General features: G+C 66.4%; 56 protein-coding genes (1 of these 56 running past the window's edge). 20 read left to right on the top strand and 36 right to left on the bottom strand.

Features of this window, described 5'->3' with window-relative positions; translation table 11 throughout:
• The first annotated feature begins 244 nt into the window (after positions 1–244).
• The gene (locus tag MJ606_RS14540) at positions 245–994 is read left to right on the top strand and encodes a hypothetical protein (RefSeq protein ID WP_243050255.1); all 750 of its coding nucleotides are present in this window, start codon (positions 245–247) and stop codon (positions 992–994) included.
• A gap of 48 nt (positions 995–1042) precedes the next feature.
• On the opposite strand, the gene MJ606_RS14535 is transcribed toward MJ606_RS14540, so the two are convergent.
• Entirely contained in the window at positions 1043–1213 is a 171-nt protein-coding gene (locus MJ606_RS14535; RefSeq protein ID WP_243050254.1) for a hypothetical protein, read from the bottom strand.
• Positions 1214–1349: 136 nt separating this feature from the next.
• The gene (locus MJ606_RS14530; protein ID WP_243050253.1) at positions 1350–2717 is read right to left on the bottom strand and encodes a formimidoylglutamate deiminase; all 1368 of its coding nucleotides are present in this window, start codon (positions 2715–2717) and stop codon (positions 1350–1352) included.
• An 82-nt stretch (positions 2718–2799) separates the two neighbouring features.
• On the opposite strand from MJ606_RS14530, the gene MJ606_RS14525 reads away from it, so the two are divergent.
• The 3 genes from MJ606_RS14525 to hutI are packed head-to-tail and all read left to right on the top strand — an operon-like array spanning position 2800 to position 7087.
• The gene (locus tag MJ606_RS14525; RefSeq protein ID WP_243050252.1) at positions 2800–4374 is read left to right on the top strand and encodes a carbon-nitrogen hydrolase family protein; all 1575 of its coding nucleotides are present in this window, start codon (positions 2800–2802) and stop codon (positions 4372–4374) included.
• Between the two features lie 47 nt (positions 4375–4421).
• The gene (locus MJ606_RS14520) at positions 4422–5855 is read left to right on the top strand and encodes a chloride channel protein (RefSeq protein WP_243050370.1); all 1434 of its coding nucleotides are present in this window, start codon (positions 4422–4424) and stop codon (positions 5853–5855) included.
• Positions 5852–7087 carry an imidazolonepropionase gene (gene hutI, locus MJ606_RS14515; RefSeq protein ID WP_243050251.1) on the top strand — a complete coding sequence of 412 codons (1236 nt, stop codon included), beginning with the start codon at positions 5852–5854 and terminating at the stop codon, positions 7085–7087. Before MJ606_RS14520 ends, hutI begins: the two co-directional genes overlap by 4 nt.
• Before the next feature lie 143 nt (positions 7088–7230).
• Here hutI and MJ606_RS14510 read toward each other — a convergent pair whose 3' ends face one another.
• From MJ606_RS14510 to MJ606_RS14475, 8 genes are all read right to left on the bottom strand, one after another.
• A complete protein-coding gene (locus tag MJ606_RS14510) occupies positions 7231–8643 on the bottom strand; it encodes an aldehyde dehydrogenase family protein (protein WP_243050250.1) in 1413 nt (470 codons plus the stop codon).
• A gap of 36 nt (positions 8644–8679) precedes the next feature.
• Entirely contained in the window at positions 8680–9771 is a 1092-nt protein-coding gene (locus tag MJ606_RS14505) for a Zn-dependent alcohol dehydrogenase (protein WP_243050249.1), read from the bottom strand.
• A gap of 20 nt (positions 9772–9791) precedes the next feature.
• Positions 9792–10625, bottom strand: coding sequence for a TetR/AcrR family transcriptional regulator (locus MJ606_RS14500; RefSeq protein ID WP_243050248.1), 834 nt, complete (start codon positions 10623–10625; stop codon positions 9792–9794).
• Positions 10626–10814: 189 nt separating this feature from the next.
• A complete protein-coding gene (locus tag MJ606_RS14495) occupies positions 10815–10976 on the bottom strand; it encodes a 30S ribosomal protein THX (protein WP_201316151.1) in 162 nt (53 codons plus the stop codon).
• Between the two features lie 69 nt (positions 10977–11045).
• On the bottom strand, positions 11046–12026 hold the full coding sequence (locus MJ606_RS14490) for a cation diffusion facilitator family transporter (protein ID WP_243050247.1): 981 nt from the start codon (positions 12024–12026) through the stop codon (positions 11046–11048).
• Positions 12027–12086: 60 nt separating this feature from the next.
• Entirely contained in the window at positions 12087–12512 is a 426-nt protein-coding gene (locus MJ606_RS14485; protein WP_243050246.1) for a MerC domain-containing protein, read from the bottom strand.
• 110 nt (positions 12513–12622) lie between these two features.
• On the bottom strand, positions 12623–13132 hold the full coding sequence (locus MJ606_RS14480) for a transcriptional repressor (RefSeq protein ID WP_243050245.1): 510 nt from the start codon (positions 13130–13132) through the stop codon (positions 12623–12625).
• Between the two features lie 25 nt (positions 13133–13157).
• Complete coding sequence (locus MJ606_RS14475; RefSeq protein WP_243050244.1) at positions 13158–13442, bottom strand: hypothetical protein; 285 nt, start codon at positions 13440–13442, stop codon at positions 13158–13160.
• A gap of 102 nt (positions 13443–13544) precedes the next feature.
• On the opposite strand from MJ606_RS14475, the gene MJ606_RS14470 reads away from it, so the two are divergent.
• The 5 genes from MJ606_RS14470 to MJ606_RS14450 all read left to right on the top strand — a co-directional run bounded on the left by MJ606_RS14470 (position 13545) and on the right by MJ606_RS14450 (position 21646).
• Positions 13545–14234, top strand: coding sequence for a response regulator transcription factor (locus tag MJ606_RS14470; RefSeq protein ID WP_243050243.1), 690 nt, complete (start codon positions 13545–13547; stop codon positions 14232–14234).
• Positions 14227–15600, top strand: a complete 1374-nt coding sequence (locus MJ606_RS14465; protein WP_243050242.1) for a HAMP domain-containing sensor histidine kinase — start codon at positions 14227–14229, stop codon at positions 15598–15600. The genes MJ606_RS14470 and MJ606_RS14465 overlap by 8 nt, the downstream gene beginning before the upstream one ends.
• 168 nt (positions 15601–15768) lie before the next feature.
• The gene (locus MJ606_RS14460) at positions 15769–16947 is read left to right on the top strand and encodes an efflux RND transporter periplasmic adaptor subunit (RefSeq protein ID WP_243050241.1); all 1179 of its coding nucleotides are present in this window, start codon (positions 15769–15771) and stop codon (positions 16945–16947) included.
• A gap of 35 nt (positions 16948–16982) precedes the next feature.
• Positions 16983–20171 (top strand): CusA/CzcA family heavy metal efflux RND transporter, encoded by a 3189-nt coding sequence (locus MJ606_RS14455; protein WP_243050240.1) that lies wholly within the window; start codon positions 16983–16985, stop codon positions 20169–20171.
• Positions 20168–21646 carry an efflux transporter outer membrane subunit gene (locus tag MJ606_RS14450; RefSeq protein ID WP_243050239.1) on the top strand — a complete coding sequence of 493 codons (1479 nt, stop codon included), beginning with the start codon at positions 20168–20170 and terminating at the stop codon, positions 21644–21646. The genes MJ606_RS14455 and MJ606_RS14450 overlap by 4 nt, the downstream gene beginning before the upstream one ends.
• A gap of 39 nt (positions 21647–21685) precedes the next feature.
• Here the strand turns inward: MJ606_RS14450 and gltX are convergent, their stop codons facing one another.
• Positions 21686–23086, bottom strand: a complete 1401-nt coding sequence (gltX, locus tag MJ606_RS14445) for a glutamate--tRNA ligase (protein ID WP_243050238.1) — start codon at positions 23084–23086, stop codon at positions 21686–21688.
• Between the two features lie 103 nt (positions 23087–23189).
• Complete coding sequence (locus MJ606_RS14440) at positions 23190–23624, bottom strand: DUF4399 domain-containing protein (RefSeq protein ID WP_243050237.1); 435 nt, start codon at positions 23622–23624, stop codon at positions 23190–23192.
• Positions 23625–23771: 147 nt separating this feature from the next.
• Between MJ606_RS14440 and MJ606_RS14435 the strand changes: the two genes are divergently transcribed.
• Positions 23772–24932 carry a glycosyltransferase family 1 protein gene (locus MJ606_RS14435; protein WP_243050236.1) on the top strand — a complete coding sequence of 387 codons (1161 nt, stop codon included), beginning with the start codon at positions 23772–23774 and terminating at the stop codon, positions 24930–24932.
• The gene (locus MJ606_RS14430) at positions 24901–25473 is read left to right on the top strand and encodes a phosphatase PAP2 family protein (protein WP_243050235.1); all 573 of its coding nucleotides are present in this window, start codon (positions 24901–24903) and stop codon (positions 25471–25473) included. The genes MJ606_RS14435 and MJ606_RS14430 overlap by 32 nt, the downstream gene beginning before the upstream one ends.
• Positions 25474–26067: 594 nt before the next feature.
• Here MJ606_RS14430 and accD read toward each other — a convergent pair.
• Genes accD through trpB form a run of 3 tightly spaced genes read right to left on the bottom strand, consistent with a single transcriptional unit; the run spans position 26068 to position 28998 of the window.
• On the bottom strand, positions 26068–26937 hold the full coding sequence (accD, locus tag MJ606_RS14425) for an acetyl-CoA carboxylase, carboxyltransferase subunit beta (protein ID WP_243050234.1): 870 nt from the start codon (positions 26935–26937) through the stop codon (positions 26068–26070).
• Positions 26938–26989: 52 nt separating this feature from the next.
• Positions 26990–27790: a tryptophan synthase subunit alpha gene (gene trpA / locus MJ606_RS14420; protein WP_243050233.1), complete on the bottom strand. Its 801-nt coding sequence runs from the start codon at positions 27788–27790 to the stop codon at positions 26990–26992.
• Positions 27787–28998, bottom strand: coding sequence for a tryptophan synthase subunit beta (gene trpB / locus MJ606_RS14415; RefSeq protein WP_243050232.1), 1212 nt, complete (start codon positions 28996–28998; stop codon positions 27787–27789). Before trpB ends, trpA begins: the two co-directional genes overlap by 4 nt.
• 109 nt (positions 28999–29107) lie before the next feature.
• On the opposite strand from trpB, the gene MJ606_RS14410 reads away from it, so the two are divergent.
• Positions 29108–30004, top strand: coding sequence for a LysR family transcriptional regulator (locus MJ606_RS14410; protein WP_243050231.1), 897 nt, complete (start codon positions 29108–29110; stop codon positions 30002–30004).
• A gap of 31 nt (positions 30005–30035) precedes the next feature.
• On the opposite strand, the gene MJ606_RS14405 is transcribed toward MJ606_RS14410, so the two are convergent.
• From MJ606_RS14405 to prmB, 9 genes are all read right to left on the bottom strand, one after another.
• Positions 30036–30653 (bottom strand): phosphoribosylanthranilate isomerase, encoded by a 618-nt coding sequence (locus MJ606_RS14405; RefSeq protein WP_243050230.1) that lies wholly within the window; start codon positions 30651–30653, stop codon positions 30036–30038.
• Positions 30650–31417 (bottom strand): tRNA pseudouridine(38-40) synthase TruA, encoded by a 768-nt coding sequence (gene truA, locus MJ606_RS14400; RefSeq protein ID WP_243050229.1) that lies wholly within the window; start codon positions 31415–31417, stop codon positions 30650–30652. Before truA ends, MJ606_RS14405 begins: the two co-directional genes overlap by 4 nt.
• Before the next feature lie 104 nt (positions 31418–31521).
• Entirely contained in the window at positions 31522–33858 is a 2337-nt protein-coding gene (locus tag MJ606_RS14395; RefSeq protein WP_243050228.1) for a FimV/HubP family polar landmark protein, read from the bottom strand.
• Positions 33859–34038: 180 nt separating this feature from the next.
• The gene (locus MJ606_RS14390) at positions 34039–34338 is read right to left on the bottom strand and encodes a hypothetical protein (protein WP_243050227.1); all 300 of its coding nucleotides are present in this window, start codon (positions 34336–34338) and stop codon (positions 34039–34041) included.
• Positions 34339–35367: an aspartate-semialdehyde dehydrogenase gene (locus MJ606_RS14385; RefSeq protein ID WP_243050226.1), complete on the bottom strand. Its 1029-nt coding sequence runs from the start codon at positions 35365–35367 to the stop codon at positions 34339–34341.
• 121 nt (positions 35368–35488) lie between these two features.
• Entirely contained in the window at positions 35489–36508 is a 1020-nt protein-coding gene (locus MJ606_RS14380) for a D-glycerate dehydrogenase (RefSeq protein ID WP_243050225.1), read from the bottom strand.
• 40 nt (positions 36509–36548) lie between these two features.
• A complete protein-coding gene (gene aroC / locus MJ606_RS14375; RefSeq protein ID WP_243050224.1) occupies positions 36549–37637 on the bottom strand; it encodes a chorismate synthase in 1089 nt (362 codons plus the stop codon).
• A 133-nt stretch (positions 37638–37770) separates the two neighbouring features.
• On the bottom strand, positions 37771–38313 hold the full coding sequence (locus tag MJ606_RS14370) for a GNAT family protein (protein ID WP_243050223.1): 543 nt from the start codon (positions 38311–38313) through the stop codon (positions 37771–37773).
• A 7-nt stretch (positions 38314–38320) separates the two neighbouring features.
• Positions 38321–39247 carry a 50S ribosomal protein L3 N(5)-glutamine methyltransferase gene (gene prmB, locus MJ606_RS14365; RefSeq protein WP_243050222.1) on the bottom strand — a complete coding sequence of 309 codons (927 nt, stop codon included), beginning with the start codon at positions 39245–39247 and terminating at the stop codon, positions 38321–38323.
• 93 nt (positions 39248–39340) lie between these two features.
• On the opposite strand from prmB, the gene asd reads away from it, so the two are divergent.
• Both asd and MJ606_RS14355 read left to right on the top strand, forming a co-directional pair.
• Complete coding sequence (gene asd, locus MJ606_RS14360) at positions 39341–40186, top strand: archaetidylserine decarboxylase (protein WP_243050221.1); 846 nt, start codon at positions 39341–39343, stop codon at positions 40184–40186.
• A gap of 155 nt (positions 40187–40341) precedes the next feature.
• The gene (locus tag MJ606_RS14355) at positions 40342–40779 is read left to right on the top strand and encodes a hypothetical protein (protein ID WP_243050220.1); all 438 of its coding nucleotides are present in this window, start codon (positions 40342–40344) and stop codon (positions 40777–40779) included.
• A gap of 67 nt (positions 40780–40846) precedes the next feature.
• Here MJ606_RS14355 and MJ606_RS14350 read toward each other — a convergent pair whose 3' ends face one another.
• Positions 40847–42343, bottom strand: coding sequence for a transglycosylase SLT domain-containing protein (locus tag MJ606_RS14350; RefSeq protein WP_243050219.1), 1497 nt, complete (start codon positions 42341–42343; stop codon positions 40847–40849).
• 212 nt (positions 42344–42555) lie between these two features.
• On the opposite strand from MJ606_RS14350, the gene greB reads away from it, so the two are divergent.
• Positions 42556–43053, top strand: coding sequence for a transcription elongation factor GreB (gene greB / locus MJ606_RS14345; protein WP_243050218.1), 498 nt, complete (start codon positions 42556–42558; stop codon positions 43051–43053).
• 33 nt (positions 43054–43086) lie between these two features.
• On the opposite strand, the gene MJ606_RS14340 is transcribed toward greB, so the two are convergent.
• The 4 genes from MJ606_RS14340 to rimO all read right to left on the bottom strand — a co-directional run bounded on the left by MJ606_RS14340 (position 43087) and on the right by rimO (position 46921).
• Positions 43087–43581, bottom strand: coding sequence for a hypothetical protein (locus tag MJ606_RS14340; RefSeq protein WP_243050217.1), 495 nt, complete (start codon positions 43579–43581; stop codon positions 43087–43089).
• A gap of 54 nt (positions 43582–43635) precedes the next feature.
• On the bottom strand, positions 43636–44667 hold the full coding sequence (phnD, locus tag MJ606_RS14335; RefSeq protein WP_243050216.1) for a phosphate/phosphite/phosphonate ABC transporter substrate-binding protein: 1032 nt from the start codon (positions 44665–44667) through the stop codon (positions 43636–43638).
• A gap of 110 nt (positions 44668–44777) precedes the next feature.
• Positions 44778–45581: a DUF3025 domain-containing protein gene (locus MJ606_RS14330; RefSeq protein ID WP_243050369.1), complete on the bottom strand. Its 804-nt coding sequence runs from the start codon at positions 45579–45581 to the stop codon at positions 44778–44780.
• A gap of 20 nt (positions 45582–45601) precedes the next feature.
• On the bottom strand, positions 45602–46921 hold the full coding sequence (rimO, locus tag MJ606_RS14325; RefSeq protein ID WP_243050215.1) for a 30S ribosomal protein S12 methylthiotransferase RimO: 1320 nt from the start codon (positions 46919–46921) through the stop codon (positions 45602–45604).
• 103 nt (positions 46922–47024) lie between these two features.
• On the opposite strand from rimO, the gene MJ606_RS14320 reads away from it, so the two are divergent.
• Together MJ606_RS14320 and MJ606_RS14315 are read left to right on the top strand one after the other, a co-directional pair.
• Positions 47025–47696: a dienelactone hydrolase family protein gene (locus MJ606_RS14320; protein WP_243050214.1), complete on the top strand. Its 672-nt coding sequence runs from the start codon at positions 47025–47027 to the stop codon at positions 47694–47696.
• Positions 47693–48109: an HIT family protein gene (locus MJ606_RS14315; protein WP_243050213.1), complete on the top strand. Its 417-nt coding sequence runs from the start codon at positions 47693–47695 to the stop codon at positions 48107–48109. The genes MJ606_RS14320 and MJ606_RS14315 overlap by 4 nt, the downstream gene beginning before the upstream one ends.
• A 69-nt stretch (positions 48110–48178) precedes the next feature.
• On the opposite strand, the gene MJ606_RS14310 is transcribed toward MJ606_RS14315, so the two are convergent.
• The 3 genes from MJ606_RS14310 to apbC form a co-directional block, all read right to left on the bottom strand.
• The gene (locus tag MJ606_RS14310) at positions 48179–48643 is read right to left on the bottom strand and encodes a hypothetical protein (RefSeq protein ID WP_243050212.1); all 465 of its coding nucleotides are present in this window, start codon (positions 48641–48643) and stop codon (positions 48179–48181) included.
• Between the two features lie 124 nt (positions 48644–48767).
• Positions 48768–49334 (bottom strand): dCTP deaminase, encoded by a 567-nt coding sequence (gene dcd / locus MJ606_RS14305; protein WP_243050211.1) that lies wholly within the window; start codon positions 49332–49334, stop codon positions 48768–48770.
• 146 nt (positions 49335–49480) lie between these two features.
• A complete protein-coding gene (gene apbC, locus MJ606_RS14300) occupies positions 49481–50569 on the bottom strand; it encodes an iron-sulfur cluster carrier protein ApbC (RefSeq protein ID WP_243050210.1) in 1089 nt (362 codons plus the stop codon).
• A gap of 146 nt (positions 50570–50715) precedes the next feature.
• On the opposite strand from apbC, the gene MJ606_RS14295 reads away from it, so the two are divergent.
• Entirely contained in the window at positions 50716–51162 is a 447-nt protein-coding gene (locus MJ606_RS14295; RefSeq protein WP_243050209.1) for a DUF2147 domain-containing protein, read from the top strand.
• Between the two features lie 63 nt (positions 51163–51225).
• On the opposite strand, the gene MJ606_RS14290 is transcribed toward MJ606_RS14295, so the two are convergent.
• The 4 genes from MJ606_RS14290 to MJ606_RS14275 form a co-directional block, all read right to left on the bottom strand.
• A complete protein-coding gene (locus MJ606_RS14290) occupies positions 51226–51927 on the bottom strand; it encodes a hypothetical protein (protein WP_243050208.1) in 702 nt (233 codons plus the stop codon).
• 387 nt (positions 51928–52314) lie between these two features.
• Positions 52315–53121, bottom strand: a complete 807-nt coding sequence (locus MJ606_RS14285) for a DeoR/GlpR family DNA-binding transcription regulator (protein ID WP_243050207.1) — start codon at positions 53119–53121, stop codon at positions 52315–52317.
• Positions 53114–53746, bottom strand: a complete 633-nt coding sequence (locus tag MJ606_RS14280) for an HAD family phosphatase (protein ID WP_243050206.1) — start codon at positions 53744–53746, stop codon at positions 53114–53116. The genes MJ606_RS14285 and MJ606_RS14280 overlap by 8 nt, the downstream gene beginning before the upstream one ends.
• Positions 53743–54906 carry an MFS transporter gene (locus MJ606_RS14275; RefSeq protein ID WP_243050205.1) on the bottom strand — a complete coding sequence of 388 codons (1164 nt, stop codon included), beginning with the start codon at positions 54904–54906 and terminating at the stop codon, positions 53743–53745. Before MJ606_RS14275 ends, MJ606_RS14280 begins: the two co-directional genes overlap by 4 nt.
• 41 nt (positions 54907–54947) lie before the next feature.
• Between MJ606_RS14275 and MJ606_RS14270 the strand changes: the two genes are divergently transcribed.
• A complete protein-coding gene (locus MJ606_RS14270; protein ID WP_243050204.1) occupies positions 54948–55610 on the top strand; it encodes a metal-dependent hydrolase in 663 nt (220 codons plus the stop codon).
• 93 nt (positions 55611–55703) lie between these two features.
• A protein-coding gene (gene metG, locus MJ606_RS14265; protein ID WP_243050203.1) for a methionine--tRNA ligase crosses the window boundary here: on the top strand, positions 55704–56115 show its 5' end (the start). 1691 nt of this gene lie beyond the right edge of the window; only the first 412 of its 2103 coding nucleotides appear in the window; its start codon is at positions 55704–55706; its stop codon lies beyond the right edge, outside the window.

Below are 56115 nucleotides of genomic sequence, written 5' to 3'. Positions count from 1 at the left end.
GTCGGCGGAGGGAGACAGGCGTATACTCGCCCTCGTCGGACCATGTCCGTGCAAGCAGGTATGTGCGATGCCTGGCAACGTGCATCTCGGCCTTGGCTGGATCGTTTGCTTGGCCGTAAGCCCAAGCTACGGGTTTGCGGCCGGCCAGCACGTCGATATGCCCGCAGCGGCCGCGACAGCGCCACCCGCTGAGCTACCGGCAGCGCCCCCGCCCTCCGTTGCGCCCGACGACCCGGTGCACCGCATGCTTTTGCAAAAGCTGGCGCCTCGCCCCCTGCCTACATCGTCATCCACCCTCGTCACGCGGCTGCTTGAGTCGAGCGGAAGCGATTTGGACGCGCCCACGTTGCCGGATTTACCGTCACCGCCGAACGGCCAGAGCATGGACACGGAGGCGTTAGCGCAACAGCGGCTCCTTCAGCCTGCGCTGCGGCACGCAACGACGACCGAGAACCCAATCCTTGCCGACAACGCGTTGATACACCTACAAACGCCTCCGCCGCCGGGTCACTGGGCCGCGCTACAATCCTCGCTGAGGCGTCGCCTCGCCCCGGACTGCGTCAAACCCGCGGATCATCACCCGGCACCCTATGTCGCACTGGCAAAAAATACCGGCCTGACCGGAAGCACTGAGGTGGCGGCTTACAAGACTTGGGCGCTGATGAATCAACCCAACGCGAGCGATACGGTGAAGACACAGCTGCAGCGATGGGGCGTCACCGACGCTTATGTCGAGCGAGGCGCCACGCAATTTGATGCCTTCCGCGAAGCGCCTGTCGCACGCAACGCAGTCGTCGGCATCGCGGGATTCGCGGCCTTCTACAACATCGCAGCATGGATGGATGCGGGGTCGCTCGCCGACGCATGCGCCGACCAAGAGGGTTGGGCATTTCTGCGCCATGGCAAACCCTTCAGGCTCTGGATGGGCATCCTGGGGCTGGTGCTGGCCATAGCGGTCTATTCATTGCTGAAAAAGGCAGGTGTCTTCCGCTAGTGCGCTGCGGGGCGCCGGAGTGCACGCTACGCAGCGTTGCCACTTGCATCACGCACGCCAATGCCCGGATACCCACACGCTGCCTGGCGCCCAATAACCGGGCACCCACGCGCGTGCTGCGTAGTGCGGCCGCGGTGCCACGACAACGCAGCCCGTCAGCGAAAGGCTGGCGCTGAACATGACGGCGAGGCCAAGACCGATCAGCATGAGTCGACGCATAACGCTCTCCTGAAGTAGTGGGACTTGTCCCGGAGAACGCCAGCCGCGATGGCCCGATGACGATCGGGACCGGCACACGATGGCTACGGTTCATGCCATTGGCAGCCGCCATTCATGTTGCGATCGAACGTGGGCGTCAATGCTGCGCCAGTCGCTCCATGGTGGAACGATAGCGTGCAGCAATGCGGTCCTCGTCGCGATGGGTGAAGTCGCGCACCACCCACTGGCCGCCCACCATCACGTCACGTACCAGCGGTACGTTGCCGGCGAACAGGAAACTATCGATCACCGACGCTTCGTCACGCGCCGCCAGCAGCGGCGCGCGATCGTCCAGCACCAGCAGGTCGGCGCGTGCGCCGGCGCGAAGCTCGCCGACCGGCAGCCCCGCAGCAAGCGCACCACCACGCAAGGCCGCTGGCCACAAGGTTTCGCCCACGCTGTCGCCCTGGTGTCGCGCGGCGATATTGCGGTGCCGTGTCGACAGGCGCTGGCCGTATTCGAGCCAGCGCAACTCCTCTACCGGCGACACGGAGATGTGCGAGTCCGAACCGATACCGAGCGTGCCATGCGCATCCAGGTAATCGGCCAGCGGAAACAATCCGTCGCCCAGGTTGGCTTCGGTGGTGGGGCACACGCCGGCCACCGCGCCGCTGCGGGCAAGCCGCGAGGTCTCATGCGGGCTCAGGTGGGTGGCATGCACCAATGTCCAGCGTGCATCCACCTCGGCGTGATCGAGCAACCATTCGACTGGACGCGCGCGACGGGTGGCCAGGCAGTCCTGCACTTCGCCGAGCTGCTCGGCGATATGGATATGGATGGGGCCGTGCCTGGTGGTGTCGTCGGCCAGCACTTCGCGCAAAGCGTCTTCCGGTACCGCGCGCAGCGAGTGCAGGGCCATGCCTACGCGCAGGCTGTCGCTTTCGTGCGCGCGCAGCGTTTCGAGCAAGCGCAGGTAGGACGGCACGTCATGACCAAAGCGGCGTTGACGAACCGTCAGCGGTCGCCCGTCGAAGCCGCCACTCATGTAGAGCACCGGCAGCAGGGTAAGCGTGATGCCTGCTTCGCGAGCGGCCTCGATCAGCGCCAGCGACATGGCTTCGGGTTGTGCGTAAGGCGTGCCGTCCGGCTGGTGGTGCAGGTAATGGAACTCGCACACCTGGGTATAGCCGCTCTTGAGCATCTCCACGTAGAGCTGGGCGGCAATCGCCTGCAGTTCGTCCGGACCGATCGCCGCGGCGAACGCATACATGGTCTCGCGCCAGGTCCAGAAGCTGTCGTCGCTGCGCCCCTTGCGCTCGGCCAGCCCGGCCATCGCGCGCTGGAAGGCATGGGAATGCAGGTTCGGCATGCCCGGCAGCACCCAGTGCCCCAGCCGCTCGCCTTCGCCGCCCGACAGGCCGGTGATCTGCCCACCGTCGTCGATCAGCAGGCCGCCATCACGGGTCCAGCCGTGCACGGTCCAGAGGCGGTCTGCGGTGTACCTGGTCGGAATGGTGATGCCCATCGGCCTGCTCCCCGGGAAATGTGTTCGAGTTTACCCGGCCCGCCGGCCCGCGTCGTTCAGTCCGCTGCTGCATAATGCGCGGATGGCCAAGAAGACCCCGGAAGACGCTCCCAAACTGCTCGTGCGCCAGGCGAGGCCGGCGGACGTGCCCGCACTGGTCGAACTGACCGCCCGCGTCTACACGCCCGAGTGGGGTCACTCGGCGGAAATGCTGCGCTCCCAGCAAACGCATTTCCCCGAGGGCCAGTTCGTGGTCGAGTACGAAGGCCGGATCGTGGGGTATTGCGCCACCTTCCGCATCGACGAAGCCACGGCCCTGGCGCCACATACCTGGATGCAGATCACCGGCGGCGGCATGGGCTCGCGCCACAAGCCCGACGGCAACTGGCTGTACGGCATGGAAGTGGTGGTACATCCGGACTACCGCAACATGCGCATCGGCCAGCGCCTGTACCATGCCCGCAAGCGCTTGTGCACGGACCTGAAGCTGCGCGGCATCGTGTTCGGTGGACGCATTCCCGGCCTGGCGCGCAACCTGCATCGCTATGGCAGCGCCGATGCCTATGTGCAGGCCGTGGTGGAAGGCAAGCGCCGTGACCTTACCCTGAGCTTCCAGCTCAGCAACGATTTCGAGGTGATCGGCCTGCTGCGCGGCTATGTGCCGTCCGACTATGAGTCGCTGGGCTATGCCGCGCACCTGGTGTGGCGCAATCCGGAACTGCTCAATCAACCGGACATCCCGTCGATTCCCTCGACCCAGCGCCTGCCCGACATGGTGCGCGTCGCCTCGGTGCAATACCTGCAGCGACGTATCCGTTCGTTCGAGGAGTTCGCCACGCAGGTGGAGTATTTCACCGATATCGCCGCCGACTACAACGCCGATTTCGTCACCTTCCCCGAGCTCATCACGCTGCAATTGCTGTCGATCGAGAACGAGGAACTGTCGCCAGTCGACTCGATCCGCAAGCTCAGCCAGTACACGCCGCAGGTGAAGGCGCTTTTCAGCCATCTGGCCGTGCACTACAACATCAACATCATCGCCGGCTCGCACCCGACCGAGCAGGCCAACGGCGACATCCACAACGTCTGCTACGTGTGCCTGCGCGACGGCTCGATCCACGAGCAGGAAAAGATCCACCCCACGCCGAGCGAGCGCACGGTGTGGAACATCACCGGCGGCGACAGCGCGGCGACCATCCCCACCGACTGCGGCCCCATCGGCGTGATGATCTGCTACGACTCCGAATTCCCCGAGGTGGCGCGGCACCTGGTGGATCAGGGCGCGCTGATCCTGTTCGTGCCGTTCTGCACCGATGTGCGCGAGGGTTACCTGCGCGTGCGCTACTGCTCGCAGGCCCGCGCCATCGAAAACCAGTGCTACGTGGTGCTGTCAGGCAATGTGGGCAACCTGCCCGGCGTCAACAATTTCGACATCCAGTACGGCCAGAGCTGCATCCTTACGCCGAGCGATTTCCCGTTCGCGCGCGATGGCATCGCCGCCGACTCCACCCCGAACATCGAAACCGTGCTATTCGCTGATCTCCACCTCGGCAGCCTCGCCCGCGCCCGCAATGCCGGCGCCGTGCAAAACCTCAAGGATCGTCGCTTCGATCTTTACGAGACGCGCTGGACGCGCAAATCCGAGGCGACCTCGTGAGCCCAGCGGAAGAAGGCGGTAGCAAGACATCCGCGACCTCGGGCCGGCTGCAGCGGCTCGCCGATTCGGAGCTGTTCTCGCCCGTGCAATGGCGCCGTCGCGTGCTGTTCTGGAGCGGCGCGGTGCTGGTGGGCCTGGCCGCGGTGGGCTTCGCACAGGCGGCCGACTATGTGTTCGGCATCTTTCGCGGGGTGGTGGCGCACAACCGCTTCTGGGCGTTCCTGATCACGCCGTTCACCTTCGCCGTGCTGGCGTGGCTGACCCAGGGCGCACTCAAGCCGACGCGTGGCTCGGGTATTCCGCAGGCCATCGCCGCACTCAAGGTGGAAGACGAGAGCTTCCGCCAGAGCCTGCTCTCGCTGCGCGTGGCGATCGGCAAGATGGCGTTGACCTTGGCCGCCCTGCTCGGCGGCGCATCGGTGGGACGCGAAGGCCCCACCGTGCACGTCGGCGCCGGCCTGCTCTACTCGCTGGGCCGGCGCTTCGGCTTTGCCGACCCCGCCGCGGCCGGCCGCTTCATCCTGGCCGGCTCGGCGGCCGGGCTTGCCGCGGCATTCAACACGCCCTTGGCTGGCGTGGTGTTTGCCATCGAGGAAATGAGCGGCGCCTTCGAGCACCGCATGAGCGGCACCCTGCTCACCGCCGTGATCGTCTCCGGCGTGGTGTCGCTGGGCATCCTGGGCAACTACGCCTACTTCGGCCATTTCGACATCGGCCTCCCGCTGGGCAAGGCGTGGTGGGCGGTGTTGGCCACCGGCATCGTCTGCGGCCTCGCCGGCGGCCTGTTTGCGCGCTTGATCCTGCCCAGCGATGCCGGACTGCGCGGCATGGTCGGCCGCCTGCGTGCCCGCCAGCCGGTGGTGTTCGCGGCAGCGTGCGGGCTTGCCCTGGTGTTGCTCAGCCAGCTCACCCATACCGGCCTCTACGGCACCGGCTATGCGCAGGCCAAGGACATCCTGGAAGGCCATTCGGATACCGTTTCGGCTTTTGGCGTGCTGAAGTTCCTGGGCAACATCGCCTCGTACTGGGCCGGCATCCCGGGTGGCATCTTCTCGCCGGCGCTGGCGGTGGGTGCGGGCCTGGGCAACAACCTCAGCGCCATCCTGCCCGGCGTCGATCCCTCCGCCGTGGCGTTGCTGGCGATGGCCGCCTATCTGTCGGGCGTAACCCAGGCGCCGCTCACCGCCACCGTGATCTCGATGGAGCTCACCGCCAACCAGCAGATGGTGCTGCCGATCATGGCCACCTGCCTGCTGGCACGCGCGGCCTCGTCCATCCTCTCGCGCAAGCCGGTCTATCGCGCACTGGCCGACCGGCTGATCGAAGGTTACGAGCAGGAACTGGCTCGCCGCGCCGCCGAAACACCGAGCGAGGCCGACAAGGGCGACGACCTGGATGCCGCCACGGTGCAGGAACCACCGCCCATGGTGGAAGATCCCGCCACCCCGATTCCGCCCCCGCACGAACGTCCCGCGCCATGACCCGACATTGGGACCACCTGCTGCTCGATGCCACACTGGCGACCTTCACCGGCGACGTGCCTTATGGACTCATCGCCCACGGCGCCATCGCGCTGCACCGGGGGCGCATCGCCTGGGTCGGCCCACAAGGCGAGTTGCCCGCCGATGCGGTGGAACGGACGGCCCATGTCGACTATCTCGGCGGCGCATTGGTGACGCCAGGCCTGATCGACTGCCACACCCACCTGGTGTTTGGCGACAACCGCGCGCACGAGTTCGACCTGCGCCTCAACGGTGCCAGCTACGAGGAGATCGCCCGCGCCGGTGGCGGCATCGTCTCCACCGTGAAGGCCACCCGCGAAGCCAGCGAAGATGCCTTGTTCGCCCAGGCACTGCCGCGCGCGCAGGCGTTGCTGGCCGATGGCGTCACCACGCTGGAGATCAAATCCGGCTACGGGCTGGACCTGGACACCGAGCGACGCATGCTGCGCGTAGCGCGTCGCCTGGGCGAAGCGCTGGGCATCAGCGTGCGCACGACCTTTCTCGGCCTGCATGCGTTGCCGCCCGAATACCGCGACGATCGCGACGCCTATGTGGCACAGGTCTGCGATGACATGCTGCCCACGCTGGCCCACGAAGGCCTGGTCGATGCGGTGGACGCCTTCTGCGAAAGCATCGGGTTTACGCCCGCCGAAACCCGCCGCGTGTTCGAACGGGCCACGCAGCTGGGCCTGCCGGTGAAGCTCCATGCCGAGCAGCTGTCCGATCTCGACGGCGCGGCGCTGGTCGCGTCCTACCGTGGCCTGTCTGCCGATCATCTGGAACACCTCAGCGACAGCGGCATCCGCGCCATGGCCGCGGCCGGCACCGTCGCGGTGCTGCTGCCGGGCGCGTTCTATGCGCTGCGCGAAAGCAAGCTACCGCCGATCGCCGGACTGCGCGAACAACGTGTCGCCATGGCGGTGGCGACCGACTGCAACCCGGGCACCTCGCCCCTGCTTTCGCTGCGGCTGGCCGCCAGCATGGCTTGCACGCTGTTCCGCCTCACCCCGGAGGAAGCGCTGCGCGGCGTCACCGTGAACGCCGCCAAGGCGTTGGGATTGTCCGATCGAGGCACGCTCGCCATCGGCCAGCGCGCCGACCTGGCGGTGTGGCATGTGCGCGAGCCGGCCGAACTCTGCTACTGGATCGGCGGCAGCAACGTGTTGCGCGACGTTTTCCTCGGTGGCGCGCCATTGGCGCCGCAGGCCTGAGTACGCCCCAAGGCCGATCCCAGTGTCCCAGGGCATGAACATGCCTGCCGCCGATACCGTGGTTCACGACTGCTGCCACCAGGAGAGCCCGCGATAACGCAGGCTCTCCTCAAGCAGAACGCCGCGTCCGTGCGGATGCGACTCTATGCGGCCTTGTTCTTCGCGACGTTGATGATCTTGGACTGCGTGAATTCCTTCATGCCTTCCACGCCTTGCTCGCGGCCGATACCCGACTGCTTGGCGCCGCCGAACGGAATGTCGAACGGCATGTCGAGATGCTTGTTGACCCAGACGGTGCCGCTCTGGATGCGCATGGCGATTTCCTGGCCGCGCTCCGGATTGCTCGTCCAGATGCTGCCGCCCAGCCCGTATTCGCTGTCGTTGGCGCGTGCGATGACGTCGTCGATGGTGTCATAGGCAAGTACGGGGATGACCGGGCCGAACTGCTCTTCCTTCACCAGGCGAGCGTCATCGGGCAGGTCGCGCACGATGGTTGGTGCGATGAAATAACCATCGCGGTCGACCGCGCCACCACCATCCATCACCTTGCCCTTGCTGCGCGCGTCCTCGATCAGCGCCAGTACCTTGTCGTACTGCGCCTTGTTCTGCACGGGACCGATCTGCACGCCGGCGGCCAGGCCATTGTCGACCTTGGCGGCACGCGCCAGCCAGTTCAGTTCTTCGCAAAGCGCGTCGTACATCGCACGCGGTGCATAGATGCGTTTCGCTGCCATGCAAACCTGTCCGGCGTTGACCATGGATGCGGCGAACACTTTCGGGGCGACGTCCTTTACCTCGATGTCATCGAGGATGATGGCCACATCGTTGCCGCCCAGCTCCAGCGTCACGCGCTTCAACGTGCCGGCGGCGCTTTCCATCACGCGCTTGCCGGTGCCGGTGGAACCGGTGAAGCTCACCTTGGCGATATCGGGATGCCGGGTGATCGCCGCTCCGAGGTCGTTGGCGTCGATGATGACGTTGAGCACGCCGGGTGGCAGGATCGTCGCGGCGACCTCACCGAGCAACGCCGTGGTCAGCGGCGTCGACGGCGCGGGCTTGGCAATAAGCGTATTGCCCACGCTGAGCGCGGGGGCAAGCTTCATCATCAGCAGGATGACCGGGAAGTTCCACGGTGTAATCGCGGCGACGACACCCAGCGGCGTGCGCTGTTCGAGAATGCGCTCACCAGCGGTATCGCGGATGGTTTCCAGCGGGAGTTCGAGCGCGCCGAAGTAGCGCAGCGCGGCGATCGCACCGCCGATTTCAAAGCCGGCCTGATCGAGCGGCTTGCCCTGCTCACGCGTAAGCAGTTCGCAGAACTCCGCCTGGCGGGCCTGCATGGCATCGGCCAGCCTGTCGATATAGGCCTTGCGTTGCGCGTGGGTCAGCGCGGACCAGGCCGGAAAGGCTTTCTTCGCGGCGGCGATCGCCGCATTCAACTGCGCCTCGTCGGCACGCGCGCAGCTTGCGAATACCTTGCCGGTGGCCGGGTCGATGACGTCGAGAGTGGAAGCTCCATCGGTGAGCTTGCCGTCGATGAGAAGTCTGTAGCTCATGGCAATCCTTTGGCAATACTTCAATGGGAAACCGGATCAAAACGAAGTGATGACGCTGCGCGCGATGGCGCCGCCCTTCAACTCTTCGTAGGCATCGTTGATGTCGGCGAGCTTGATTTCTCTCGAGATCAGGTCGTCGAGATTGAAGCGGCCTTGCAGATAGAGATCGGCATACATCGGGATATCGTGCTTGATATTGCTCGAACCCATGTACACACCCTTTACCGTGACCTGACGACTGATGAGGTCGGCGAGGACGTCGACGGCGATGGCACTGCCGGGCTTGTGCACGCCGATCATGTAGGCGCCACCGCCGAGCTTCGCCATCTGCACGGCCTGCTCGGACGTCGACTTCAGGCCGATGACCTCGAACGCATGGTCCACGCCGCCGTTGCTGAGCGCGCGCACGGCTTCCACCGAGTCGCCGTTGCCGGCGTTGACGAAGTCGGTGGCACCGAACTTGCGTGCCAGGGCCTCCTTCTTCGGCTGCATGTCGACCGCGATGATCTGCGCGGCACCGGCGAGGCGGGCGCCGGAAATCACGTTGAGGCCCACGCCACCGACGCCGATCACGACCACGCTGTCGCCAGGCTTGATGCCCGCCGTGTTGATCGCGGCGCCCGCGCCGGTGACCGTGCCGCAGCCGAGGATGCATGCCTGCGCGAACGGGATTTCCTTGGGCACCTTCGCCAGCTGGTTCTCGTGGACCAGCGCCTGCTCCGCGAAACCGGCGGTGCCGAAGACCTGCGTGACGGGTTTGCCGTCCTTGTCGAGGCGAGGGGCTTCGCCGGGAGCGCGAAGCGTCTCGCCCGGATGGCGGCACTGATAGGTACGCCCGCCGAGACAGGCGTCGCAATGGCCGCAGAACTGCACCAGCGATGCCACTACGTGGTCGCCAACGGCAAACTCGCGCACGCCTGGACCGACTTCCTTCACGATGCCAGCCAATTCATGGCCAAAAACGGCGGGAAGAGGCACGCCGAAGTCGCTCTCGGCCATATGCAGATCCGAGTGGCAAAGGCCAGAGGCCTTGACCTGGATTAGCACTTCGCGGCCTTCCGGCGCGGCGATATGGATGTTCTCTATGTCGAACTTGCCGCTTATCGCGTTGAGTACAGCTGCTTTCACGATGCTCTCCTTGACCTGTTTCACTGCTTCTCGATGTGCATTTTCGGCGCGGGCGACGCCTTCGCCGGCTTTGCGCGGTGGGATTCGGGGGCGTACCAGGACGGGTACATGGCTTCGACGGCGCTCAACAACAGCTCTCGATTGCGCGGCGCGGGCAGGCGAAGCCATGCCTCGAATGCGCCGGCGATGCCGTGCGAAAGGAAGCCGGCGTACAACGTCGCGGCTTCGGGTGTACAAACGGGCGCGCCGGAAAAGCCTTCGCGGAAGATATTGAGCACCGATCGCTCCACGTGCTCGGCAAGCACGACACGCAGGGCGAACAGCGAGGACCCGTGGGCCGATCCGGCATACACGGCCTCGTGCCTAATGACGTGGTCGGCGATCTGGTTCATGGCGTGGCGGGTGAGGTCGCGATACAGAAGACCATCGCGCTCGATCTCTTCCATGGCCGCGCGATACACCTCGTCAAGTTCGGCCGAAAGCGCCCGCGTCAGCAGCTGCATGGGGCTGTCCGCATGCGCGTAAAACGTACTGCGGTTGATCCCGGCACGCTGGGTGATTTCCAGAACGGATGTGTTGGTGATCGATTTTTCGCTTGCCAGTTGGAGCACGGCTTCGACAAGACGACGACGGGTGTTGGTGATGCGCGCGTCCTCGTGCGGGGAGACGCTGGTGCTATCGATCGGTGTCATGCGGTGAACCTGATGTCCGGCGGGCCCGCAAAAGGTGAACCCCTCGGCACAGAAAAGCAACACATGTTGTTTAGCGAATGCGAGGCATGCTTGCTGCATCGCAACTAAAAATGTCGCGAGGTACGCAATCTCCGGCGCCTGGCGCGCCGTGCGTCGCAGCAATCAGGTTTCCCGAATCGGTCGATGGGGCACCCGGCAAGATCAGGCGCCGCACGCTCAACTGCCCTCGCCCCGGTTCTCCGCGGGCAAGGCACGGCGCGAGTCCGCCGAATGGCGGCTACCGCCCCAACCGCGCGGCCAAAAACAAAAAAGCCCCGCCAGGGCGGGGCTTTTTTTCGAAGGAATGCCGGCTTAGGCCGACTTCTTCTTGGGAGCAGCCTTCTTGGCGGCGGCCGGCTTGGTCACGGTCGCCTTGGCACCGGCCACGGCCGGCTGCAGCGAATGCGCGCGGCTGTTGCCATAGCTGCCACGGTAAGTCTTGCCACGACGGGTCTTGCGATCGCCCTTGCCCATGAGGGAACTCCTTGATTCGTTAGGGTGAACGGCCGACCATCGTATCAGCCACCGCCCAAAGCGCAATAGTCAGCGGTGACCGTGCCCGGCGCATCCATGCATCTGGTCCGAACACGGCTCCGCATCGATCTGCACCGTCACGTGCTGGATGCCAAAACGCTCGGCCAGCACCTGGTTGATCGCGGTGATCGCGGCCGTGCTGCTGCCCTCATCGTGCAGTTGCGCATGCAGGGTGGCCATGCGCGAACCCGAGGCCAGCTGCCAGACATGCAGATGGTGGATATCGCGGATCGAGGCATCGGCCAGGCGCAGCGCGTCGGCCACGTCGCCGGTATTCATGCCCTCGGGCACGCCTTCCAGCAGGATATGCGCCGAGCGACGCAACAGGCGCCACGCGCTATTGAGGATGAGCAGCGACACCAGCAGGGAAAGCACCGGGTCGGCCCAGTTCCAGTCCAGCCAGCGCACCAGCAGCGCGGCCACCACCGCGGCTACCGAACCCAGCAAGTCACCCAGCACGTGCAAGGTGGCGCCAGCAAGGTTGACGTCGTCATGCGCATGACCGTGCAGCGTGCGCAGCACCAACAGGTTCACGACAAGGCCGGCTATGGCCACCACCAGCATCATCCCGGACAGGATGTGCGACGGGCTGAACAGGCGCGTGATCGCCTCATAGGCAATGAAGGCGACCAGCACGAACTGGGTGAGCGCATTGACGAAGCCGGCCAGCACTTCGAGACGCCCATAGCCATAGCTGCGACGCGCATCCGCAGGCCGCCGGGCGAACCATGCGCCGACCACCGCCAGCAGCAGCGCCAGCGCGTCGATCAGCATATGGCCGGCATCGGCCACCAGGGCGAGCGAGCCCGACCAGAAACCACCCACCATCTCCACCAGCATCATCAGCGTGGTGAGCACGAACGCGAAGATCAGCTTGCGCTCGCGCCCGCTGATACCGCCATGGTCTTCATCGTGGGAGTGGCCGTGCGCATGACCGTGGGCGTGGTCATGATCGTGGTGGTCGTGGGTATGGGCGCGGGCCGTGTTCATGGGCGAATGCTAGAAACCGCAAGGCCCGTTACACAATCACGAGGGTCCCGACCGGTGGCCTCAATGCGCACACTGGGGACCGTGCACGTGCGTGGCCCGGTGCTTGCGCAGGTTGACGAAGTGTGCCGATGCGACCAGCAGGCCACCGCACGTCACCAGCACGCTATGCAGCGCGATGGAATAGTTTTCGGCGAAGGTGACGCCGGTGATCAGCAGCGCCAACCCGGGCAGCGCCAGCAGCAACGGCAGCGGCTGATGATGGCGGCGATAACCGGTGATCAGGCTGGTCAACGCGAGCGCGCAGGCAAACATCACAAAACCGCGCTCGAAACGATGATCGGCAAGAAAGCTCAGCCCAAGCAGCGGCAACACCGCCAGCACGAACGGCAGCGCCGCACAGTGGATGGCGCACAGGAACGAGGCCGTTGCGCCAAGCCGGTCGGCCAGGAACCACCAGCGGGATTTGTTTGCTTGTCTGGCATCCATCGGTTTGGACCGGAGCGCATCGCAAGTCGGGCAAGATCACCCTAGGCTGCGCATGTTACATTATAACGTCGCAAACGCAAACCGACCCCGCGCGGGACCGCGGAGCCTGCTTAAGCCTTGCGACAGTTCTTGCAGAGGCCGTGCACTTCCAGCGTCTGCGCCTGCGGGCGGAAGCCGAAGGCCTTGGCTTGTGCCTCGATCAGCTCGGCCACGCGCTCGTCGCACACTTCCTGCGCGCTGGAGCAGTGGTCGCAGATGAGGAACGGCACCTGGTGTGCCTCGGCCGGATGATGGCAGGAGACGAAGGCGTTGATGGATTCCAACTTGTGGATGAAACCGTGCTCGAGCAGGAAGTCGAGCGCGCGGTACACCGTGGGTGGCGCCGCATTGCCATGGCGCTCGCGCAGTTGGTCGAGCAGGTCATAAGCCTTCACCGGCTTGCCGGCGGCGGCGACCAGTTCCAGCACTTCCTTGCGCAGCGGCGTGAGGCGCAGGCCGCGCTCCTCGCTGGCGTGCTCCACCGCGCGCACGAAGCTCTGGGCATCGTCGTGATGGTGGTCATGCACATGCGGCTTGCTGGAGACGGTCTGGCTCAATGGGTTCACCTCGCGTTTCATCATACACCCCTGCGCAAGATCCCTCGATTCAACGCCGGCGCGGCAGCGGCGGCGGCACCGCCCTTGGCCTGGGACGCGGGCGCATCAGCACCACGACCCAGCCGAACGGGCCGAGCGCGGCGGCCCATGCGATGCCTTCCAGCAGTCGCCCCCGCCACCAACCGAGCAACGCACCCACCACCACAAACACCACGCTCCACCAGAACAGGGCCGCCCATGGCATCGCCGCCATCAGGTTGACGAAGATCCGCAGGAAGGCATCCGGGCTGTCCGGATCCACGCCCTGCATCGCCTTGTCCAGCCACTGCTCCACGAGCCCCCCGCCAACTGACTACGATAGGCGGATGATGCGGCCTGCGCGCGTGGCATGCACCCACCGCCTTGCCTGCCCCACCTATTTGCCGGACCGGAAGCCATGCGCTGCCTGCTGATCGAGGATGACACCCAAACCGCCGCGTTGATCCGCGAAAGCCTGGGCCAGGCGGGCCACGAGGTCGAGGTGTGCCATGACGGCACCAGTGGCCTGGCGCGCGCCACCGGCGAACTGTGGGATCTGGTGTTGCTGGACCGCATGCTGCCCGGTGGCCTGGACGGGCTGGACATCCTCGCCGCGATGCGCCTGCGCGACGACCGCACGCCGGTGCTGGTGCTCAGCGCACTGAGCAGCCTGGACGAACGCATCCGCGGCTTGCGCAGCGGTGGCGACGACTACCTGACCAAGCCGTTCGCACTCGATGAATTGCTGGCGCGCATCGAAGCGTTGGCCCGGCGCGCCGGCCAGCGCGCCGAACCTGCACTGCTTCGCGTCGATGACCTCACCCTGGAACCGCGCACGCGCCGGGTCTTCCGTGGCGGCCGGCCGGTCCTGTTGCAGCCGCGCGAGTATCAGTTGCTGGAATACCTGATGCGCCACCAGGGCGAAGTGGTGACGCGCAAGATGCTGCTGATAGCGGTGTGGGGTTATCACTTCGACCCCGAAACCAATGTGATCGACGTGCAGATGAGCCGCCTGCGCAACAAGATCGACAAGGACGGTGCCGCGACGCTGATCCGCACCGTGCGCGGCGTGGGCTTCACCATTGGCGGCAGCGACGTCGATGGCTAGTTTTCGCCATTCGGTGGTGTTCCGCATGGCCGCAGGCTATGGCCTGCTGTTGCTGCTGTCGGTGGCGGTGATCTCCACCGTGTTCTATGTCGCCACCGCCGGGCTGCTCCGTCGCAATATCGACGAACAACTGCGCAGCACCTCGCGCCACTTGATCCAGGTGGAGCAGCAACAGGGCATCGGCGCGCTGGCACTGGAGGTCCATGGCCTGCTCACCGACAACCAGGACAGCGACACCGAGATCTACCTGCTGCTCGACGCCAGCGGGCACCCGCTGATCGGCAACCTCACCGCGTGGCCACCCTCGGCCGTCACCAGCGATGGCCTGCGCCAGCTCGAAGTGCGGCGCCTGGGCCGCCACTCGCTGAGCCGCGTACTCAGCTATCGCTTCGCCGATGGCAGCGTGCTGCTGGTGGGGCGTGACATGCGCGACGTGCGCGAGCTCGAACACATGATCCTGGTGGCGCTGGCGCTGGGCGGCATCCTGGCGGTGATGCTGGCCGGTGGCGGCGCCGTGCTGTTCCGCGCGCAACTCCAGCGCCAGCTCAAGGCGATCCACCGCACCACTACCGAGATCGCCGCCGGCCGGCTCCATCGGCGTGTCGCGGTGGGACGCTCGCGCGATGAATTTGCGGTGGTCGCTCGCGACATCAACGACATGCTCGATGAAATCGAGCGCCTGATGGACACCTCGCGCAACGTCTCCAATGCCATTGCGCATGACCTGCGCACACCGCTGGGCCGGGTGCGCGGCGCGCTGGAACAGGCCCTGCGCTCGCCCCAGCGCGAAGAACGGCTGCCGCAGGGCGCGCAATACGCCATCGACGAGATCGACGGCCTGATCGCGGTACTGGACAAACTGCTGCAGATCGCCGAGGCCGAATCGGGAGTGCGCCGGCAAAGCTTCGAGCCGCTGGCCGTGCGCGGGCTGCTCGACGACATCATGGAGCTTTACCAGCCGGCCGCCGAAGCCCACTCCATCGGCCTGCAATGCACGGTCCAAGGCGAACCCCGGGTACTGGCCGACCGGCACCTGCTTGCCGGGGTATTGGCCAATCTGCTCGACAACGCGTTCAAGTACGCCGGCGAGGGCGCCAACGTCCAGGTGTTGGCGATGCAGGACGGCGAGCGGGTGAACATCAGCGTGCGGGACGATGGCCCCGGTATTCCGGAAGCGGCGCTGTCGCGGGCCACCGAGCGCTTCTTCCGGGTGGATGCCAGCCGGCACCAGCGCGGCAACGGGCTGGGCCTGAGCATCGTGGCGGCAGTGGTGGCGCTACATCGCGGCCAGCTCACCCTGGAAAACACTTCGCCCGGCCTGAAGGTCGACATCATGCTTCCCGCGGCCAGCCTTTCCAAACCGTAACTGTCGCCGCCGCCGGCACCGGACTAAGTTTCCAGCGGACGTTTTTGTCGTGTCCGCCGGATCGGGCAACGTGCTGGCGGGCACCAGAGAAGTCGTGGTGACCAGGCGCATGCGCCTGGCGGATTTCGTGCGCATTCCCCGGCGCCGGCGAGCAACGGCAACAGGTACATGAAAAAGCACCAAGGACGACTTATCGCGGGCTGCTGCATGCTGGCGGCCATCCTGCTGGTGGTGATCGCGCGCCAGGGTTCGCCGGCCTCGGCACAGATAGCGCCGCAGGCGGCCAAGCCAAGCGACCCGCAAACGGTTGCCATCAATGCCCAGCAGGCGAAGCAGGTCAGTATTTCCGAGGTTACCCAGCGCGAGTTTTCGCCGCGCATCGATGCCGTGGGCTACGTGGATTTCGACCAGGACCACTTCGCCCAGGTGAGTTCGCCGTATTCGGGGCGGGTGCGCGAAGTGTTTGCCAAGGCCGGGGACAACGTCACCCGCGGCCAGGTGCTGTTCTCGGTCGACAGTCCCGACCTCGCCCAGGCCGAAGCCACCCTGGTGAGCGCCGCCGCCGCGCGTGCGCAGACCACCCAGGCACTGGAGCGCGCCAAGGGCATGGCGCAGGTGCAGGCCAATGCGCCGCGCGATCTGGAGCAGGCCATTTCGGACCAGCAGACGGCCGAGGGCAATTACCAGGCGGCGCGACGGGCGCTGCGCATCTTCGACAAGAGCGATGCGGAGATCGACCGCATCGCCTCGACGCATCGTGTCGATGGCGAATGGCGCATCGCCAGCCCGATCACCGGCACGGTCACTGCGCGCAACGTGGCACCCGGCGACCTGGTGCAGCCGGGCGGCACGCCAGTGCCGTTCGATATTTCCGATGCCAGCAGCCTGTGGCTGGTGGCGAATGTCGCCGAAGCGGATGCGCCGCTGGTGCACGTCGGCGAGCCGCTTGCCGCGACCCTGCCCGCGCTGCCGGAGCACCCCATCAGCGCTCGCGTCGACTACGTCGGCAGCGCGTCCGACCCGGCCACGCACCGCGTGACGCTGCGCGCGGTGCTGCATGCGCCGCCGGCCGGCCTGCGCCCGCAGATGCTGGCCAACTACCGCATCACCACCGCCGCGCCGACCCGCCACGATGCGGTGCCGGTGGATGCCGTGGTGCGCGAGGGCACCGGCGCGATGGTGGTGTTCACCACTACCGATGGCCTGCATTTCACGCGCCACCCAGTGCAACTGGGCCAGCTGCAGGATGGCTACTACCCGGTGCTGGCCGGCCTGCCGCCGCATGAGCGCATCGCCGCCGAAGGCGCACTGTTCCTGAGCAACGCGCTAGCACTGCAGTCGCAGTGAGCGCGCAAGCCATTCGTTTTCCATAAGGACTGATCGTGTTCAGAGGTCTCGTCGCGTTCGCGCTGACCCGCCGCGCCATCGTGCTGATGGCGCTGGCCGCCTTCGTCATCGCCGGTCTGATTGCCTATGCCAAGCTCAACATCGAGGCCTACCCCAACCCGGCGCCGGTGATCCTGGAGATCACCGCGCAGGCGCCCGGGCTGTCGGCCGAGGAAATGGAACGCAGCTATACGCGCCCGATGGAAGTGGGCCTGGCCACCACCCCTGGCGTGGAGAGCATCCGCTCGACCTCGTTCTACGGGCTGTCGTTCGTGCGCGTCACCTTCAAGTACGGCACCGACTATTACTTCGACTACACCCAGGCCGCGCTGGCGCTGCAGCAGAACGTCAGCCTGCCTAACAACGTGCAGCCGCAGATCCAGGCCTCCAGCCTGGTCGGCGAGATCTTCCGCTACCAGCTGGTGGGCCCGCCGTCGATGAGCCTCACCGAACTGCGTACCTTGCAGGACTGGGTGGTGACGCGACGCCTGCTGTCGGTGCCGGGCACGGCGCAGGTGGTCACCTGGGGCGGAACCACCAAGGAATACGACGTCGAGGCCGACCTCGCCAAACTGCAGGGCTATGGCATCACCCTGCCCCAGCTGGTGGCCGCCATCGGCAACGCCAACAGCAACGTGGGCGGCCGCACCATCAACATCGGCCAGCAGTCGGTGAACATCCGTGGCGTGGGCCTGATCAAGGATGTCGACGACATCGGCAACACCGTGCTCAACCAGTCCAACGGCACGCCGGTACTGGTCAAGGACGTGGCGAAGGTGGACGTGGGCGCGGTGCCCCGCCTGGGCCGCGCCGGCCGCGACACGCAGGACGACGTGGTCACCGGCATCGTGGTGATGAACCGCACGCTGCAGACCAACGAAGTGGTGGCGCGGGTCAAGGACGAAGTCGCCAAGCTCAACAGCGATGGCACGTTGCCGCCCGGCGTGAAACTGGTGCCGTTCTACGACCGCTCGACCCTGGTGGCGGTGACCACCCACACCGTCTTGCACAACCTGGTGTTCGGCTGCCTGCTGGTGTTCCTGATCCAGTGGATCTTCCTGGGCGATTTGCGCAGCGCCATCATCGTCAGCGCCAACATTCCGGTGGCGCTGTTCTTCAGCGTGATCATCCTGGTGCTGCTGGGCGATTCGGCCAACCTGCTGTCACTGGGCGCGGTGGACTTCGGCATCATCGTCGACTCGGCGGTGATCCTGATCGAGAACATCTTCCGCAACTTCCAGAAGAACGCGGCCGAGCGCCAGGAACTGCTGCACGAGGCGGCGCAGAGCGACCTGGGCACCTACATGCGCGGCGGCGCCACCCATGGCTGGACCGAACGCCTGCGCCTGCTGTTCATCAGCGCCATGCAGGTGGACCGCGCGGTGCTGTTCTCCTCGGCCATCACCGTGGCGGCGTTCATTCCGCTGTTCACCATGCAGGGCGTGGAAGGCCAGATCTTCAATCCGATGGCCCGCACTTATGCGTACGCGCTGTCCGGCGCCCTGATCGCCACCTTCACCGTCTCGCCGGTGCTGGCCTCGCTGTTGCTGCCGCAGCACGTGAAGGAAACCGAGACGTGGTTCGTGCGTGGCATCCGCCATGTCTATACACCCGTGCTGCGCTGGGCGCTGAGGCGCCGCCGCACCACCGTGGGCCTGGGCGTGGGCTTCCTGCTGCTGGCCGTGCTGCTGCTGACCCGCGTGGGCACGGAGTTCCTGCCCGCGCTGGAAGAAGGCAACCTGTGGATTCGCGCCTCGATGCCTTCCACCATCTCGCTGGAAGCGGGCGAGGACAAGGTGGGCCAGTTGCGCCGCATCCTGCTCAAGCATCCGGAAGTGGTGACGGTGGTGTCGCAGCACGGCCGCCCCGATGACGGCAGCGACGCGTCGGGTTTCTACAACGTGGAGCTGTTCGTGCCGCTCAAGCCACAGGACGACTGGCCCAGCGGTCACACCAAGGAGAAACTGGTGGCCGACCTGCAGGGTGAATTCGAGAACGCCATGCCCGGCGTCGAGTTCAACTTCTCGCAGTACATCCAGGACAACATCGAGGAAGGCCTGTCCGGCGTGAAGGGCGCCAACTCGGTGAAGATCGTCGGCCCCGAGCTGCCGGAACTCGAACGCCTGGCCGACCAGGTCATGCGTGTGATGCAGCAGGTGCCCGGCGTGCAGGACCTGGGCGTGTTCCACGTGCTGGGCCAGCCCAACCTCAACATCACCATCGATCGCGCCAGGGCGGCGCGCTACGGCCTCAATACCGGCGACATCAACACGGTGGTGCAGGCGGCGGCGGGAGGCACCTCGGCCACCACCGTGCTCGAAGGCGATCGCCAGTTCAACCTGGTGGTGCGACTGGCGCCGAAGTATCGCCAGAGCATCGAGGACGTCGGCAACATCCAGGTGGGTTACAACCTGCCCAATGGCGGCACCGGCTATGTGCCCTTGCGCGACGTGGCCAGCATCACGCTGGATACCGGTGCTTCGTACATCTACCACGAGCGCAACGAGCGCTTCGTGCCGGTGAAATTCAGCGTGCGCGGCCGCGACCTGGGCAGCACCGTGGCCGATGCCCAGCGGCGCATCGCCGAGCAGGTGACGTTGCCGCCGGGCTATCACCTGGCGTGGGCCGGCGAATTCAACGACCTGCAACAGGCCAAGCAACGACTGGCGGTGGTGCTGCCCATCGCGATGGGGCTGATCCTCGCCCTGCTGTTCGCCTTGTTCAACTCGTGGCGCGACAGCCTGCTCACGCTCGCGGCGATCCCGTTCTCCATTGCCGGCGGCATCATCGCGCTCTACCTCTCCGGACTGGACTTCAGCATTTCGGCGGCGATCGGCTTCGTGTCGCTGTTCGGCGTGTCGGTGATGAACGGCATCCTGGTCATCACCTACTTCAACCACCTCGTATTCGCCGGCCATACACCGCTCGACGCCATGACCCAGGCCGCCGAGCAGCGCATGCGCCCGATGCTGATGACGGCGCTGTCCGCCTGCATCGGCCTGTTGCCGGCGGCCCTGTCCACCGGCATCGGCAGCCAGGTGCAGCGACCGCTGGCCACCGTGGTGGTTGGCGGCATGCTGCTGGGTCCGGTGATGCTGCTGATCGTTGCGCCGGCACTGCAGGTGCTGGTGGTGGAGTGGTCGCAGAAGCGCAAGCAGCGTCGACCGGATGGAGGTGCGCGATGAGCCGTTCCATGCATGCCTGGCGTCGCACGCTGCTGGCCGCGGCGCTGGCTGCGGCCTGCGCGGGTTGCGCCGTGGGTCCCGCCTACCAGCGCCCGGCGACGCCCTCGCCCGCGCAGTTCACCCGCGAGGCGCTGCCTGCCACGGCCGGTGACGACGCCGCCCGGCCGCAGCGGCTCGCCTCCGGCCAGGCCATCGCGCAGACGTGGTGGCAGGTGTTCGGCTCCGACGCCTTGAACGATCGGGTGCAGCGTGCGCTGGCCCACAACCCGGATCTGGATGCCGCCATGGCGGCGCTGCGCCAGGCGCAGGAAAGCGTCGCGGCACAGCGTGCCACCTACTTTCCCTCCGCCCAGCTCAACTACACGCCGTCACGCCAGCGCGATGCGGTGGGTACGCTGTCTCCCGCGCTCACCTCCAACGCGACGTACTACACGCTGCACACCGCGCAGTTGAATATCACCTATGCGCCGGATGTGTTCGGCCTCAACCGGCGCACGGTGGAGTCGCTGCAGGCGCAGGCCGAAAACCAGCGCTACCAGCTCGAAGCTGCGCGCCTGAGCCTGGCCTCCAACGTGGTGAATGCGGCGATCCAGGAAGCGTCGCTGCGCGCGCAGATCGAGGCGACCGAGGCGGTCATTGCCGCGCAGACACAGGCGCTGGATATCCTGCACCACCAGGCACGGCTCGGTTATGCCTCGGGACTCGATGTTGCCGCCCAGGAAAGCGCGCTCGCCCAGGCCAGGCAGGCCTTGCCCGGGTTGCAGAAGCAGCTGGCGCAGAATCGCGACCTGCTGGCCGTATTGTGCGGCGACACACCGGACCAGGCCGGCGCACCGCAGTTCGATCTCGAACACCTCACCCTGCCGGTGACGCTGCCGCAGGGCGTGCCCTCGCAACTGGTGGACCAGCGCCCCGACGTACGTGCCGCCGAGGAAAACGTGCATGCGGCAAGCGCCCAGGTCGGCGTGGCCCTGGCCAATCGCTTGCCACAGTTCACCCTCTCCGGCGCCTATGGCGGCAGTTCCACCTCGTTCACCCGCATGTTCACCGACGACAACGTGTTCTGGGCGCTCGCCGGCAGCGTCAGCCAGACCGTGTTCGACTTCGGCGCGTTGAAGCACAAGCAACGTGCCGCGGAAGCCGCCTTGCAGCAGTCTGCCGCGCAGTACCGCAGCGTGGTGCTCGGCGCTTTCCAGAACGTGGCCGACACGCTGTACGCCATCGACAGCGACGCGCGCGCACTGGCCGCTGCCGACGATGCCGAACGTGCCGCCATGCGCACGCTGGAACTCACCCGGAAGCAGCAGCAGCTCGGCTATGTGGACTCGCTGGTGCTGATCAATGCGCAACAGGCCTATCAGCAGGCACGCATCACGCGCATCCAGGCACAGGCCATGCGGCTTAGCGATACGGCGGCGTTGATACAGGCGCTGGGCGGTGGCTGGCAGTCAGGGCAGACGAGCAAGTCATCCTGATAACTCCTCCCCCTGCTTGCAGGGGGAGGGAGCAGAGCGTCAGGCCCTGGCCTTGGCAAGCGCATCATCGACGCGCTTGAGCGCTTCCTCGCGCCCCGCCAGATAGATGGTGTGCTCGATCGACGGCGACACCTGCGTACCGGTCATCGCCACGCGCAGCGGCTGGGCGATCTTGCCCATGCCCAGCTCGAGCTTCGCGGCGACCTGTTCGATCACCTGGTGGATCGCCGCGGGCGTCCACTCGCACGCGGCCAGCAGTGACTTGGCCGCTTCCAGCACCGGCACGGCGGTGTCGTTCTGCAGATGCTTGGCAACGGCCTTGTCGTCCCACTCCAGGATCGGGCCGTACCAGATCTTGGCGCGCTCGGCCATTTCCTTCAGCGTCTGCACGCGATCACGCAGGGCGACGATGACGTCGGCGGGCTTGGGCCCCTTGCTGAAGTCGATGCCGGCCTGCGTGAGGTGCCATTCGAATTCCGGTGCGATGGCCGCCGGGTCGTCGGTCTTCAGGTAATGCTGGTTGAGCCACGACAGCTTGGTGACGTCGAAACGCGATGCGGCCTTGTTCACGTCGCCGATATCGAACAGGCGGATCATCTCCTCTTCCGAGAAGATTTCCTGGTCGCCATGCGACCAGCCCAGGCGCACCAGGTAGTTGAGCAGCGCGTGCGGCAGGAAACCGTCGTCGCGGTACTGCATCACGCTCACCGCGCCATGGCGCTTGCTGAGCTTCTGGCCATCAGGGCCGAGGATCATCGGCAGGTGCGCGAACTCCGGCACCGGCGCGCCGAGCGCGTGATAGATGTTGATCTGGCGCGGCGTGTTGTTGACGTGGTCGTCGCCACGGATCACCTCGGTGATGCCCATGTCGATATCGTCCACCACCACGGCAAAGTTGTAGGTAGGCCAGCCATCGGAACGGAAGATCACCAGATCGTCCAGTTCGGCGTTGCTCCACTCCACCCGTCCCTTCACCTTGTCCTCGAACACCACCGAGCCCTCGGTCGGGTTCTTGAAACGGATCACGCGGTTGGGGTCGTCGCGATACGGCTCGTTGCGGTCGCGGTAATAGCCGTTGTAGCGAGGCTTCTCGCCCTTGGCCATCGCCTCGTTGCGCATGGCCTCGATCTCGTCCTTGCTCTCGTAGGCGTAGTAGGCCTTGCCGGCCTTGAGCAGCTCGTCGGCGACCTGCTTGTAGCGCTCCAGGCGAGCGGTCTGGTAGATCGGGCCTTCGTCGTGGTTCAGGCCCAGCCACTGCATGCCGTCCAGGATGGCCTGCACGGCCGCCTCGGTGGAGCGTTCGCGGTCGGTATCCTCGATGCGCAGCACGAATTCACCGCCGCGGCGGCGGGCCTCCAGCCAGCAATACAGCGCCGTGCGGGCGCCGCCGATGTGCAGGAAGCCGGTGGGACTGGGGGCGAAACGGGTGCGGACGGTCATGGACGCGGCTGTCTTGAAAGGCGAAAGGCGCGATTTTAGCCGATCCGGCACCCAGACCGGCACCCGCGGGCGGCGGCCATGACGGGCCGCCGCACCAGCGGCTTCACTTCACGTTGACGGTGATCGGCCTGGACACGATCGGCGGGTCGAACGGAACATGGTTTTCATCGGCCAGCTCCAGCTGCAGCGTGTGCTTGCCCGGCGCCAGCTTGAGCGTGGTTTCAGTCTGGCCGTTGCCGAAGTGCAGATGGTGCTCGTCCTTCGGAATGGGCTGACCGGCGGGTGGCAGCTCGGTCACATCCACCAGCAGATGGTGATGCCCGGTGCCTTCCTTCTTCACCCCCGCAGGCGCCACGCCCATGCCCTTGAGGCCGAACACCACGGTGAATTCCTGGCCCACGGTGGCGCCGTCCTTGGGTGACACGATGTAGACCTCGGCGCCCGCGGGAGCCTTGGTGATCGGGAGTGCCGGAGCATCGGTGGCGAACGCGGTGCCGGTCAGGGTAGCCAGTGCCAGGGCAAGCAGAATGCGTTTCATCGACGTGTCTCCATGATGGCAAGTCCGCCCAGTGTACTCGTGGCACCCGCCGCGAGTGGCGCTCCGTCACGCGGGCGTCATACATACGCCACGGCCCCGCAACGCCCAAGGTGGAACCTGCTCCGGGCCAGCCAACGGTATGTTCAAGTGCGCATCGGCATTGTCAGCGAAACCTATCCACCCGAGATCAACGGCGTGGCACTGACCGTGCACAGCCTCGCCGCCGGTCTGGCGTCGCAGGGGCACACGGTCGACCTGATCCGCCCGCGTCAGCGGCAGCCGTTCGACGACGAGCCCGGCATCGTCACCCTTGAGGTTCGCGGCGCCTCGCTGCCCCGCTATCCCGGCCTGCGCTTCGGGCTTCCGGCCAGCGACATCCTGCGCGAGCGCTGGACGCGGCTGCGCCCGGATGCGATCTACGTCGCCACCGAAGGCCCGCTGGGCTGGTCGGCGGTGCGCACCGCGAAACGGCTCGGCATTCCCACCGCCACCGGCTTCCACACCCGCTTCGACACCTATGCGGATCACTATGGGGTGGGCTTCCTCACGCCGGTGGTGCGCAACTATCTGCGCCGCTTCCATCGCCGCGCCGCGGCGACGCTGGTGCCCACGGAAGCCCTGGCCGATGAGCTGAAAACACTCGGCGTCGATACCGCGCGCCTGCTGCGACGCGCCGTCGACACGCAGCTGTTCCATCCCCGCCATCGCGACGCCGGATTGCGCCGCCAGTGGGGCGTGGATGGCAACTCACCGGTGGTGTTGTACGTGGGACGCATTGCGCCGGAGAAGAATCTCGACCTTGCCGTGCGCAGCTTCCGCTCGATCCAGCAGCAGGTGCCCCATGCGCGCTACGTCTGGGTCGGCGACGGACCGGCGCGCGCGGCCTTGCAGGCGGCCAATCCGGATTTCATCTTCGCCGGCATGCAGCGCGGCGAGATGCTGTCCCGCCACTACGCCAGCGCGGACCTGTTCCCCTTCCCCAGCCTCAGCGAGACGTTCGGCAACGTCATCCTCGAAGCGCTCGCCTCCGGCCTGCCGGTAGTGGCCTATGAGGAAGGCGCCGCACGCGAGCATCTGCGCAGTGGCCATAACGGCTATCGCATCGATGCCGGCAACGAGAACGCCTTCATCGACGCCGCCACCACCCTGGCCAGCAACGCGAGCCTGATCCGCCACATGGGCCGCGCCGCCCACGCCAGCATTGCCAACCTCTCACCGGACGCCGTCATCGGCGAATTCGAAAACCTGTTGCGTGAACTGGCCCAGGAGCATCCGCATGAACACCATGCCACCGCTGCACACGCCTGAGTTGCCCGCAGGCCCGAGGTTCGCGATCGATCGCCGCATGTGCGTGGCGGCCAACCGCTGGGGCACGCGCCGCGCCGTCGGTGCGTTCTTTGGCGTCATCAGCCGACTGGGCGATGGCGTGTTCTGGTACTCGCTGATGCTCGTGCTCGCTCTCATCGACGGCCATCGCGGCCGCTTCGCCGCGGCGCAGATGGCGGTGACGGGCCTGGCGGCGCTGCTGCTCTATCGCCTGCTCAAGCGCTGGACGCGTCGTCCGCGTCCGTTCCGCGCCTGCCCCGGCGTGATCGCACACGTGCCGCCGCTGGACGAGTTCAGCTTCCCCTCGGGCCACACGCTGCAGGCCGTGAGCTTCACCGTCGTGGCGCTGGCCTGGTATCCGGTGCTGGCGCCGCTGCTGCTCACCTTCACCGCGTTAGTGGGTGCATCGCGCGTGATCCTTGGCCTGCATTACCCGAGCGACGTGATCGCCGCCACCGCCATCGGCAGTGCGCTGGGTGCGCTCTCGCTGTGGTTGTTGCCGATGCATGCGTTGATGGTGTGATCCACTGACGGCGCTGCCGCCAGGGAGCGCACCCTGTGCGCGATACACGAACACCTCATCGCATCACCTGCGCATTTCCTGCCCACCGCGTCGCAACGTCTTTGCGTTCAAGCGGATAGCACATCTATCCACAAGCTTTTCCCGCAGGCATCCACATCTGCTGTGGAAAACATCATGTGCGCGCTGGGCAAAAGTTCGCCACGGCGTGGCCATGCCCTGCCGCACCAGACAGTTGCGATACTTTTCCACAGCTTTGTTGGTGCGGCATCCACAGGCGCTGTGGAAAACATCATGCATGCGCTGCTCAAAACTTAGGCACGACGTCACAAGTCACTGTTCGCAAATGCCGCAAACGCGCTTGTCCACAGGCTTATGCAAACACCATCCACAGTCGCTGTGGAAAACCACGTGGATGCGCGGACGCACTGGTCAAAACATCATCACGATGGTGCAAGTGCCTGTTGCCAAAGGTCGCCACAAGGCTTTTCCACAGGCTTACCCGGAACAGGTCCACAGCCGCTGTGGACAACTCGCGCGCGCATACAAAAACAGCGCCCATGGGGCGCTGTTTTTTGGGCGATGCGTCGAACGCGATCAGGCAGCCTGCGGCGCCTTCATCAGGATGCCCAGCAGGTCGGCCAGCTTGTCGCGCATCTCGCGGCGATCGACGATGAGATCGACGGCACCGTGTTCGACCAGGAATTCCGAGGTCTGGAACCCCTCCGGCAAGGTTTCGCGCACGGTCTGCGCAATCACGCGCGGCCCGGCGAAACCGATCAAGGCCTTCGGTTCGGCGACATTGATGTCGCCCAGCATGCCAAGGCTGGCGGAAACGCCGCCGGTGGTGGGATTGGTCAGCACGCTGATATACGGCACGCCCGCATCGCGCATGCGCGCCAGCGCCGCGGAGGTCTTGGCCATCTGCATCAGCGAGAACAGCGACTCCTGCATGCGCGCGCCACCCGTCGCCGAGAAGCACACCAGCGCGCTGCGATCGGCCAGCGCACGTTCGGCGGCACGGGTGAATTTCTCGCCCACCACCGAACCCATCGAGCCGCCCATGTAGGCGAACTCGAACGCCACCGCCATCAGCGGGCGCCCCTTGAGGCGGCCACTCATCGCCAGCATGGCGTCCTTCTCGCCGGTGGACTTCTGCGCGGCGACGATGCGGTCGCGGTACTTCTTGGAATCACGGAACTTCAGCGGATCGTTCGGCTCCATGCTGGCCCACAGCTCCTGCGTGGAGCCGGGATCGAGGAACGAATCCAGCCGCGCGCGCGCATCGATGGCGTGGTGGTAGCCGCACTTGGGGCAGACCATCAGGTTGCGTTCCAGCTCCGGCCGATACAGCACCGTGCCGCAACCGCCGCACTTCTCCCACACGCCTTCGGGCACCTTGCCCTTGCCGCCGTTGGTGGCCTGCGTGCGAGCACGCGGAGTCATGATTTTCTGCAGCCAGTTCATCGCAACACCTCAACGTTCATGACGCGACGCCGCGTCATGACGCAGCGTGTCCTCAATGCGCATCCAGCGCGGCGCGGATCGGCGCGAGAAAAGCGCTTGCCCGCGCGGTGATGTCATCGACATCGTCCGCGCCGGCCAGGCGCTCCACCAGCGCACTGCCGATCACTACCGCGTCGGCAAAACCGGCGATCGCCTTGGCCGACTGCGCATCGCGCACGCCAAAGCCGACGGCCACCGGAGCCTTCGACTTCGCCCGGATATCGGCCACGCGCGCGGCGATGTCGCCCGTGCTCAATCGCGCCGCGCCCGTGATGCCGGCGAACGAGACATAGTACAGGAAACCCCGGGCCGACCCGCACAACTGCACCATACGCGCGGGTGCGGTGGTGGGCGCCGCCAGCAGGATCTGCTGCAGCCCGGCGTCGCGCAGCGGCTGCAGCACGGCCGACTCCTCCAGCGGGCAATCGACCACCAGCACGCCGTCCACGCCGGCCTGCACAGCCTCGGCGGCGAAGCGCGCATAGCCATGGATCTCGATCGGGTTGAGGTAGCCCATCAGCACGATCGGCGTGTCCGCGTCGCGCTGGCGGAACTGGGCCACCCAGCCCAGCACATCGGCGAGCCCGACGCCCTTCTCGATGGCGCGCTCGCTGGCATGCTGGATTACCGGGCCATCGGCCATCGGATCGGAAAACGGCACGCCCAGCTCGATCACGTCGGCGCCGGCATCCACCAGTGCGTGCATCAGCGCGACGGCATGCGCCGGCGACGGATCGCCCGCGGTGACGAAGGGAATCAGTCCGGTGCGGCCGGCGGCCTTGAGCTGGACGAAACGACGGTCGATGCGGCTCATACCTGCACTCCTTCGCGGGCGGCAATGGTGTGTACGTCCTTGTCGCCGCGCCCGGAAAGGTTGCACAGCACCAGGCCGTCCCTCGGGTACTCGCGCGCCAGCTTGATCGCCTGCGCCACGGCGTGGCTGGATTCGAGCGCGGCGAGAATGCCTTCGGTGCGCGCCAGCAGATGGAACGCTTCCAGCGCTTCGTCATCGGTGACGCCGACGTATTCCGCGCGCCCCGCATCCTTCAGGAACGCATGCTCCGGCCCCACGCCCGGATAGTCCAGGCCGGCGGAGACCGAATGCGTCTCGGTGATCTGGCCGTTGTCGTCGCACAGCACATACGTGCGATTGCCGTGCAGCACGCCCGGGCGCCCGGCCGCCAGCGAAGCCGCGTGATGTCCCGTCGCGATGCCCTCGCCCGCCGCTTCGGCGCCCACGATGCGCACGCCGGCATCGTTGAGGAAGGCGTGGAACAAGCCGATCGCGTTGGAACCACCGCCCACGCAGGCGGTGAGCACATCGGGCAGGCGGCCGAACTGTTCCTGCACCTGCTGGCGCGCCTCGCGCCCCACGATGGCATTGAAGTCACGCACCATCAGCGGGTACGGATGCGGGCCGGCCACCGTGCCGATGATGTAGAAGGTATCGGCCACGTTGGTGACCCAGTCGCGCATCGCTTCGTTGAGCGCATCCTTCAGCGTCTTCGAACCGGAGGTCACCGGCACCACTTCGGCGCCAAGCAGCTTCATGCGGTACACGTTGATCTTCTGCCGCTCGATATCCACCGCGCCCATGTAGACCACGCACTTGAGGCCGAAGCGCGCCGCCACCGTGGCACTGGCCACGCCGTGCTGGCCCGCGCCGGTCTCGGCGATGATGCGCGGCTTGCCCATGCGCTTGGCCACCAGCGCCTGGCCGATGGTGTTGTTGATCTTGTGCGCGCCGGTGTGGTTCAGGTCCTCGCGCTTGAGCAGGACGCGCGCGCCGCCCACGTGCCGCGACAGCCGCTCGGCGTAGTACACCGGGCTGGGGCGGCCCACGTAGTACTTGAGGTCGCGGTCCAGCTCGGCGATGAACTCCGGGTCCTGGCGCAGGCGCAGGTAGGCCTCGGTCAGTTCGGCCAGCGGCGCCATCAGGGTCTCGGCGACGTAGCTGCCGCCGTAGGCGCCGAAGCGGCCGTGCTCGTCGGGGTAGACGCTGAAATCGGTGATCTTGCTCATGGGCGGCACTCGGGGAAGACGGCGAAACGCGCCCGCCACCCTACCCCAAAGCCACCGCGGCCAAAAGCGATATGATGGCCACGATACGTCAGGAAAAGTCACACGTTAGATGCCCCGGCCACTGCCCTCGCTGAATGCCCTGCATGCCTTCGAAGCCGTGGCACGGCTAGGCAGCGTCAATCGCGCGGCGGCCGAACTGCACGTCACCCATGGGGCGGTGAGCCGACACATTCGCTCACTCGAGGAAGAACTGGGCGTGGCCCTGTTCCAGCGCCAGGGACGCGGGCTGGCGCTCACTCCGGCCGGCCAGCGCCTGCGCGACACCAGCACGGCGGCATTCGCCCAGCTGCGCGAGGTTTGCGACGAGTTGCGCCAGGACACCGCCCAGGCGCCGTTCGTGCTCGGCTGCCCGGTGAGCCTGCTGGCGCGCTGGATGATCCCCCGGCTGGAACGGCTGATGGCCGAGCTGCCCGAACTGGCATTGCACCTGCGCCCGCAGGAAGCCCCCTTCGACGACGCATTGACCGGCTTGGATGCCGCGGTACTAGCCGGCGAACCGCCGTGGCCAGCGGCATGGCAGGTACATCCGCTGGCGCGTGAACGCGTGGGGCCGGTAGTGAGCCCTTCCTTCGCCCAGGCGCATGCCTTAGCCGGCAGCGATCCGCAGGTGCTGCCAGAACTGCCGCTGCTGCATACGCTGTCGCGGCCGCAGGCCTGGTCGAGCTGGGCGCAAAGCACTGGCTTGTCGACCCACGAGCTGCCGCTAGGCCAAGGCTACCCGCATCTGTATCACCTGATCGAAGCGGCCGTCGCGGGCCGCGGCGTCGCTATCGCACCGCTGCAGCTGGTCGCCGATGACCTGGCCTCGGGACGACTGCTCGCGCCCTGGGGCTTCCAGGACACCGCCGCGCAGTGGGTGCTGGCGACACCATCACGGGCGCCCATCGAGCGCTCGGCAGCGTTGGCGGCCTGGCTGCGGGCGGAGTTTGCGAAGCCCCAGCATTGAGGCAATCGGGGACTCCGTGCAGGGTGCGCCCCTACAAGGCGCTGCGCACGGCCTGGATAAAGTCCGCCATCTTCCGCGGATCCTTGATGCCGGGCGCCGACTCGATGCCGCTGGCCACGTCCACCGCCCACGGGCTCGCGACGCGAATGGCCTCGGCCACGTTCAGCGGGGTCAGGCCGCCGGCCAGGATCAACGGCTGCGCGAGGTCCCTGGGCATCAATGACCAGTCGAACGCCTTGCCGCTGCCCCCCGCCTCGCCCAGGCCGTGACCATCCAGCAGCAGCCCCGATGCGCCGGGGTAGTGGCGCAACTGCGGCAGTGCCGCAGCGCCTTCGCCCATCGCGATGGCCTTCAGATAGCGGCGACCGAATTGCGCGCACCAGTCGTCACGCTCGCTGCCGTGAAACTGCAGCAGGTCCGGCTGCACGGCATCGATCACCTCCTGCACCAGCAGCGCCTCGTCGTCCATCAACAATGCGACGACGGTGACGAACGGCGGCAGCGCACGAACGATCGCGCGCGCCTGTTCGATGGATACCCGGCGCCGGCTGCGGGCCGTGAACACCAGCCCGATCGCATCGGCGCCCAGCGATGCCGCCAGCAGCGCATCCTCGACGCGGGTCATGCCGCAACACTTGATGCGGGTCATTGGCTCACCTCCGGCGGCAAGCCCCAATGCGATTCATAACGGGGACCGAGAAAGGTCAGGCCCGACGCCAGCGCGGTGGGGCCGGCGACCTCGCGGTTGCGGCCGGCCAGCAGTTCGCCCATCCAGCACACCGGCTGCTCGCCGCGCCCGATCGGCAGCAGCGAACCCACGATGTTGCGCACCATATGGTGCAGGAAGGCATTGGCCTCGATCTCGACGATGACCTGCTCATCCTCACGCCGCACGCTCACCGCCAGCACTTCGCGGCGCGCATGCGCCGCCTGGCACGAGATGGCGCGGAACGCGCTGAAATCATGCTCGCCCACCAGCACCTGGGCCGCCTCGTGCATGCGCGCGGCATCCAGCGGCAGACGCTCCCAGGTGACATAGCGCGCGTCCAGCGCCGCGCGCACCTGTCGATTGAGGATGCGATAGCGATAGCGCCGGCTGCGTGCGGAGAAGCGCGCATGGAAAGCCTCGGCCACCGGCTGCGCCCACAGCACGGCCACGCTGCCAGGCAGGTTGGAGCAGGTACCGAGCACCCAGCTACGCATGTCGCGCGGCGCCAGGGTATCGAAGTGCACCACCTGGCAGCGCCCATGCACGCCGGCATCGGTACGCCCGGCGCAGGTCACTTCCACCGGATGCGCCGCCACGAACGACAGTGCCCGCTCCAGTGCGCCCTGCACGGTTTCGCCATGGCTCAAACGCTGCCAGCCGGAGAAATCGGTGCCGTCGTATTCGATACCCAGAGCAATGCGCATGAAGTAACAGGTGCAGGAAACGGAAGCGCACAGGTTAGCAGGCCACCAACGAAGCGGGCCGGCTAAACGCCGGCCCGCCTGGGATCATGCCTGGGACGAACGCCTCAGCGGATGCTGTCGAGCAGGCGCTTGGCCACGTCCTTCTGTATCTGCGTGCCCTCTTGCAGCACTTCCTCCAGCATCGCCTGCGCACCGTCCGGATCGCCCATGTCCAGATAGGCGCGCGCCAGGTCGAGCTTGGTGTCCACCGGGTCGTCGCTGAACTGGCCAAGCTCATGCTCATGGTGCAGCTCATGGGCCGGCAGACCCTCGGAGGGTTCGGCGAATTCCCAGCTCGACGAGTGGGTGACTACGTCTTCCTCGGCATCCTTTTCCTCGTCGGCAGCTACCGGCGCGTGCACCGGGCCGGCGCCGCCGGCCGGGGCCGGACGCGGCGTCAGGTCGAAATCGAAGTGGTATTCGTTGACCTTGGACGGCGCCGGCGGCGACGGAATCGGGGGAAGTTCCTCTTCCTCGTGATCGGCGGCGTAGTTGCCCAGGTCGAAATGGTGCGGGGCCTCGTGCTCGTCCTCGCCGTGCGCCGACGGCACGCCATGCGCAAACAGCGGGTGCTCGGGCACCAGGTCTTCGCCCATGTGCACCACGTCCTGCCATTCCGGCTGCTGCGGGTCGGCGATATGCGCGTGCATGGCCTCGGCGGCGGCCTCGAAATGCTCGACGTCGCGACGGCTGTAGTAGAGGCCCACCAGTTCCAGGTGCAGGCCGATGTCATCCGGATGCTCGGCCAGCTGGTCGAGCAATTCGTCCTGGTCCGGATCCGCGCTGCCAGGCAGCGACGGCGGCACGGTGCCGAAACGATCGGCCAGCGAAGCCGCACCCGCCGCCGTGGCAGCCGGCTTGCGGCTGCGGCCACGCAGGGCCAGCAGGAGCAGCACCACGGCGGCGGCCGCACCGGCGCCCCAGGCCCAGGTCTGCATGTACCAGGGTTCTTCCTCCGCCACCGGCGCCGGCGCGGCAGCCGGCTTGGTCACGGGTTTGGCCGCGGCAGCGGGCTTGGCAGCGGCCGGGGCCGTGCTGGCATGCGCCGGCGCGGCGGCAGCCGCCGTCGTCGGCGACGTGGCCGCAGCCTGCGCACTGGCCGCCGGCGTCGGCGTCGTGGCGGGTGCGCTGGCCTTGACGACGGTGTCTTCCACCTTGGCCGGCGCGCTGGCTGCCGCCGCCGGCTTGGCCGCTGCCACCGCGGCATCGGCCGGCAGGCCGGCGGCCTTGCGGGCCTCGGCGAGCTTGTGCTGCAGCTCGGCGATTTCGTTGTCCTTGAGCGATAGCAGGCGTTCGTTCTTGCTGTTGATGTCTTCCAGGTCCTTCAGGCGCGACTTCAACTCGTCGCCCTGCTGCTGCAGGGTGGCCAGCGCCTCCTGGCTGCGCAGCAAATCCTGATGGAGCGCGGCCATGCCCTTCTCGGCCTTGTCGCCCTTGCCACCGTGGCCGGCGGCGTTGTCGGAACCTTCCTTGGCCGGCACCAGGGCCAGGTGATCGCCCGTGGGTGCGGCGGCGGCAGGGGCCGAAGAGGCTGCCGCGCGCGTGCCGGCATCGGCGACCGTGGTCGGCGTGCGTGCGGCGCCCGAGCGCCAGTCGCTGTTCTGGCGGCGCACTTCTTCGGCGGCGGCGGCCAGCGCCATGGCCTGGGCGTCCTCGCGGGAGGGCACGCGCAGCACGGCGCCGGTCTTCAGCGCATTGATGTTGTCGCGGTAGAACGCGTCCGGATTGGCCTGCTTGAGCGCCAACAGCATCTGGTTGACGTCGATGCCATCGGGCGCGGTCTGGTGCGCAATGGCGGTGAGCGTCTCGCCGCGCTCGACCGGGCCGAACGTGCCGCTTGCCGCCACACGCGGCGCGGCGGCGGGCTTGGCCGGCTTCGCCTCGGGGGCCGGCGCTGGCGCGGCGGCGGCCGTGCTCGGGCTGCTGCTCGGCGCGGCGGCAGCGGCGCGGCGTGACGGCTTGGCGGCGGGCTGCACCGGCGCCTGCGTGGCGGGCACGCTGCTGGCCTGGCTGCTGGGCGGGTCGAGCAGTATGGTGAATTCGCGCAGGCTCTTGCCGGCGGCGTTGTTCACCTCGACCAGCAGGTCGAGATAGGGATCGTTGACCGGGGCGCTGCTGGTGATGCGGATGACCTTGTGGCCATTGGCGCCATCGACCACGGCAAACTGCAATGGCACCGTCGGGCCAGCCGCGACGCCTGCCTGCGCGGCATCCGCCGCGGAGGCCAGCTGCGCGGTGAGGTTCTGCAGCTCCGCCGGGCTACTGGGATTGACGGGGATTTCGGCCAGCAGCGGCTGCCCCAGCGCCGACTTGACCTGGATCTGGCCCAGCTCCATGGCCGCCGCCTGGGTGCTGCCCAAGGCAAGCGCCAGCAGCATCGACAGCTTCAACGAACGATTCATCGTGTATTCCCCCGAACGACCCCGTGACGTTTCTTGTAGGCCTGCCGTAAGGCGGCAGCGCCCGGAACGAGGGGTCACTTTAGTTAGGTACAGGCCAATCAACAATAGCGCCGGCCAATGCTTACAACATCTTGCTGCAGTTTGTTCTTGCCTGAAAAAGCTTTCCGGGATAAGCCCGGCTCAGGGGTGGCCGCTGCCTTGCGGCGCGGCCTTCAATGCATCGAGCTGGCGTTGCAGGTCGGCGATGGCCTGGTCCTGCTGTTTCAGCTTGTCATCGGCCTGGTGGGTCTTGGATTCCTGCTTGCCCACCTCGTCCTGGAGCTGCCGGACCTTGGCCTGCTGCCGGATGATCGCCTGGTCCACCTGCCCGGCCTGGCCGGCGACCTGGCCGGCGGACGACGACGCCGGAACCTGCGCTGCCCAGGCTGGCGCCGCGAATGCCAACACACCACATACCAGCCCGGACAGCACGAGTTTCATTTACAGATAATCCCTGATCAACAGTTCGGCGATCTGCACGGCGTTCAGTGCCGCGCCCTTGCGGATATTGTCCGCCACGATCCACATATCCAGGCCGCGCTCGTGCGAGATGTCCTCGCGGATGCGGCCGACGAACACCGGATCCTTGCCCGCGGCATCGCCCACCGGGGTCGGATAGCCACCGGCCTTGCGCTCGTCCATCACCACCACGCCCTCGGCCTGCTCCAGCAGCTTGCGTGCTTCGTCGGCGCCGATCTTCTCGCGCGTCTCCACGTGCACGGCCTCGGCATGGCCGTAGAACACCGGCACGCGCACCGCGGTGGGATTCACCTGGATGGTGTTGTCCTCGAGGATCTTGCGCGTCTCCCACACCATCTTCATTTCTTCCTTGGTGTAGCCGTTGGGCTGGAAGTCGTCGATGTGCGGAATGACGTTGAAGGCGATCTGCTTGGAAAACTTCTTCGGCTCCACGTCCTGGAAGCTGAGCATGGCGGCGGTCTGCTGGCCGAGCTCCTCCATGCCACTGCGCCCCGCGCCGGACACCGACTGGTAGGTGGCCACGTTGATGCGCTCGATGCCGGCCGCGCGATGGATCGGCGCCAGCGCCACCAGCATCTGCATGGTCGAGCAGTTGGGGTTGGCGATGATGCCGCGGGTGGTGTACTCGGCGATGGCGTGCGGGTTCACCTCGCTGATCACCAGCGGGATATCGTCCTGGTAGCGGAACTCGGAGGTGTTGTCGATCACCACCGCACCAGCCGCCGCCGCACGCGCGGCGTGCTCGCGGCTCACCGAGCCGCCGGCCGAGAAGAAGGCGATGTCCACGCCGTCGAAGTCGTAGTCGGCAAGATGGCGCACGGTGACCTGTTTGCCATCGAACTCGATTTTCCCGCCTGCCGAGCGCTCGCTCGCCAGGGGCACCAGTTCGCTGACCGGAAACTCGCGCTCGGCCAGGATGGCCAGCAGGGTTTCGCCCACGGCGCCCGTCGCGCCGACCATTGCCACCTTGTAACTGCTCTTCTTGCTCATGTTCCATTATCAGGTTGGAGGAATCGGAAAACCGTCCCGGCGGTACCGATCTCCGCATCTGCGGAAATCTAGCCGGGGCGGCGCGCAAAACAACCTGCGACACGCATGGGCGTGAAAGTCATCACGCTTTGGGTGCCTTCCAGCGGTTCATCACCGCCGGATTGAGCGGCGTAGGCGGCTTTCCTGCCGCCTCGCCATAGCCCAGTGCCGCGAGCACATTGTCGACGGCGATGTTGGCCATGCCGCGGCGCGTATCTTCGCTGGCGCTGGCGATATGCGGGCTAAGCACGACATTGTCCAACAGCAGGAGGTCCGGATGCACCACCGGCTCGCCCTCGAACACGTCCAGGCCGGCGGCGGCCAGGCGCCCGTCGCGCAACGCCTCGGCCAGGGCGGCATCGTCCACGATGCCGCCGCGGGCGATATTCACCAGCACGGCCGTGCGCTTCATCTGCGCCAGCTCCGCCGCACCGATGGCATGGCGGTTTTCCGGCGTGAAGGGCAGCACCAGCACCAGGAAATCCGCCTGGCGCAGCAGCTCGGGCTTGCCGACCAGGGTGGCGCGGCATTCGCGCTCCACCGGTTCGGGCAGCCGCGAACGGTTGTGATAGAGCACCCGCATGTCGAAACCGGCGGCCCGGCGTGCAATGGCCTGGCCAATGCGCCCCATGCCGAGGATGCCCAGCGTGCGGCCATGCACATCCAGCCCGAGCCAGTCGTCGAAACGCATGCGGCTGCCGGCCCACTGCCCTGCCCGCAGCCAGCGCTCGGCCGCGCCCACCCGGCGCGCGGCGGCCAGCATCAGCGCCCAGGCATAGTCGGCCACGCTCTCGTTGAGCACCTCGGGGGTATTGCTGGCCAGCACACCCGCGCGGGTCAGCGCCTCGACATCGAGGTTGTTGTAGCCGACGCCGAGATTGGCCAATACCTTCAGGCGCCGGTTCCCTTCCAGCACCGAGGCGTCCACGCGATCGGACAGCGCGACGATGGCGCCATCCACGCCGGCCAGTTTTTCCTTGAGCTCGGCGGCACTGTGCGGACGCTCCACCGCCTCGGCCTGCACGTCGACATATTCGGCCAGCCGCGCCAGCACTTCGGGAAACAGGGGGCGTGATACCCAGACTTTCAGCTTCACAGTCATCGATGCGTACTTCTGCTCTCTAATCCATCCTGCCAGCCCGTCAGGGGATGCGCGGCCCCACGTCGCCCACGTCACCGCATTGCGCACGATGTCGCAAGGCGTGATCCATCAGCACCAAGGCCATCATCGCCTCGGCGATGGGCGTGGCGCGGATGCCGACGCAGGGATCGTGCCGCCCCTTGGTGACCACTTCGACTGCTTCGCCGGCCAGGTTCACGCTGCGCCCCGGGATGAGGATGCTCGACGTGGGCTTGAGCGCCATCGAGGCCACGATGGGCTGTCCGGAACTGATGCCGCCGAGGATGCCGCCCGCATGATTGGACGCAAAGCCGTCCATCGACATTTCGTCGCGATGCTGGCTGCCGTGCTGGGTGACCACGCCAAAGCCGTCGCCGATCTCCACGCCCTTGACCGCGTTGATCGACATCAGCGCCGCGGCGAGGTCGCCATCGAGCTTGCCGTAGATCGGCTCGCCCCAGCCCGGCGGCACGCCATCGGCCACCACGTTGATGCGCGCGCCGACCGAATCACCCGACTTGCGCAGCGCATCCATATACGACTCCAGCACCGGCACCTCGTGGGCATCGGGCCAGAAGAACGGATTCTGCTCCACCACGCTCCAGTCGAACGAGCCGGGGGTGATCTCGCCGATCTGCGCCATGTAGCCACGCACGCGCACGCCATGGCGTTCGGCCAGCCATTTCTTGGCGATCACGCCCGCCGCCACGCGCATGGTGGTTTCGCGCGCCGAGGAACGCCCGCCGCCGCGCGGATCGCGGATGCCGTACTTCTGCCAATAGGTGTAATCGGCGTGGCCGGGACGGAAGGTCTCGACGATGTTGCCGTAGTCCTTGCTGCGCTGGTCGGTATTGCGGATCAGCAGCGCGATCGGCGTGCCGGTGGTCTTGCCTTCGTAGACGCCGGAGAGGATCTCGATATCGTCCGCCTCGCGTCGCTGCGACGTGTGGCGACTCCTGCCGGTGGCGCGGCGATCCAGGTCGGCGCGGAACTCTTCCGCCGCGATGGGCAGCCCCGGCGGGCAACCATCGATCACGCAGCCGATGGCGGGACCGTGGCTTTCGCCAAAGGTGGTGACGGTGAAGAGTTTGCCGAAGGAGTTGCTGGACACGGGGCGTCGCGACAGCCGGGAAAGCTGCACAGCTTAACCCCGTTGAGCATCGCCGGGTGGATTCCCGCCTTGTTTTCCCGATGGTTTTAGTTGTAACGATGCCGGAATGGCGGGTCGCACAGCGGGGGCGCTCCTACCCGGCGGACATCCCGCGCCATTCCCGCGCCAGCAGGGCGAACACCACGTCATCCACCCATTCGCCGCGAAACCACAGGCTTTCGAGCATGTGAGCCTCCTGACGCAAGCGCAGCGCACGCATCAAGGTCATGCTCGACGTATTGCGTGGATCGACCGAGGCATGCACGCGATGGACCTTCAGCGCGCCGAACAGGAAGTCCAACAGCGCCCGGCTCGCCTCGCGGGCCATGCCCCGCCCCTGCCATGACGGCGCCAGGTTGATGCCGAATTCGGCCTGGCCATCACCGGAGAGGCAGAACCCCAGGTCACCGGCCAACGCACCATCGGCACGCAGCCGGATAGCCCGCTGGAACCATTGGCCCGCTACCGGCGCGGTGATCGCCGACTGGTGTTGGATGAAGCGCTCGACCTCGGCCAGCGACTCCGGCCGCCAGCCCTGGTAGCGCCACACCTCGGGATCGGCGCGGTAGCTGAACAAGCCTGGCGCATCGGCGAGCTGAAGTGCATCGAGCCGGAGGCGATCCGTCACCAGCTCCATCGCCGGATCAGCGTCCCTGGCGGGCTTCGGCGGCCGCGCGGATCGCCCCGGCATGCTCGATCAGGTCGCGGCGCTCCAGCGCGAACACGCCCATCGCGCCCACCTTGAATTCGATCCACACGAACGGCACCTCCGGCAGCAACGCCGCCAGCGCGTGCTCGCTCTCGCCCACTTCCACGATCAGCAGGCCATCCTCGGTGAGGTAATCGGCGGCCTCGTTGAGCATGCGCACGCAGATATCCAGGCCATCCTCGCCCGAGGTCAGGCCGAGCTTGGGCTCGTGGCTGTACTCGCCCGGCAGCGCGGCGTATTCGTCCTCGGTGACGTAGGGCGGATTAGACACGATGAGGTCGTAGCGGCGACCCTTGAGCCCGTCGAACAGGTCGGACTTGATCGCCTCGACGCGGCCTTCCACATGCTGGAACACAATGTTCTCGCGCGCCAGCGACAGCGCCTCGTCGCTGATGTCGACGATGTCGACCTGCCAGTCGGGGTGGTACTCGGCCATGGCGATGCCGATGCAGCCCGAGCCGGTGCACAGGTCCAGCGCGCGCTCGACCTGACGATGGTCGAGCCACGGCGTGAAGCCCGACTCGATCAGCTCGGCGATCGGCGAGCGCGGCACCAGGGCGCGGCGATCGCTCTTGAACTTGAGGCCGGCGAACCAGGTTTCGCCCACCAGATAGGCCACCGGCAGCCGCTCGTTGACGCGGCGCTCGATCAGCGCCAGCACGCGCTCGCGCTCCGCCGTGGTGAGCCGGCCCGCGCCATAGGCCGGCGGGATATCCGGCGGCAGATGCAGGCTGGCCAGCACCAGGTGGGTGGCCTCATCGATGGGGTTGTCGTGGCTGTGGCCGAAGGTGAGCCCGGCCGCCGAGAAACGGCTGGCGCCGTAGCGGATGAAGTCGATGATGGAGGCGAGTTCGTGGGTCACGGCGGCGTCTGGGCGTCAGGGGATCGCCAAGTATAGCCGGAGCCGGGTCGTCACCCAGGCGTAATACGGCCGCGCATCGTTCATACTTGCGGGATGACCTTCAACGTATTCCTGCAGTACATCCTGCCCCATCGCGCGCTGTCGCGGGTGGTCTACTGGGCCACGCGCTGGACCTTCAAGCCGTGGAAGAACTTCCTGATCGGCACCATCGTGCGCGAGTATCAGGTCAACATGGCCGAGGCGGCGCAGCCCGATCCGCTGGCCTACCAGCACTTCAATGCGTTCTTCACGCGCAAGCTGCGTGCCGATGCGCGCCATGCCGACGCCAATCCGGCCGCGCTGCTCTCGCCCGCCGACGGCCGGATCAGCCAGCTGGGCAAGATCGTCGACGGCCGCATCTTCCAGGCCAAGGGCCAGGAATACACCGCCGCCGAGCTGCTGGGCGATGAAGCCAGCGCCGCGCCGTACCGCAACGGCCGCTTCGCCACCATCTACCTGTCGCCGCGCGACTACCATCGCGTGCACATGCCACTGAAGGGCACGCTGAAGGAAACCGTGCACGTGCCCGGCCGCATCTTCAGCGTGGCGCCGTTCGCGGTGGAAGCCATTCCCCGCCTGTTCGCCCGCAACGAGCGCCTGGTGTGCCACTTCGAGGGCGAGCACGGGCCGTTCGTGGTGGTGATGGTGGGCGCCATCCTGGTGTCCAGCGTGGCCACTGTGTGGGACGGCCTGGTGATTCCCCCGTATGCCTCGTCCATCCGCCGCAAGTCCTTCATCGGACAGAACATCACGCTGGACCGCTTCGCCGAGATGGCCCGTTTCAACATGGGCTCCACGGTGATCATGCTGTTCCCCGAAGACTCGGTGACGCTGGATGCCCTGATGCCGCAGCAGCACGTGCAGGTGGGCCAGCGTATGGGCATCCAGCCAGGCGTCTGATCAATCGCGTCAATTTTTTGACGCGCACAGTGACGCGCCTCGTCATTTTGTGACTTTTTTGGGCTTATAACTATATGTAGAAGGAGCAGACCCATGCTTCCCTCTTGGTGTCGCCCTGCGCGGGCGCCACCCCAAGGGACAAACCAAGGACATCCATGCGCATCGTCACCCGCCTTATTGCGATGAATCGTGGCCGCCAGATCGGCCGCCAACTGCGCGAGATCGAGCGCAGCATCCGCGCCCTGCCCAAGCGCAACCGCGCTCGTCTGGGGACCCTGGCCTTGCGCGAGATCGGCCACGCCTCGCGCAGTGATTTCCCGCACCTGTATGGCACGCCGCCGGGGGAGCGCTACCTGCCGTGGGGCCAGGGCACCGATATCGGCTTTGCCCGCTCCCGCTCGGACAACGCCGAGGTAGCCATGCGCGGCATCGCCCTGTGGCTGGCCGTGGCCTACCACGAGACCAAGGACAGCCCTCACCCGAACATGCAGCCGCACCACCGCGAACTGATGCGGGTGCTGCGCGGACTGAAGGAAGAACACAACTCCGATCCGATGCAGTCCTGGATGCACACACCGCATGCGGCCGCCTGACCCCGCACGCACCGTGAAAGAAAAACGCCGCCCTGCGGGGCGGCGTTTTTTTGGCCATGCCTTCCCCTTATCGACAGGTCGGCAATTTCAGCGTCTGGCCCGGCTTGATGTGCTGGCGACTGAGGTCATTCATCTCCGCCACTTCTTGCACGCTGGAGCAGCCCAGCTTGTTGACGATGCTGGTGAGCGTGTCGCCGCGCCTGACCACATAACTGCGGGTCTTGCCGGAACTGGATGAATGCGTCGGCGCCGACGTCGCCACCGGCGCGGGCGGCACCACCGGCAACACGGCGGTATGCAGGTCGTTGGCCAGGATCGGCCAGGGGCCATCCGTGCAACGCGCCTCATAGGGCCGTTCGAGCATCTTGGGCACCATGATGCGCACGCCAACGGGCTGCGCCACCTGCGGGTCGAGTCTCGGGTTGAGGTTGCGCAAGGTGCGGAACCAGCCGTCGCTCATGCCACCGGCCGAGCCCAGGCAGACGGTCAGCTCGGTGAGCGAGGCCGGCCGCTTGAGCACGATGCTACCCGGCGCGCCGTCCACCCGCGGGAAACGCAGGTTGTAGCTTTCCGGATGCAGGAACAGCCAGGCAGCCGCCAGCACCGACGGCACGTAGTCACGGGTTTCCTGCGAAAGCTGGTTGTAGATGGTGGGGTCGTACAGGCTCACCGAGGTGTTGTCGCCCACCAACCGGCGCATGCGCCCCTCGCCGCCGTTATAGGCGGCCAGGGTCAACTCCAGATTATTGTTGAAGGCCTTGAGCTGTTCGTCCATGTACTCGGCATTGGCGCGCGCCGCCTCGGCCGGATCGAAGCGTGAATCGAAACCGTCTTCGGTATTGAGGCCAAAGCGCAGGCCGGTGGCGTACATGAACTGCAACGGGCCCGCCGCGCCCGAGCGCGACACCGCATGCACCTTGCCGCCGGATTCCTTGGCCAGGATGCCGAACAGCAGCGCCTCGGGCAGATCCTGCTTCTGGTACTCCGGCCACATCTGGTAGCGCAGGAATTCGTAATTGACGTAGGCATCCATCAGGTTGCCGCGCCACTGGGTGAGCCACATCTCCAGCGCCGCCTTGACCGGGCCATTCATGGCGATCAGCTGCGACAGCTGCTGACCGCGCAGCAAGGTCACGCTGCGTTGCGCCTCGGGCAGGCTGGCCGCGCCGGTCTTGCCGCTGTTGCTGCCCTCGGGCATATCGTCGTCCATGCCGTCCAGGTCATCGCCCAGCGCGAAATTGCCATCCTTCAGGCGCAGCAGGCGATCGAACACCGAGAAGAAACGCTGCGGGTCGCAACCCGCCGTGCCCGGGCAATGGGCCGCCGCATCCTTCAGCTGGTTCAACGAAGCATCCAGGGTTTGCTGCGAGGCCTGCGCATGGCCGGCGCGCGCCTGCTCCAGGGCCGTTTCATAACCCTTGCTGGCCTGGTCAAGCTGCGCATACAGCTGGCTGGTCTGGGGGGAAGGCTTGGGGGCAGCGGAAGACGCACAGGCAGCCAGCAAGGTGAGCGCGCAGGCCAAAGGAGCCAGACGCAAGGAGTTGAGGAGGGCACGGGGAGCCATGGACGACTTCATTGTCAGATCGAAGGGCCGACCTTACTGCGCCCAGGGTCAATGGCTCAACCAGTGTTTATCGCCGCAGCATGTCGTCGCATCCACGTGAAGACGCCGTGCCGCCGCACCTGCGGCGCACCGGGCAGCAACACCGATATCCTGCGCACGGGACGTCCGCATAAAATCGCCCACCGACATTCAGCACCACGGATATACCGACCATGAGCCGCTGGCGCCCACCCGCACCGCATTCCACCGCCATCATCACGCGCGAAGGCTTCGAGAAGCTCAAGGCGGAACTCGACCACCTGTGGCACACGCTGCGCCCGGAAGTGGTGAAGGCGCTGGCGGCCGCCGCCGCCGAGGGTGATCGCTCCGAGAACGCCGAGTACACCTATCGCAAGAAGCAGTTGGGCGAGATCGATCGCCGCGTGCGCTACCTGAGCAAGCGCATCCCGTCGCTCAAGGTGGCCGAGGGCGCGCCAGCCGATCGCGACGTGGTGTTCTTTGGCGCGAGCATCGAGCTGGAAAACGTCGAATCCGGGGAAAGCGTGCTTTATCGCATCGTCGGTCCTGACGAAACCGATGCACGCCTGGGCTGGATCAGCATCGACTCGCCACTGGCACGCGCCGCCCTGAAGAAGCGCCTGGACGATGAGTTCGAGGCGGAACTGCCCGGTGGGCGAACGCGTTTTGCGATCGTGGCGGTGAATTACTGAGCGGCGCGTGCCACGCCCCGCTCAGCTGGCCCATTAGTGGCCACCCTGCAACAACGCCGCCACCTGGGCCTGGTGCGCATCGACAAAACGGATATTGTCGGGATTGACCCATACCTGGTTGAGGTTATGGGCCAGCGCAGGATCATTGCGCGCCTGCGCCGCCATCGCCGCGTTCAACAGCGCGATATTGGCCAGCATGAACTCGCGTGGCGTGAAGCCGTACTTCTTCACCAATGCCGGAATGCGCGGATCGCCCGCCATCGCCTGCGCGGCCAGGTCATTCAAGCTGTGCACCTTGCCTGGGTCGGGCGCCGCCTGCGGCGGAATGCCTGACGCACGCGCTTCCTCGGTGGCGGCGACCAGGCGATTGAATACGTCGTCGTTCAACGTATAGCCCTTGATCTGCTGCTTGTCCGCTTCCGGCAAACCGGCAGGCGCGAGCTGGGCATGAACACAGGGCACCACGCCAACGGCAACAGCCAGCACGCCCAGGGCGCAGGCGCGCAGTACACGATCGAAAGCAGGCATCGATATCTCCAGAACGGGCAAAAACAAGTGGGTATTGGACAACGAAATGGCTGCTCAGTGCCGCTGCAGCTGCTGGAGGGCGTTCTGATAGTCCATGTCGATCTGCTTGAGCCTTGCATGGCGGGCCGATTCGTTGACCCAATGGCCGTGCTCCGCCTGCTCGCGGACCAACTGGAACTCCATGTCGACGAAGGGTTTCAGCACGCTGTTGTCGGCCGGTGCAAACCCGGCCAGGTCCGGGATGCGCGCAAGATTGGCGCGTTCTCGCTCGCCTGCCGCTCCCGCTGACTGCCCATACCCGCGCATGGCCGCGATCAGCCGGCTGCGCAGCGGTTCGGGCATGCCATCGCGCACCACCAATACGCCCGAAGGGATGAGGCTGGATTGCCAGATCACCTTGAGCTGCGAGGCCTCGCTGGGAAAGTTCCTGCGGAACAGATCCAGGTCTGGATTGTTGCCGGTGGCCACGTCTACCTCGCGATTGACGACGGCGAGCGCGTTGTTCTGGTGGTTGCCCACGCGCACGCTGGCAAAGAAGGTGTCCGAATTGAGCCCGCGCGAGGCAAACACCTGCGCCTCAGGCATCACGTAGCCCGTCACCGAAAGCGGCTCGCCGCGCGCGTAACGCCAATGGCGTGGATGATCGAGCAGGTCATTGAGGTTGTGGATCGCGCTATCGTTGCGCACCAGCAGCATGGCTACGTTGCCCCTGGCGCCGTCGCTGCGCACGAACTGCGCCACCACGCTCATATGTTGGTGTGCGACAGCCTCGATCGCCAACCGCCCGGACAGGAATGCGATATCGACGCGCTGGTCACCGATGGCACCGGACAAGCCCGCATAGCTGCTTACCGATACGGCCGTCACCGGGTGCCCCAGCTTCTTCTCCATGTCCGCCAGCAAGGGCTGCCACTGCTCGCGCGACTCGGCTGCGCTGCCGATCGGCAGGATGCCAAACCGGATGGCGGTGGAATCTTCGCCCATCCCCGCCGCTGCGTCGTCCGCCCGCAGCGACACGCCGAAGCCGAGCAGGCAGGCCAGCAGGCCGGCCCGAAGCCACCACCTTCGCCTCTCTCCCAAGCGCATGCGACAACCCTTGTCCATGGTCCGCTCCCAGCGCCCTCGCTGCCCAGGCGTTGTAGCGCGATTGCGGCGGCACCGCAATTTGCCGGGGCTACTACCTGGCGGCTACGGCCTCAAAGACGCGCCGCAGGCGGATAACTGCGCCCTTCCCTGCGCGGCTGATAGCACACGGCATTCCTGTGGAACGCCTCTTCGTCATTGGCGGGATGCCAGCCAGGCAGGCCCGATAGCGGCAACGGCCGCAGCTCCAGCGGGTCGTGCAACAGGTTCCCGCCGGCAATCGCCGTCGCACAGGCATGTTCGGCCGCACCGCCTTCGCTGTCGGCCAGAAAGACCAGCGCCTTGCCCACCAGCAGCTTGCCCGGCGACAGCGCATGTTCCAGCAGGGCATGGCCAAACACCTCGATCGAGGCTCGGCCATCCTGCCATGCGGCGCGTTCGCGCCAGAACAGGCCATGCCAGTCATGCGCATCCCACAAGCGCAACAACGCCGGGTCACGCAACGCCACGATGACGCCGGCTTCGTCGAAATGCGTCATCGCGTACTGCGCGCGCGAACGCTCGCGCGTGCCCATGCGAGCGATCTCGGCCACCTGCCGGGCATTGAGCGCCTGCTTGATGGCGGGATAGCGCAGCCATATCAGCGCGTTGAACAGGTCGTGCCAGTTCGCCTCGCGCGTGGCGATGGCCCCGCGTTCGGCGATGCGTTGCTCGTAATGCAGGCCATCGCCCAGCAAGGCCTGCGTCTGGGCGACAAAGCGCGCGGCCATCGCCGCCGGCCGCGCCGCATTGAGCGTATCGACGGACGGCCAATCGACGCCTTGCAACCACCCGGCGTGCGCTCGCCAGGCAGCCAGCGGCAAGCGTGAGAACACCGCCGGCTCGACCGCTCCACGTGCTGGCGCGACATAACGCATCACGCCATCCTTCTGGCCACTCAGCCCGCGAGGCGCGCGTGCAGGTCGTGCTCGTCGGCGTCTTCCACCACCACCTCGACGAACTGGCCCGGCTTGAGCAGCTGACCGTTGGCGATATGCACCACGCCATCGATCTCCGGCGCATCGGCGGCCGAACGCGCAACGGCACCTTCGGCACCGGCCTCGTCCACCAGCACCTTGATGGTGCGGCCGATCTTGCGCTGCAGCTTGGCGGCAGAGATTTCCGCCTGCACCGCCATGAACTGTTCCAGGCGGTCTTCCTTCAATTCCTCGGATACCGGATCGGGCAGCTCGTTGGCCTTGGCGCCGTCCACCGGCGAATAGGCGAACGCGCCCACGCGATCCAGCTCGGCCTCGCGCAGGAAGTCGAGCAGCTCCTCGAACTCCGCGTCCGTCTCGCCGGGGAAGCCGACGATGAAGGTGCTGCGCAGCGTGATGTCCGGCACCGCCTTGCGCCAGTTGCGAATGCGCTCCAGCGTCTTGTCGATATTGCCCGGGCGCTTCATCAGCTTGAGGATGCGCGGGCTGGCGTGCTGGAACGGGATGTCCAGGTACGGCAGGATCTTGCCCTCCGCCATCAGCGGCATCACCTCGTCCACATGCGGGTACGGGTAGACGTAGTGCAGGCGCGTCCACGCGCCCAGTTCGGACAGGCCCTCGCACAGCTCGGTCATGCGCGTGCGATAGCGCTTGTCGCGCCACTGGCGCTCGGCGTACTTCACGTCCACGCCGTAGGCGCTGGTGTCCTGCGAGATCACCAGCAACTCCTTCACGCCGCCCTTCACGAGACGCTCGGCCTCGATCAGCACTTCATCGACCGGGCGTGAAACCAGATCGCCACGCATCGACGGGATGATGCAGAAGCTGCAGCGGTGATTGCAGCCCTCGGAAATCTTCAGGTACGCATAGTGCTTGGGCGTGAGCTTCACGCCGGTATCGGGAATGATGTCCAGCAGCGGGTTGCGCCTGGGCGGCAGCGCGCTGTGCACTGCGCTCATCACGCTGGCGTAGTCCTGCGGGCCGGTGATGGCGAGCACGTCCGGGTAGGCCTCGCGGATCAGCTCCGAGCGCTTGCCCAGGCAGCCGGTGACGATCACCTTGCCGTTCTCGTGCAGCGCCTCGCCGATGGCGTCCAGCGACTCCTGCACGGCGGCATCGATGAAGCCGCAGGTGTTGACCACCACCGCATCGGCCGCGCCGTAGCTGGGCACGATCTCGTAGCCCTCGACCTTCAGCTGGGTGAGGATGCGCTCGGAGTCGACCAGCGCCTTGGGGCAGCCAAGACTGACGAAACCGACTTTGGGGGAGGCCTGCGACATGGATGTGCAACCGTAACTATGCGGAAAACGGACCATTATACGTGACGGCCGGCCTGATCCCTGAATGGCTAGAATTCGCCTTTACCGCCAGGGAGACACCGCCATGGGCCACACCATCAGCCTCAACACCACGCGCACGCAGTGCATCGGCGCCTACCTGGCCCAGCCGGCCGGCAAACCCAAGGGCGGCATCGTGGTGATCCAGGAAATCTTCGGCGTCAACGCGCATGTGCGCAGCGTCACCGACCGCTTTGCCGAAGCCGGCTACACGGCCATCGCGCCCTGCTTCTTCGACCATCTGGAAACCGGTGTGGAGCTTGGCTACGACGAAGCCGGCTTTACGCGCGGCAGGGCGCTGGTGGCGGAACTGGGCCTGGACCGCGCGCTGGAGGATGTGGCCAGCGCCGCCGAGGCGATCGCCTCCGCCGGCCGTATCGGCACGGTGGGCTATTGCTGGGGTGGCACGGTGGCCCTGCTGGCAGCGCTGCGCCTGGGCCTGCCCTCGGTGAGCTACTACGGTGCGCGCAACCTGCCCTTCCTCGGTGAAAAACCCAAGGCGCCGGTGATGTTCCACTTCGGTGAGCTGGACAAGAGCATTCCTCCGGACATGGTGCAGAAGCACCGCGAGATGCTGCCGCAGATGGAACTGTTCACCTACCCCGCCGACCATGCGTTCAACCGTGACGTGGGCGACCACTACGACGAGGCCAGCGCCAAACTCGCCTACCAGCGCACGCTGGCCTTCTTCGACAAGCACCTGGCGCACGGCGCATGAGCGAGACGGCGTTCATGCTCGATCCGCGGCTGCAGGCCGACACGCGCCATGTCGTATCGCTGCCGCTTTGCGACGTGCGACTGATGAACGATGCGCGCTTCCCCTGGCTGGTGCTGGTGCCCCGCCGCGCCGGCCTGGTCGAAATCTGCGACCTGCCCGCCGATGCGCAAGCCCTGCTGTGGCAGGAGGCGAACCTCGCCGCGCACGTACTGCGCTCGATCGCGCCCTTCGAGAAGCTCAACCTCGGCGCGCTGGGCAACATCGTGCGCCAGCTGCATATCCATGTGGTGGGACGACGTGAAGGTGATGCGGCGTGGCCCGGACCCGTGTGGGGCCATGGTCGCGCGGAACCCTACGCCCCGGATGCGCTGGAAAGGCGGATGGGGCAACTGCAGGACGCACTGGTTACGTGAAGCGCGCGGTCGCGAAAACCACAAAAAAAACCGCGGATCGCTCCGCGGTTTTTTTCATTCCATCCGCTATCAGTAGTGCTGCTGCGGCGGCGGCGCGTCGGCAGCCTTCGGCGGCGCCTTGTAGTCCTCGAGGTCGCGAGCCTTGGTGTCGACCACACTGATCTTCTTCAGCGTGCCGCCATCGTCGTAATACACGGTGAAGCCATAGTCGAGCTGCAGGCGCGCCATATACTGCAGGTGCTGCTTGCGGATCTTGGAGTCGTCGCTGGGTTCGAGCAGCACGGTCTTGGGCAGGCGGCCCTGATCCTTCAGATAGGCGAAGTGACTGCCGGTATCCAGCGCGGACAGCACGGCGCCGTCGACCACGAACTGGCCGCTCTTGTAGGCCTGGATCACCGCATCGAACTGGCTCTTCATGTCGGCGGTGCGCACTTCGTCCTTGGTGCTGCCGCGATGGCAGCCGGCCAGCACCAGCATGCTGCCCAGCAGGATGGCTGTGGCCGCACGGGTCATCAGCGTGGAAAAACGGGTCATGCGGGATCTCCTGCAATGCATTGGTGTAGACAATGGTGAAGTGTAGCGCCGCCCCGGGCCTTCGCTGCGGCCCCGGACGGCAACCATTCAGCTGTATGGTGACCGCGTTCGCGAACGTGAACGATCAGGTACGCGGCAGGGTCACGCCCTGCTGGCCCTGATACTTGCCGCCGCGGTCCTTGTAGCTGGTTTCGCATTCCTCGTCGGACTCGAGGAACAACATCTGCGCCACGCCCTCGTTGGCGTAGATCTTCGCGGGCAGCGGCGTGGTGTTGGAGAACTCCAGCGTCACGTGGCCTTCCCACTCCGGCTCCAGCGGCGTCACGTTGACGATGATGCCGCAGCGCGCATAGGTGCTCTTGCCCAGGCAGATGGTGAGCACCTTGCGCGGAATGCGGAAGTACTCGACCGTGCGCGCCAGCGCGAACGAATTGGGCGGGATGATGCACACGTCCGCCTCGACGTCGACGAAACTGGTCGGATCGAACGCCTTCGGGTCCACGATGGTGGAATTGATATTGGTGAAGATCTTGAACTCGCGCGCGCAGCGCACGTCGTAGCCGTAGCTCGAGGTGCCGTAGGAGACGAGCCTGTTGCCCTCGCGCACCTTGACCTGGCCCGGCTCGAACGGCTCGATCATGCCGTGCTGCTCGGCCATGCGGCGGATCCACTTGTCGGATTTGATGCTCACTCGGACTCCCGAAGGGGGTTGTCGGTCACGCCGGCTGGCGTAAAGACCGGAAAAATAGCGGAAATTGCCCCTGCACCGCCAGTCGGTGGGGGATGCGGCGTGGCAACCGGCGCATCCATCCGTACGGAAGGCTGCCCGACCCAAACCTAGGGCGCGCCCTGCACCATGATCTTGCCCAGCCCCAGCGACTTATTGCGCGGCAGCCGCGACAGCCGTCCGGCGGCGTTGCGTGCGATTTCACGGTAGCGGGCGGCCAGGTCGGAATCGGGCATGGCGGCCACCGTCGGCGTGCCGCCGTCGGCCTGCTCGCGAATGCGGATATCCAGCGGCAGCGAGCCCAGGTACGCCACCTGGTACTGCCCGGCCATGCGTGCACCACCGCCCTCGCCGAAGATGTGCTCCTCGTGGCCGCAGTTCGAGCACACGTGCGTGGCCATGTTCTCCACCACGCCCAGCACCGGCACCTCGACCTTCTCGAACATCTTCAGTGCCTTGCGCGCGTCCAGCAGGGCGATGTCCTGCGGCGTGGTGACGATCACCGCGCCGGCCACCGGCACCTTCTGCGACAGCGTGAGCTGGATGTCGCCGGTGCCCGGCGGCAGGTCGACGATGAGGTAGTCCAGTTGCTCCCAGCGACTGTCGCAGAGCAGCTGCATCATGGCCTGGGTGACCATGGGGCCACGCCAGATCATCGGCGTTTCCTCGTCCACCAGGAAACCGATCGACATGGCCTGCAGGCCGTGCGCTTCCAGCGGAATGATGGTCTTGCCGTCGGGCGACTGCGGCTTGCCGGTGATGCCGAGCATGCGCGGCTGGCTGGGGCCGTAGATGTCCGCGTCCAGCACGCCCACCTTGGCGCCCTCGGCGGCCAGGGCCAGCGCCAGATTGGCCGATACCGTGGATTTGCCCACGCCGCCCTTGCCCGAGGCCACTGCGATGATGTTCTTCACGCCCGGCAGCGGGCCCAAGGTGCCCTGCACCTTGTGCGAATGGATGCGCGTGCCGATCGAGACCGAGGCCGCGGCGATGGCCGGGTCGGCCTCCAGCGCCTGCTTCACGCGGGCAGCGAGGGCGTCCTTGGACCCCAGGGCGGGATAGCCAAGCTGGATGTCCACCGACACACGATCACCGTCCACGCCCACGGCGCGCACGGCGTCGGCGACGGGAGCGCCGGTATGGGGATCTTCCAGCGCGCCAAGCAGTTGGCGGACCAGGGCTTCATTCGCCTGCGTCATATCGATAGGTGGACTGTCATGGGTGGTCGCCCATTATGCCAGCCCTGGCCCACCGACCCATCGCCCGGCTTTCGCAATGCAGCTTGACTGTCTCGCGCGGCGTCGGTCAGGCTCGGCCCATACTGTTTCGTACGGGAGGATCCACCATGAAGTCACTGCTTCGCCTTGCTGTCGCTACAAGCCTGCTGCTGTGCGCCGGCGCGGTGTTCGCCGCCGAGAACACCCCGGTGGGCACCTGGAAGACCATCGACGACGAAACCGGCAAGGCCAAATCCATCGTGCAGATCACCGATGACCATGGCGAGCTGAAGGCCACGGTGCTGCAGGTGCTGCAGTCGGACGAAGGTCCGCACCCGCTGTGCAAGAACTGCGACGGCGAGCGCAAGAACCAGCCGGTCGAGGGCATGAACATCATGTGGGGCGTGCGCCAGGACGGCGACGTGTGGGACGGCGGCAAGATCCTCGATCCCAAGAGCGGCAAGGTCTACAAGGTCAAGCTGCATACCATCGAGAACGGCACCAAGCTGGAAGTACGCGGCTACATCGGCTTCTCGCTGATGGGTCGCAGCCAGGTGTGGGAACGCCAGCCGTAAGCCCTACCGGTTTTCGTTTAAGCATGGGGCCTGCCCCGGTGGCAGGCCTCATGCGTTAGGGCCTCAGGCCTGGGTGCTGACAATCGAGCCGGAGGCCGACGAGCCGCCCAGATCGCTCGAAAGCGTCTGCAGGAAGTTGCTGAGCGTCGCCGTGGTGCTGCCTGTACCGCCCAGCGAGCCGACCAGATCCTGGAAGCTCTGCTGCAGCGAATCGAGCGTCGAGCTGGAAGAACCCGACGTCGACGTGCTGGAACTGCTGGACGACAGCTGGGTGATCAGGCTCTGCACGTCGCTCTGCATGTGACCACCGCCGTGGTGGTGATGTCCGCCGCCGTGGTGCAACCCGGCCGACTGGCCGGCGCCTGCATTGGCGGCCGGGTTGGCCGCCGTCGTGCCGGCCACGGCGCCCGTCGCCGCGGTGGCGTCGGTGGTCGCCGTGGTGCTGGCCGCCTGGCTGTTCTGCGCCTGCAGCGCCGCCATCAGGCTCTGCATGAAGGCCGACGCGGCCTGCGCCGGATCCTGGGTCGAGGACGTACCGCCCGAGGAAGCGCTGGCGCTGGTACTCGTGCCGCTGCCCGTCGCACTCGTGCTGCCGCCCACGCCGAGCTGGCTCAGCGCCTGGAAGATCGAACCGAACAGGCCGTTGCCGGACGAGGCGCTGCCGGCCTGGCTGGTGCTGCCGCTGGCGGTGGCCGTGCTGGTGGACTGGTTGAGCTGATTGAGCCAGTAGTTGTTGGTGTTGTTAGAAACGGTGCCGATGGTCATTGGATGGTTCCCGTGAAAGGTTTGGATAGTCATCAAGTCACCAGGCCCGACGACTTGCATCACACCAAGACCCATCCTTGCGCGGGTGACGCGAACGCCCTGGCCGGAGTATCGCAAGGCAATCACTAGCAAGTTATCGACCAGCCCCCTGCCCGCGGCAGGGCCAGCCCGTGTAAAGAAACGTAATGCTTGCCGCAACCGCGCCATGAAGCGGCCGGCAAGGCTTGCGCATGGCCAAGCGGAAGAACATGCGATGCCACGCATGGCATCGACCGTCAACCAAAGCGCCAGTATTCCGGCGCTGGCGACAATTTACCGGCGACGCATCTCTCGCGGACGGCCGGTGCGTTTGGCCGCCCAGGCGTCCTTAAAAAAACGCGAGTAAAACTAATCCGCAGCGGCCTCCGCCCGATGCACCGCCACGCCATGCGTGGCAAATGCCGAGCGCGTGGCGCGATCGGCCGAGTGTTCCACCACGAGGTGCTGCACGCGCGACAACTCGGCCACCTGATGGGTGGCGACGACGCCCAGCTTGTCGTCCGTGGCCACCACCACCGCCTCGTCGCTGGCATCGATCATGGCGCGCTTGAACAGCGCTTCCTCGCTGTCGAAACCCCACAGACCATGGGCCACGTCGATGGCGCAGGCGCCAGGAAAACACAGGTCCGCACGCAGGCGACGCACTTGTTCCACCGCCTGCGCTCCCACCGTGCCGCCAATCGATGCATCGATGCGACCGCCGATCAGCAGCACCGCGAAGCCTTCGCGATCGAGCAGCAGCTGCGCGATGTGCGGCGCATTGGTGATGACGGTGAGTCCTGCCTCCATCGGCAACGCGGCGGCAATGGCCGCATTGGTGGTGCCCGCATCGATCAACAGGGTCTGGCGCGGCCTCACCAGGCTCACCGCCTTGCGCGCCAGCATCAGCTTGCGCGCGGAGTGCTCGCCGCGTCGCTGCTTGAGCGGCGTGGGCGTGGCCGCCGGCAACAAGGCCCCGCCGTACACACGCTTGCACAGGCCCTGCGCCGCCAGCTCGCGCAGGTCGCGGCGAATGGAGTCTTCCGACACGGCAAACCGGGCCGACAGCTCGGCGGCCACCACGCGCCCGTCATGGCGCAGCGCGGCCAGGATGCGTTGCTGGCGTTCCTCCGGCAGGATGCCGCTGTCGGGAGCGATTACCGGCTGCCTAGCCATGTCGTGCCTCGCCTTCGAGCAGGGCGAGCCCGGTCAGGCAATCACGCAGCCCGGCGGCATCGCGGAACCACCAGCCCCGCATGCCAAGCGCTTCGGCGGCGGCCACGTTGCGCGCTGAGTCGTCGATATACAGCGCCCGCGCGGGATCGACCGCATAACGATCGAGCAGGCGCTGGTAGATGCGGGGATCGGGCTTGACCAGGCGCTCCTCACCCGACACCACGATGCCTTCGAACCACCGCAGGAACGGGTAGCGCCGGCGTGCCACCGGAAAGGTTTCCTGCGACCAGTTGGTCAGCGCCAGCAGGCGCACACCACGCGCCTTGAGCGCCGCCAGCAGGACGACGCTTTCCTCGATCGGCCCGACCAGGGTTTCCTCCCAGCGGTGGTGATAGGCGTCGATCCAGTCGGCATGTTGCGGAAACTTGGCACGCAGCAGCGCCGTGGCTTCGGCCCATGGCCGCCCGGCATCCTGCTGCTCGTTCCAGGCGCTGTTGCATACCTCGCGCAGGAACCATTCGCGCTGCGCCTCGTCGTCGATCAACTGGCGATAGAGCCGGCGCGGGTCCCACGCGATCAGCACATTGCCCAGGTCGAATATCACGGTGTCGACAACGGCACTCATCGCTGCACGATCCTCGCCGAAGCCATCACCAGCAACAGCAGGCCCGCCACCGCGGCAAACGCGATGGGCAGGCTGCAGACATGCGAAAGAAAACCGATCAGGGCCGGGCCGCTGAGCAGGCCGGCATAACCGAGCGTGGTGGCCATGGCGATGGCGATGGCCGGCGATGTCCCCGGCAGGCGCCCCGCGGCACTGAACAGCACCGGCACGATGTTGGATGCACCCAGGCCGATCAGCACGAAACCCACCAGCGACGGCCACACCCCCGGCACGCCGGCGGACAACAGGAAACCCGCCGCAGCCAGAGCGGCACCGGCACGCACCGCCCATACCGGCCCGGTGCGCGAAATGATCCGATCGCCCACCAGCCGGCCCGTCGCCATGGCGATGGAGAAGCAGGCGTAGCCAAGTCCCGCCGAGGCGGCTGCCACGCCGCGGAAGTCACGCAGGAACACCGCGCTCCAGTCCAGCATGGCGCCTTCGGACAGGAAACTGACGAAGCACAGCAGGCCGAGCAACCACACCAGCCCATGCGGCAAGCGGAAACCCGTGCGCCGTGTCGCGGAGGCTTCATGCACGTCCGCCAGCAAGCCGCCGCGCAGCCACCACACGAGCACCGCAAGCAACAACGCGACCGCCACCGCCGCAGACCCAAGCGACATGCCGGCAGCCAGCAATCCGCTCATCAGGGCGGCACCACTCAAACCACCCACGCTGAACAGCCCGTGGAAGCCGGACATCAGGCGGCCACCATCCAGCCGTTCCACATCCACCGCATGCGCGTTCATCGCCACATCGACGGCGCCGAGCACGATGCCGAAATACAACAACGCCGCCACCAGCGCCGTCACGCTCGACACCACCGCCAGCCATGGCAGCGCCAGGCACATCAGCAGCCCCGCGCCGACGATCACCGAACGATTGCCCAGGCGATGCGTCATCCACCCGACCAAGGGCATCGACAGCATCGGCCCGCCACCCAGCGCCAGCAACGCCAGCCCCAGTTGCGCGTCGTCCAGCCCCAGCCGGGACTTGGCGTAGGGCACCATCGGCGCCCATACCGACATGCCCAGGCCCGCCACCAGGAAAATCAGCTGGGTCGAACGCCTGGCGGCCGGTATCACATCGCCACCGGCGCTGACCGGGCTGGTTTCGGGCATGGACTCCACGACGACCCCCAGGGCAGCAGCAACGGGATCAAATGTATAAAAACGTGCAACAACATGCAAACGTCCGGCATGGCGCATCGTCCTGCCACTTATGCGCCATGCCGGCGACCGCCAAGCACGGCAAGCTCCTTCACAAGGAATCTTTTACAGCGAGGATCGCAAGCATGCCCACCTTGTTCACCCACGCCGCCGTACCGCTCATGCTCGGCGTCGCCACGGGGCCCCGCCGCGTCAGCGGTCGCCTTCTGGCGGCGAGCAGCGTCGCCGCGATGCTTGCCGATACCGATGTAATCGCCTTCAGGCTCGGCATACCGTATGCGAGCGCGTTTGGCCATCGCGGCGCCCTGCACTCGGTAGCCTTCGCGTTGATGCTCGGCTTACTCGCCGCGCTCGGTCATCGGCAATTGCACAGCTCACCCTGGCGCAGCCTGGGGTTTGTGGGATTGGCCGCCCTTTCCCACCCATTGCTGGACGCCTGCACCGATGGCGGTCTTGGCGTGGCGCTGTGGTGGCCCTTTAGCGACCAGCGCTGGTTCGCGCCGTTTCGGCCCATCGCCGTGTCCCCCATCGGCCGCAGGTTCTTCAGCACCCAAGGCTGGACCGTGATGACGTCGGAACTGCTCTGGGTGTGGCTACCAACGGCGATGCTGGCCTTGGCTATCGCCTGCTGGCGTCGCTCACCCACTTCCCGCTGAGGTGCGCCACAGAGCCGTCTGGAACGCAAAGGCCCGGGGCGTCGTCACGACACGCATGCCATAATGGACGGCCCCACGGAGCTGCCACCGCCCATGAGCCGTCGCCTACTCGTCACCAATGCCCTGCCCTATGCCAATGGCCCGCTGCACATGGGCCATCTGCTGGGCTACATCCAGGCCGATATCTGGGTGCGCGCGCAGCGGATGCAGGGCAACGAGGCGATCTACGTGTGCGCCGATGACGCGCATGGCACGCCGATCATGCTCGCGGCGGAAAAGGCCGGCATGTCGCCGGAGACCTATATCGAAGGCATCCGCACCAGCCACGAGGCGGATTTCGCCGCGTTCGGCGTGGCCTTCGACCACTACCACTCGACCCATTCGGAAGAGAACCGCGAACTCGCCTCGCTGATCTATACGCGCCTGCGCGATGGCGGCTTCATCGCGCGCCGCGACATCCAGCAGCTGTTCGATCCGGAAAAGGACATGTTCCTGCCGGACCGCT

This window comes from Dyella sp. RRB7 (genome assembly GCF_022761115.1).
GTDB lineage: Bacteria > Pseudomonadota > Gammaproteobacteria > Xanthomonadales > Rhodanobacteraceae > Dyella.
Note: the sequence above shows the minus strand (reverse complement) of the source record. Positions and strands in the feature narration are given on the sequence as shown.

Coding starts and splice junctions, on each gene's coding strand:
- MJ606_RS14270 (WP_243050204.1), top strand. CDS start 54,948: ATGTATAAAAACGTGCAACAACATGCAAACGTCCGGCATGGCGCATCG.
- MJ606_RS14465 (WP_243050242.1), top strand. CDS start 14,227: ATGGCTAGTTTTCGCCATTCGGTGGTGTTCCGCATGGCCGCAGGCTAT.
- MJ606_RS14340 (WP_243050217.1), bottom strand. CDS start 43,581: ATGCCTGCTTTCGATCGTGTACTGCGCGCCTGCGCCCTGGGCGTGCTG.
- gltX (WP_243050238.1), bottom strand. CDS start 23,086: ATGACCGTCCGCACCCGTTTCGCCCCCAGTCCCACCGGCTTCCTGCAC.
- MJ606_RS14370 (WP_243050223.1), bottom strand. CDS start 38,313: ATGGAGCTGGTGACGGATCGCCTCCGGCTCGATGCACTTCAGCTCGCC.
- trpB (WP_243050232.1), bottom strand. CDS start 28,998: ATGAGCAAGATCACCGATTTCAGCGTCTACCCCGACGAGCACGGCCGC.
- MJ606_RS14290 (WP_243050208.1), bottom strand. CDS start 51,927: ATGACCATCGGCACCGTTTCTAACAACACCAACAACTACTGGCTCAAT.
- MJ606_RS14535 (WP_243050254.1), bottom strand. CDS start 1,213: ATGCGTCGACTCATGCTGATCGGTCTTGGCCTCGCCGTCATGTTCAGC.
- MJ606_RS14285 (WP_243050207.1), bottom strand. CDS start 53,121: ATGGCTAGGCAGCCGGTAATCGCTCCCGACAGCGGCATCCTGCCGGAG.
- MJ606_RS14350 (WP_243050219.1), bottom strand. CDS start 42,343: ATGGCTCCCCGTGCCCTCCTCAACTCCTTGCGTCTGGCTCCTTTGGCC.
- MJ606_RS14525 (WP_243050252.1), top strand. CDS start 2,800: ATGGCCAAGAAGACCCCGGAAGACGCTCCCAAACTGCTCGTGCGCCAG.
- MJ606_RS14395 (WP_243050228.1), bottom strand. CDS start 33,858: ATGAATCGTTCGTTGAAGCTGTCGATGCTGCTGGCGCTTGCCTTGGGC.
- rimO (WP_243050215.1), bottom strand. CDS start 46,921: ATGTCGCAGGCCTCCCCCAAAGTCGGTTTCGTCAGTCTTGGCTGCCCC.
- MJ606_RS14460 (WP_243050241.1), top strand. CDS start 15,769: ATGAAAAAGCACCAAGGACGACTTATCGCGGGCTGCTGCATGCTGGCG.
- MJ606_RS14355 (WP_243050220.1), top strand. CDS start 40,342: ATGCGCATCGTCACCCGCCTTATTGCGATGAATCGTGGCCGCCAGATC.
- MJ606_RS14380 (WP_243050225.1), bottom strand. CDS start 36,508: ATGACTGTGAAGCTGAAAGTCTGGGTATCACGCCCCCTGTTTCCCGAA.
- apbC (WP_243050210.1), bottom strand. CDS start 50,569: ATGACGCAGGCGAATGAAGCCCTGGTCCGCCAACTGCTTGGCGCGCTG.
- MJ606_RS14450 (WP_243050239.1), top strand. CDS start 20,168: ATGAGCCGTTCCATGCATGCCTGGCGTCGCACGCTGCTGGCCGCGGCG.
- MJ606_RS14540 (WP_243050255.1), top strand. CDS start 245: ATGCTTTTGCAAAAGCTGGCGCCTCGCCCCCTGCCTACATCGTCATCC.
- asd (WP_243050221.1), top strand. CDS start 39,341: ATGACCTTCAACGTATTCCTGCAGTACATCCTGCCCCATCGCGCGCTG.
- MJ606_RS14410 (WP_243050231.1), top strand. CDS start 29,108: ATGCCCCGGCCACTGCCCTCGCTGAATGCCCTGCATGCCTTCGAAGCC.
- MJ606_RS14295 (WP_243050209.1), top strand. CDS start 50,716: ATGAAGTCACTGCTTCGCCTTGCTGTCGCTACAAGCCTGCTGCTGTGC.
- greB (WP_243050218.1), top strand. CDS start 42,556: ATGAGCCGCTGGCGCCCACCCGCACCGCATTCCACCGCCATCATCACG.
- MJ606_RS14490 (WP_243050247.1), bottom strand. CDS start 12,026: ATGAACACGGCCCGCGCCCATACCCACGACCACCACGATCATGACCAC.
- MJ606_RS14280 (WP_243050206.1), bottom strand. CDS start 53,746: ATGAGTGCCGTTGTCGACACCGTGATATTCGACCTGGGCAATGTGCTG.
- trpA (WP_243050233.1), bottom strand. CDS start 27,790: ATGAGCCGCATCGACCGTCGTTTCGTCCAGCTCAAGGCCGCCGGCCGC.
- truA (WP_243050229.1), bottom strand. CDS start 31,417: ATGCGCATTGCTCTGGGTATCGAATACGACGGCACCGATTTCTCCGGC.
- MJ606_RS14315 (WP_243050213.1), top strand. CDS start 47,693: ATGAGCGAGACGGCGTTCATGCTCGATCCGCGGCTGCAGGCCGACACG.
- hutI (WP_243050251.1), top strand. CDS start 5,852: ATGACCCGACATTGGGACCACCTGCTGCTCGATGCCACACTGGCGACC.
- accD (WP_243050234.1), bottom strand. CDS start 26,937: ATGAACTGGCTGCAGAAAATCATGACTCCGCGTGCTCGCACGCAGGCC.
- MJ606_RS14480 (WP_243050245.1), bottom strand. CDS start 13,132: ATGATGAAACGCGAGGTGAACCCATTGAGCCAGACCGTCTCCAGCAAG.
- MJ606_RS14275 (WP_243050205.1), bottom strand. CDS start 54,906: ATGCCCGAAACCAGCCCGGTCAGCGCCGGTGGCGATGTGATACCGGCC.
- MJ606_RS14470 (WP_243050243.1), top strand. CDS start 13,545: ATGCGCTGCCTGCTGATCGAGGATGACACCCAAACCGCCGCGTTGATC.
- MJ606_RS14385 (WP_243050226.1), bottom strand. CDS start 35,367: ATGAGCAAGAAGAGCAGTTACAAGGTGGCAATGGTCGGCGCGACGGGC.
- MJ606_RS14405 (WP_243050230.1), bottom strand. CDS start 30,653: ATGACCCGCATCAAGTGTTGCGGCATGACCCGCGTCGAGGATGCGCTG.
- MJ606_RS14495 (WP_201316151.1), bottom strand. CDS start 10,976: ATGGGCAAGGGCGATCGCAAGACCCGTCGTGGCAAGACTTACCGTGGC.
- MJ606_RS14440 (WP_243050237.1), bottom strand. CDS start 23,624: ATGAAACGCATTCTGCTTGCCCTGGCACTGGCTACCCTGACCGGCACC.
- MJ606_RS14330 (WP_243050369.1), bottom strand. CDS start 45,581: ATGCGTTATGTCGCGCCAGCACGTGGAGCGGTCGAGCCGGCGGTGTTC.
- phnD (WP_243050216.1), bottom strand. CDS start 44,667: ATGCGCTTGGGAGAGAGGCGAAGGTGGTGGCTTCGGGCCGGCCTGCTG.
- MJ606_RS14430 (WP_243050235.1), top strand. CDS start 24,901: ATGAACACCATGCCACCGCTGCACACGCCTGAGTTGCCCGCAGGCCCG.
- MJ606_RS14510 (WP_243050250.1), bottom strand. CDS start 8,643: ATGAGCTACAGACTTCTCATCGACGGCAAGCTCACCGATGGAGCTTCC.
- MJ606_RS14390 (WP_243050227.1), bottom strand. CDS start 34,338: ATGAAACTCGTGCTGTCCGGGCTGGTATGTGGTGTGTTGGCATTCGCG.
- MJ606_RS14530 (WP_243050253.1), bottom strand. CDS start 2,717: ATGGGCATCACCATTCCGACCAGGTACACCGCAGACCGCCTCTGGACC.
- MJ606_RS14320 (WP_243050214.1), top strand. CDS start 47,025: ATGGGCCACACCATCAGCCTCAACACCACGCGCACGCAGTGCATCGGC.
- MJ606_RS14485 (WP_243050246.1), bottom strand. CDS start 12,512: ATGGATGCCAGACAAGCAAACAAATCCCGCTGGTGGTTCCTGGCCGAC.
- MJ606_RS14310 (WP_243050212.1), bottom strand. CDS start 48,643: ATGACCCGTTTTTCCACGCTGATGACCCGTGCGGCCACAGCCATCCTG.